The sequence below is a fragment of the Streptomyces sp. NPDC041129 genome, from assembly GCF_055592265.1.
The window spans coordinates 690,606-748,276 of the sequence record NZ_JBVIYV010000002.1; the positions used below are offsets into that span (position 1 = coordinate 690,606).

Below are 57,671 nucleotides of genomic sequence, written 5' to 3' on the forward strand. Positions count from 1 at the left end.
GGCTTCCGCGGTGTCCACGGCGGCCTCGGCGGCGGCAGCGGTCTTGCGGGTGCGGCGCGGCTTGGCCTCGGCCTCGGTCTCCGTCGCTTCCGGGGCGGCGGCGGTCTTCCGGGTGCGGCGCGGCTTGGCCTCCGTCGCTTCCGCGGTGTCGACTACGGCCTCGGCCGCCGGCTCGGCCGTCTTGCGGGTCCGGCGGCGCGGCTTCGGCTCGGCGGCCTCGGCCACGGCCTCGGGCGCCGCCGTCACGGGGGCGGCCTCGACCACGGGTGCCTCGACCACGGGCGTCTCGGTCACCGGCGCCTCGGCCACGGCGGACTCGGCCGGCTCGGCGGCCTTACGCGTGCGGCGACGGCGCGGCTTCTCCGGAGCGTCCGCGGTGGCAGGGCCCTCGGCCGTGTCCACCGCCTCGACGGCGGGCGTCTCGACGGTCGCGGCGGCGGCCGTCACCGGCTCGGCCCCGGTCCCGCCGCGCGTACGGCGACGGCGGCGCGGCGTACGGGTCGCCGTGGGCTCCTCGGCGGTGCCGGACTCGGTGGCCGGCGCCGGGGCGGTGGAGGCGTCCAGCGCGGTCCCGCCGCGGGTGCGGCGGCGACGGCGCGGGGTGCGGGCCGGGCGCTCAGCCTCGGCCGACGGGGCGGCGGACTCGGCGGGGCCGCCACGGCCGCCCCGGCCACGGCCGCGGGCTCCGCGGCCACCGGTCTCGCCCAGGTCCTCGAGCTCCTCCGCGTCGAGCCCGGCGCGGGTCCGCTCCGAGCGCGGCAGTATGCCCTTGGTGCCCGCGGGGATGCCGAGGTCCGAGAACAGGTGCGGAGAGCTGGAGTACGTCTCCGCCGGGTCGTTGAAGTCCAGCTCCAGCGCCTTGTTGATGAGCTGCCAGCGCGGGATGTCGTCCCAGTCGACGAACGTGATCGCCGTACCCTTGGCGCCCGCGCGGCCGGTGCGGCCGATGCGGTGCAGGTACGTCTTCTCGTCCTCGGGGGACTGGTAGTTGATGACGTGGGTCACGCCCTCGACGTCGATGCCGCGCGCGGCGACGTCGGTGCAGACGAGGACGTCGACCTTGCCGTTGCGGAAGGCGCGCAGGGCCTGCTCGCGGGCGCCCTGGCCCAGGTCGCCGTGGACCGCGCCGGAGGCGAAGCCGCGCCGCTCGAGCTGCTCGGCGATGTCGGCGGCGGTGCGCTTGGTGCGGCAGAAGATCATCGCGAGCCCGCGGCCGTCGGCCTGCAGGATGCGGGCGGCCATCTCCGGCTTGTCCATCGAGTGCGCGCGGTAGACGAACTGCTTGATGTTCGCGACCGTCGCGCCCTGGTCGTCCGGCGCGGTGGCGCGGATGTGCGTGGGACGCGACATGTAGCGGCGCGCGAGGCCGATGACCGCACCCGGCATGGTCGCCGAGAACAGCATGGTCTGGCGCCTGACCGGAAGCATGTTGATGATCCTCTCGACGTCGGGCAGGAAGCCCAGGTCGAGCATCTCGTCGGCCTCGTCGAGGACCAGGCACTTGACGTGCTTCAGGTCCAGCTTCTTCTGGCCCGCGAGGTCGAGGAGCCGGCCCGGGGTGCCGACGACCACGTCGACGCCCTTCTTCAGGGCCTCGACCTGGGGCTCGTAGGCCCGGCCGCCGTAGATCGCCATGACGCGCACGTTGCGCACCTTGCCCGCGGTCAGGAGGTCGTTGGTGACCTGCTGGCACAGCTCGCGCGTGGGGACGACGACGAGCGCCTGCGGGGCGTCGGTCAGGGCCTCGGGGGCGGCGCGGCCGGCCTCCACGTCGGCGGGGACCGTCACGCGCTCGAGGAGCGGGAGACCGAAGCCCAGCGTCTTGCCGGTGCCGGTCTTGGCCTGGCCGATGACATCCGTGCCGGAAAGGGCTACGGGGAGGGTCATCTCCTGGATGGGGAAGGGGGTGACGATGCCGACGGCCTCCAGGGCCTCGGCCGTCTCGGGAAGGATTCCGAGGTCTCGAAACGTCGTAGTCAGGGTGCTGCCTCTTCTGTGTGGCGCGGCGCGAGGCGAGCGCGGGGGTCTTTGACGGACCGTGCCGGGGGACGTCGGCTGCCATACGGGCGAACCACTCGGGCCAGCCGTAAAGCACGGGACCTCTGCCGACGCTCTAGCGCTCGTACCGCTGAGGGTGTCCCTCCGGTCGACGTACGTATGTGCCGTACGGCCGGGGAGGGCTGTCGGGTCGGAGCCGATCGGGCCACCGACCGGGCATCCTCATGCGTGCGGCCTGTCGGGACGCGTCGAACATCGTCGACGCACTCAGCCAGGCGCATTACCACCATACCCCGGATTCGCGCACATGCGATGGCCGATTTGCTCACGTAGTCGTGGTCACACTGGTTGGCCAGGGGCTTCCGGGGCAGGGCAAGCGGACTATTGTGCGCCTCATGACTAGCTCTGACAAGCCTGAGAACGCGCCCGCCGCCGCTGCCGGACCCACCGGCGTCGCCGCCCAGGACTGGACCCGGGCCTCCGCCGACCCGCAGTACCGCGCCGCGGTCGTGGACCTGCTCGGAGCGCTCGCGTACGGCGAGCTCGCGGCGTTCGAGCGGCTCGCGGAGGACGCCAAGCTGGCGCCGACGCTCGCGGACAAGGCGGAGCTGGCCAAGATGGCCTCGGCCGAGTTCCACCACTTCGAGCGGCTGCGCGACCGGCTGACCGAGATCGGTGAGGAGCCGACCGCCGCGATGGAGCCGTTCGTCGCGGCCCTGGACGGCTTCCACAAGCAGACGGCGCCCTCCGACTGGCTGGAGGGCTTGGTCAAGGCGTACGTCGGCGACTCGATCGCCAGCGACTTCTACCGGGAGGTCGCGGCCCGCCTGGACTCCGACTCGCGCGAGCTGGTCCTGGCCGTGCTCGACGACACCGGGCACGCCGGATTCGCGGTGGAGAAGGTGCGTGCGGCGATCGACGCGGACCCGCGCGTGGGCGGGCGGCTGGCGCTGTGGGCGCGGCGGCTCATGGGCGAGGCGCTGTCGCAGTCGCAGCGGGTGGTCGCCGACCGGGACGCGCTGTCCACCATGCTCGTGGGCGGTGTGGCCGACGGGTTCGACCTCGCCGAGGTGGGCCGGATGTTCTCCCGCATCACCGAGGCGCACACCAAGCGGATGGCCGCGCTGGGCCTCGCGGCCTGAGGCCGGGGCCCTGGCGTTGGGGGGCGGTACGCGCCCCGTTGACGGCGTCGCTCGCTACGCCGGGATCGATCGTCGGCGCAGCCGGCGGCCGGCCGGGCGGAGCAGCAGGGACAGGGAGGCCGCCGAGACGACCGCGGCACCCAGCAGGCTCAGCAGGGCCGTGCCGGGACCGAGTGCGCTGTGGGTGACGAAGTCACCGAAGAGGGCACCGGCGACGCCCGTCGCGAAGACCAGGGCGGGGGCGGGCAGGCGATGGGCCAGCCGCTGTGTCGCCGCCCAGGCGAGGAGCAGACCGACCAATGCGGATCCGAGTGCTTCCAGGATCATGTCGGGGTCCCTCCCACGGCCGGCCGGTGCTTCACGGTCGTAGCCCGTCCTACCCGTGACCTGCGGAGTGCAACCCTCCTCTGTGGAGGACCTGTGCTCCATCTGTGCGCGGCCACCACGGCCGCCACGGCTGCACGGGCACCGAAAAACGGAAGGGGCCCGGCGGCATCTGCCGCCGGGCCCCTTCCGCCGAACGGGACCTACAGAGTGCCGAAGCCGACCTTGCGGACGGTCGGCTCGCCGATCTCCACGTACGCCAGACGGTCCGCCGGCACCAGGACCTTGCGGCCCTTCTCATCCTCGAGGCTGAGCAGCGGCGTCTTTCCGGCCAGGGCCTCAGCCACCACGCGCTCGACCTCGGCGACGCTCTGACCGCTCTCCAGAACGATCTCGCGGGGCGCGTGCTGCACGCCGATCTTGACCTCCACGGCTATGTCCCTCCGACGGTCAGTGCTGTGCGCGATCTTCCGCGCCGTACCAGCACACATTAGCCCGGTGAGGGGACGTACACGCTGCGGGCCGGAACGCCATCAGCGAACACCGCGGGGGAACAGATGACCGTCAGTGGTGGTCGATGCCGTGCAGCGGGAAGCCGGCGATGCCCCGCCAGGCCAGCGAGGTCAGCAGTTGCACCGCCTGGTCGCGCGGCACGCTGCGGTCGCTGTGCAGCCAGGAGCGCGCCACCACCTGGGCGAGACCGCCGAGGCCGGAGGCGAGCAGCATCGACTCCGCGCGCGAGAGACCGGTGTCCTCGGCGATGACGTCGCAGATGGCCTCGGCGCACTCGTTGGTGACCTTGTCGACGCGCTCGCGCACCGCGGGCTCGTTCGTCAGGTCGGACTCGAAGACCAGGCGGAAGGCGCCGCCGTCGTCCTCCACGTAGGCGAAGTAGGCGTCCATGGTGGCGCGGACGCGCTGCTTGTTGTCGGTCGTCGAGGCGAGCGCGTTGCGCACCGACTGGATCAGCGCCTCGCAGTGCTGGTCCAGCAGCGCGAGGTAGAGGTCCAGCTTGCCGGGGAAGTGCTGGTAGAGCACCGGCTTGCTGACGCCGGCCCGCTCGGCGATGTCGTCCATCGCCGCGGCGTGATAGCCCTGAGCGACGAAGACCTCCTGGGCGGCGCCCAGCAATTGGTTCCGTCGGGCTCGGCGTGGCAGCCGTGTGCCACGTGGGCGTGCCGCCTCAGTCTGCTCGATGGCTGTCACGCCGCCTCCCAAAGTCGTCCACGTGCGGTGTAGGCCGCGCGGCCATCGTACTTTTCGGTAACCGTGCTGTGCGCGGTGCGAGCGCAGAATTTCACGTACCGGACGGCGATGAAAGCGGTTCACGCCCCCCTGACGCGGCCGAACGGGTTCCGCGGGGCGGCGGCGATGTCAGCGGTAGTCGTCCTCGTCGAGGGAGACGACGCGTCGCTGTTCGACGAGATCGGCCTCATTGCCGCGGGCCGGATCCACGTCCGTCAGGGGGTCGTCGCGCTCCGGGGTGACGTCCGTGTGCTGCTCGGCGGAGTCCCCCTCGGGGGCCTCGACGTCGATCTCCGGGGCGCTCTCGTTCTCCCGGTCCTCGATCGCGTCGGGCTCGATGGGGTCCTCGATGGAGTCGTGGGTCATGGTGGGCTCCCTTCCTACGAACGTCCCTGGAACCAGCAGGGGCCACATTCGGGTGCCCTCTGTACGAGCCTAGGAGACACCCGACCCCGGTGCCATGCCATGGACGCCCGTCGGCCTTGTGGTTGCGCGGTTCTCGGGGGGCAGCCGCCCCCTCCGGTCCGCTCCGCGGTCCCGGTCCTGTGTCCGTCACGGACCGACGCAGTCTGTGATGGCGAACACATGAGCCGCTACGTGATCGTCTCGTAACATTGCCGCATGTCTTCGACCGAGTCGCCGTCCGTGCCGGCCGCAAGTGTCCTTCCCAGGGTCGCGCCCGTCCGGGTCGGGGACGGCGAGCGGCTGAGGTCGGTGGGACTGCCGGGAGTCACCCTGTCGCTGCGTTCGCGGCCGCCCGCGCGCGAGGGGCTGCCGCCCGCGTTCTTCGTCCACGGACTCGGCGGTTCCTCGCAGAACTGGTCGTCGCTGATGGCGGAACTGGACGGCGTGGTCGACGGCGAGGCGGTGGACCTGCCCGGTTTCGGCGACTCCCCGCCCCCGGACGACGGCGACTACTCCATCACCGGGCACGCGCGCGCGGTCATCCGCTGTCTGGACGCCGCCGAACGCGGCCCGGTGCACCTTTTCGGCAACTCCCTCGGCGGCGCGGTCGCCACACGCGTGGCTGCCGTACGGCCGGATCTCGTCCGGACGCTCACCCTGGTGTCGCCCGCCCTGCCGGAGCTGCGGATCCAGCGGACCGCGGTGCCGACGGGGCTTCTGGGCGTCCCGGGCATCGCCGCGCTGTTCACCCGGCTCACCCGGGAGTGGACGGCCGAGCAGCGGGTGCGCGGGGTCATGGCGCTCTGCTACGGCGACCCCGGACGCGTGTCGGCCGAGGCGTTCGGCCACGCCGTGGAGGAGCTGGAGCGGCGGCAGCAACTGCCTTACTTCTGGGACGCGATGGCACGCTCCGCGCGCGGTATCGTCAACGCCTACACCCTGGGTGGACAGCACGGGCTGTGGCGCCAGGCCGAGCGCGTGCTCGCTCCGACCCTCCTGATCTACGGCGGTCGCGACCAACTGGTCGGCTTCCGCATGGCCCGCAAGGCCGCCCGCTCCTTCCGCGACTCGCGTCTGCTGTCGCTGCCGGAGGCGGGGCACGTGGCGATGATGGAGTACCCGGAGGTGGTGGCCGGGGCGTTCAGGGAACTGCTCGCGCAGGCCGGTACACCGGGCGGCGATTCGGCCGCGGACACGGACACGGAGAGCTGAGGGCTGGTGGGACGCCACAGTCGCCGCGGAGCGGCCCCCAAGGGCGACTCCGTGGACATAAACGCACAGAGAGAGGCGCGGGGCGCCGCCCCAGGGGCCGCCGGACGCGAGGTCCGGCTGCCCGGTCAGCGGCAGACCCCGGCGGACGGACCGGGTGTCCGGGGGACGGCACCGCGCCCGGCGCCCGGGGCGCCCGGCGTCCCGCCCGGCGCCCCGGCCCGTGGGGTGCCGCGCTTTCCGGACGGCACCCCCGCTCATGGTGTGCCGCGCCTTCCGGAGGGCACTACGGTCCGTGTGGCACCCAGGCTTCCTGACGGCACTCCCGGTCGTGGCGTGCCGCGCTTCCCGGACGGCACCCCGGCCCGTGGTGTTCCGCGACTGCCCGACGGCACGCCCGCACAGGGAGTGCCGCGGGTCGGTGGCGGTGCCTTCGGGGCCCGTGGCGGGCATCCCGAGCAGCGTGAGACCGGAGGCGGCTGGGGCGAGTTCAAGAGGGCGGCCGGCGGCGGCGCCGGTCTGGCTCCCGGTAGTCCCGGGGCGCCCGGGGGTCCGGCGGCTGCCGGTGCCCGGCAGGGCGCGGGCGGCCCCGGCACGGCCCTCCCGCGGCAGCGACGCCGGCAGGGTGGCCCCCGGCAGGACTACCTGGACGCCTTCGACGAGGACATCGACGTCTTCGAGCCCGGCTCCGGGCGCCGCGCCGAACCGGGCGACCGGCGGGAGCAGCACAACCCCGACGCGGACTCGGCGGCCACCCGAGCCGGTTCCGGGCGTGGCGGCGACGGGGCAGAGGCCACCGTGCCCGCGCAGCGCCCCGGCGGCAGGAGCCGGGCCTTCACCGGCATCGCGGCCGCCGCCGTGACCACCGCCCTGGCGATCGTGGTCGCCGGACAGGTCGCCGACGGCCATGACGGCAGCGGCGTCCAGGCCCAGTCCGCCACCGGCCGGACGGACGGCGCCCAGGCCCCCGGCGGCATGGCGCCCTCCACCGCGCCCAGCGTGGCGGCGCTGACGTACGACCAGAAGATGGCCCGGGCGTACCCGCTCAGTGCCGAGCTGCGGGGCTCCGGTAGGTTCGACGCGGTTCCGGGCCTGGACAAGGCGCCCGGCAAGGGGCAGAAGTACACCTACCGGGTGGACGTCGAGCAGGGACTCGGCCTGGACGGCGAGCTGTTCGCCGAGGCCGTGCAGAAGACGCTGAACGACGACCGCAGTTGGGCCCATGACGGCGCCCTTACCTTCGAGCGCGTCTCCTCCGGCAAGCCGGACTTCGTGATCACCCTCGCCAGTCCGGGCACCACCGCCAAGTGGTGTGCCAAGTCCGGGCTGGACACCACCGAGGACAACGTCTCCTGCGACTCGGCGTCCACCGAACGCGTGATGATCAATGCCTACCGCTGGGCGCAGGGCAGTGAGACATACGGGGACAAAATCCACGCGTACCGGCAAATGCTGATCAATCATGAAGTGGGGCACCGGCTCGGCCACGGCCATGTGTCCTGCGACAAGGACGGCGAACTCGCCCCGGTCATGCAGCAGCAGACCAAGTTCCTCGACCACGACGGAATCCACTGCCGCCCCAACCCCTGGCCGTATCCCAGGAGTTGACGGACGGCGCTTGTGTCACATTGACATGAGTCGCATGTTCGTTCATATTTCTCAGCATGTGGTCCCGTCATACCGTCTCGCGTAGCGCCGCCATCGAGCTGGCGCTGTTCGGTGTGACCGCGCTCTGCGTGGCCGACATCCACTGTCGCTGACGCCGCCTCCCTGGCGTTCGCGTCGCGACTTCTCTCCCCTTTCTCGTCCGTGACCGTGTCACGGACGTTCACGACGACCCGACGCCGGGGCCGACGTCTGTCCGCAGTCGTCTCACTCCTCGTCCATCTGTCTCACTTTTCGAGAAAATCTCGATCAGCCCCGAGAGGTCGTCATTCCGATGCGTCAACCGTCCGTCATAGCGCGCCGCGTGGCAGCGGCATCCGTCAGCCTGGTCGTGGCAGCGGGCGCCGCCGCCTGCGGTCCGAAGGACAACGATGCCAAGGGCTCAGCCGGCGACTCCGCGCCGCACAAGGGCGGCACTCTCACGGTGCTGAACTCCAACCCCCAGCAGGACTTCGATCCGGCCCGCCTTTACACGTCCGGCGGCGGCAACGTCCCCTCGCTCGTCTTCCGCACCCTCACCACCCGCAACCGCGAGAACGGCGCGGCCGGCGCCGAGGTCGTCCCCGACCTCGCCACCGACACCGGGCGCCCCAACAAGGACGCGACCGTCTGGACGTACACCCTGCGCAAGGGCCTCAAGTACGAGGACGGCACCGCGATCACGTCCGCCGACGTCAAGTACGGCATCGAGCGCTCCTTCGCGCCCGAACTGTCCGGAGGCGCGCCCTACCTGCGGGACTGGCTTGTCGGCGCCGCCGACTACCAGGGCCCCTACAAGGACAAGAAGGGGCTGTCGGCGATCGAGACGCCGGACGAGCGGACCATCGTCTTCCATCTGAACAAGCCCGAGGGCGAGTTCCCGTACCTGGCCACGCAGACCCAGTTCACGCCCGTGCCCAAGGCCAAGGACACCGGCACGAAGTACGAGGAGCGCCCGGTCTCGTCCGGCCCGTACAAGGTCGTCAGCAATGAGAACGACGGCGAGCACCTCGTCCTGAAGCGCAACACGCACTGGTCCACGGCCGTCGACGCCGAGCGCAAGGCCTACCCGGACACCATCGACGTCCGCTCCGGCCTCGACTCCTCCGTGATCAACCAGCGGCTGTCCGCGTCCCAGGGAGCGGACGCCGCCGCGGTCACCACGGACACCAACCTCGGCCCGGCCGAACTCGCCAAGGTCACCGGTGACAAGGAGCTGGCCGCTCGCGTGGGCACCGGCCACTTCGGCTACACGGACTACATCGCCTTCAACCCGAAGGTGAAGCCTTTCGACGATCCCAAGGTCCGGCAGGCGATCTCCTACGCCATCGACCGGTCCTCGGTGGTCAACGCGGCCGGCGGCAGCGCGCTCGCCGAGCCCGCCACCACCTTCCTGCCCGACCAGAAGTCCTTCGGCTACACGCCCTCCGACCCGTTCCCGGCGGGCAAGTCCGGCAACGCGGCCAAGGCCAGGGAACTGCTGGCTCAGGCCGGCCACAAGAACGGCCTCACCGTCACGCTGACCCACTCCAACAGCAAGGACTTCGAGACCAGCCCCGAGATCGCGACCGCGATCCAGGACGCCCTCAAGAAGGCCGGCATCACGGTCAAGCTCCAGGGCCTGGAGGAGAACGACTACTCGGACAAGATCCACAGCGTGAAGACCGAGCCGGGCTTCTTCCTCGCCCACTGGGGAGCCGACTGGCCCTCCGGCGGCCCCTTCCTCGCCCCGATCTTCGACGGGCGGCAGATCGTCAAGGACGGCGCGAACTTCAACACGGGCCTGCTCGACGACAAGTCGGTCAATGACGAGATCGACGCGATCAACAAGCTGACCGACCTCGACGCCGCCGCCAAGCGGTGGGGCGCGCTGGACAAGAAGATCGGCGAGAAGGCCCTCGTGGTGCCGCTGTTCCACCCGGTCTACAAGCGCCTGTACGGCGAGGACGTCCGGAACATCGTCATCAGCGACTGGACCGGCGTTCTCGACATCTCCCAGGTCGCGGTGAAGTAGGGCCGTGAGCGAGGCACTTGTCGCCACCCAGGCCCCCGGGACGGACACCGTCGTCCCGGGGGCCTCGGGGGCCCGTCAGTTCTGGCGGCGGCTGCGGGCGCAGCGCGCCGCCCTGGTCGCCGCGGCGGTCGTCGCGCTGCTCCTCCTGGTCGCGCTCGCCGCGCCGCTGCTCACCGCCCTGGAAGGCCAGGACCCCACCACCTACCACCCGTCCCTGATCGACTCCGCGCGCGGGGGCGTGCCCATCGGCTCGTTCGGCGGCGCCGGTGGCGGCCACTGGCTGGGCGTCGAGCCGCAGACCGGGCGCGATCTGTTCGCCCGGCTGGTGTACGGGGCGCGGGTGTCGCTGGGGGTCGCGCTGGCCGCGACAGCGATCCAGGTGACCCTCGGCGTGCTGATCGGGATCGCCTCGGCGCTCGGCAGCAGGCTCATTGATCAACTGTTGAGCCGGATCACGGACATCATCATCGCCCTGCCGCTGATGATCATGGCGCTGGCGCTGCTCGCCATCGTTCCCACGAGCTTCCCCCGGCCCGTCCTGGTCACCTTCGTGATCGGCCTGATCGCCTGGGGCAACATCGCCAAGATCACGCGCGCGCAGACACTCACCCTCAAGGGGCTCGACCATGTGGCCGCCGCGCGGCTCAGCGGCTGGGGCACCTGGCGGATCGCCCGCCGCGAGCTGCTGCCCGGGCTCGCCGCACCCGTCATCACCTACGCGGCGCTGCTCGTCCCCATCAACATCTCGGTCGAGGCGGCCCTGTCGTTCCTCGGTGTGGGCGTGAAACCGCCCACGCCCTCCTGGGGACAGATGCTCACCGCCGCCGACGTCTGGTACCAGGCGGCGCCGCAGTACCTGCTGCTGCCCGCCGGCGCCCTCTTCGTCACCGTCGTCGCGCTGACCGTCCTCGGCGACGGGGTGCGCACCGCCCTGGACCCGCGCGCGGCCTCCCGGCTGCGCGTCGGCACCGGCGCCAAGGGCGAGGGCAGGGCGGCCGGGCCGGGCAACGGCGACGGCGGAGCGGCCGGAGCCGGAAAGGAGGACGCCGCATGAGCGGGTTCGGCGGTTTCGTGCTGCGCCGCACCGTCGGCGCCCTGGTCACCCTGCTCGCCATCTCGGTGATCATCTACGTCGTCTTCTACGTCACCCCCGGCAACGTCGCCCAGATCAGCTGCGGGCCGCGCTGCTCGCCTGCCCAGGTCCACCAGGTCGCCCAGCAGCTCCACCTGGACGACCCCCTGTACCTGCGCTACTGGCACTTCCTGGAAGGCCTCCTCGCCGGCCAGGACTACTCGACCGGCACCTCGGTCGCACACTGCCCGGCGCCCTGCCTCGGACTCTCCTACCAGAGCGACCGCCAGGTGACCGACATCATCCTGACCAAGCTCCCGGTCAGCCTGTCGCTGGTGTCCGGCGCGATGGTGATCTGGCTGGTCCTCGGCGTCGGCACCGGAGTGCTCTCCGCCTGGCGGCGCGGCCGGTTCACCGAACGCGCGCTGACCGCGGTCACCCTCGCGGGCACGGCCACGCCCGTCTTCGTCATCGGCCTGGTCCTGATGATCGTGGTCTGCGGGGAGCTGCGGCTGCTGCCGTTCCCGCAGTACGTGAAGTTCACCGACGATCCCGAGCAGTGGGCGTGGAACCTGCTGCTGCCCTGGCTCTCGCTCGCCCTCATCGAGGCGGCGGCGTTCGCCCGCCTGACCCGGGCGGCCATGCTGGAGACCCTCGCCGAGGACCACGTACGGACGTTCCGCGCCTACGGCGTCTCGGAACGCTCGGTCGTCGGACGGCACGCCCTGCGCGGGGCGCTCGCGCCGGTCATCGCGCTGAACGCCAACAACTTCGGCGGAGCCGTCGGCGGGGCCGTCCTCACCGAGACCCTCTTCGGCCTCCCCGGCATCGGGCAGGAACTGGTCCACGCGGTCAAGGTGGTCGACCTGCCGGTGGTCGTCGGCATGGTCCTGGTCATCGGCTTCTTCGTGGTCATCGCCAACGCCGTCGCGGACGTCCTGTACGCGGTGGCCGACCGACGGGTGGTACTCGCATGAGCCTGGTCGAAGTCACGGACCTGACCGTGGAGTTCGGGTCCCTGCGCGCCGTGGACGGCCTCTCCTTCCGGCTGGCGCGGGGCGAGGCCCTCGCGCTGGTCGGCGAGTCCGGTTCCGGCAAGTCCACGGTCGCCGGCGCCCTGCTGGGCCTGCACCGGGGCACCGGGGCACGGGTCGGCGGCTCGGTCCTCGTCGCGGGCACCGACGTGCGGCAGGCCTCGGACGAGGAGCTGCGCCGGCTGCGCGGCGCCAAGGCGGCCATGGTCTTCCAGGACCCGCTGTCCTCGCTCGACCCGTACTACGCGATCGGCGACCAGATCGCCGAGGTGCACCGCGTGCACACGCGTGTGTCGCGCCGCGCCGCACGCGCGCGTGCCGTCGAGGTGCTGGACCGGGTCGGCATCCCGGACGCGGTACGGCGGTCCCGTTCCCGCCCGCACGAGTTCAGCGGCGGCATGCGCCAGCGCGCGCTGATCGCCATGGCGCTCGCCTGCGAGCCGGACCTGCTGATCGCCGACGAGCCCACCACGGCCCTCGACGTCACCGTGCAGGCCCAGATCCTCGACCTGCTGCACACGCTGCGCGAGGAGACCGGAATGGGCCTGCTGCTCGTCACCCACGACGTCGGGGTCGCCGCCGAGAGCGTCGACGAGGTACTGGTCATGCGGCACGGCAGGGCCGTCGAACACGGTCCGGTCGGCACCGTCCTGGCCTCGCCCGGGCAGGCGTACACACGCGAGCTGCTCGACGCCGTCCCGCGCGTGGACGCCCCACGAGCCGCCGCACGGGCGGCCGAGGAGGTCGTGCTGGAGGCCACCGGCCTGCGGCGCGAGTTCGGGCGCGGCAAACGCGCGGTCACGGCCGTGGACGACGTCTCGCTGACCGTCCGCCGGGGCGAGACCCTGGGCGTCGTGGGGGAGAGCGGCAGCGGCAAGACGACGCTGGGCCGCATGCTGGTCGGGCTGCTGGAGCCGACCGCCGGCGGGATCCGCTACGCGGGACGCCCGCACAACGGCGTGGACCCGGCCGTCCAGATGGTCTTCCAGGACCCGGTCTCCTCCCTCAACCCCCGGCGCAGCGTGGGCGAGTCCATCGCGGACCCGCTCCGCGCGCGGGGGGAGCGGGACGAGCGGCGCATCCGGGGGCGGGTGAGCGAACTGCTGGAGCGCGTGGGGCTCGAGGCGGCGCACTACGACCGCTACCCGCACGAGTTCAGCGGTGGCCAGCGCCAGCGCGTGGGCATCGCGCGGGCGCTCGCCGCCGACCCGCGCGTCATCGTCCTGGACGAGCCGGTCTCGGCGCTCGACGTCACCACGCAGGCCCAGGTGGTCGCGCTGCTCGGCGAGCTGCAGCGGGAACTCGGCCTCGCGCTCGTGTTCATCGCGCACGACCTCGCCGTGGTCCGCCAGGTCAGCGACCGGGTCGCGGTGATGCGCCGCGGACGGATCGTGGAGTCCGGTCCCGTGGACGAGGTCTACGACGCCCCGCGCGAGCCGTACACGAAGCAGCTCCTGGCCGCCGTGCCCGCGCTCGATCCGCAGCTCGCGGCCCGACGGCGGGCCGCCCGGCGGGAGTTGGCCGTGGCGTAACGTTTCACGCGTGGACGATCACCTTCCGCAGTCTTAGCGCGACAGAACGCGACCCGCACCCGAAAGTTACGCCCGTTCACCCCTTTTGGTGGCGCGATGGACAACCGTCCATCGCGCCACCGCTCTGTCCGCTTACGTTCGTCCCGCTGCGAGCCGCCGGGACGAAGGCGGCTTCCCACTCACGGAGATCGGGGGTGCACACGTGCGCATCGGACTGCTTACGGAGGGTGGCTACCCGTATGTGGGCGGTGACGCCGGGCTCTGGTGCGACCGGCTCGTGCGCGGGCTCGCCCAGCACGAGTTCGACGTCTACGCGCTCAGCCGCGGCCGGCAGCAGGAGGACGCGGGCCGGGTCCCGCTTCCGCCGCAGGTCGGCCAGGTGCGCACCGCTCCGCTGTGGACGGCAGAGGACGACGGGGTCACCTACGGCCGGCGCGCGCGCCGGCGCTTCACCGAGTGCTACGGCGAACTGGTCGAGGCCCTGAGCGGCGGGCAGCCCGGCGCCGCCTCGGGCTCAGCCGCCGGAACCGAGCCCGCTCAACGGGCGGACCGTTTCGGCAGCGCGCTGTACAGCCTCGCCGAACTCGCCCGTGACGAAGGCGGACTGGTCGGCGCACTCCGCTCCGACACCGCCCTGCGCACCCTGGAGCGCGCCTGCCGCGCCCCCGGCGCGCCGCGCACGGCGCGCGAGGCGCGCGTGGCCGATCTGCTCACGGTCACCGCCCACCTCGAACGCGCCCTGCGCCCCCTCTCCCTGGACTGGTACGGCGACGACGGCCTCGGCGCCGCCGACCTCTGCCACGCCGCCGCCGGCGGCACGGCCGCCCTGCCCGGCCTGCTCGCCCGGCACCTGTGCGAAGTGCCCCTGCTGGTCACCGAGTACGGCGTACAGCTCCGCTCGCACTACCTGGCCCTCGGCCCCGACGCCGCCGCCCCCGCCGTACGCGCGCTGCTCGCCGCCTTCCACGGCCTGCTCGCCACCGAGGTCTACCGGCGGGCCGCCCTTCTCACACCCGGCAACGCGCACGCCCGCCGCTGGCAGGAACGGTGCGGCGCCGACCGCGCCCGCATCCGCACCGTGCACCCCGGCATGGACGCCTCCTGCTTCGCCGAGGTCGGCGAGTCCCCGGACCGCGCCGATCCGTACACGCTCGGCTGGGTGGGGCGCGTCGAACCGACCAAGGACCTCGTGTCGCTGCTGCACGCCTTCGCGGAGGTCCGGAAGGAGGAGCCCAAGGCCCGGCTGCGGATCGTCGGCACGCCCGTGGGCCCCGAGGGCGAGGCCTACCTGGGCCACTGCCGGGTGCTCGCCGCGCAGCTCTTCCCGGACGAGGCGGAGGGCGTGCACGCGGTCGGCGACAACCCGGTCTCCTTCGAGGAGATCGGCGGCCCCGAGGTGCCGGCCCTGCCCGACGCGTACGCGGGCGCCGCGGTCGTCGTCCTCTCCAGCGTCGTGGAGGGCTTCCCGAACACCCTGGTGGAGGCCATGTTCAGCGGCCGCGCCACGGTGTCCACCGATGTCGGCGCCGTGGTGGAGGTGATCGGCGGCACCGGTCTCGTCGTACCGCCGCGCAACCCCCGGGCGCTCGCCGAGGCGTGCGTGGCGCTGCTGCGCGACCCCGAGCGCCGTGAGCGCCTCGGTGCCGCCGCACGCGCCCGCGCACTGGAACTGTTCACCGTCGAGCAGAACATCGCGGCGTTCGACGGCATCTACCTGGAGATCGTCTCGCACTGCCCGGTGCGCCGGGTCGTCCTCGACGAGGCCGGAGACCCGCTGCCGTTCGCAGCCCCGGCAGAGACCCATGTCCCCGTCCACTGGACCGGCCCCACGGCCCCGGAACGCATCCGGGAAGCGTCCGGCCGGGCACCCGGTGACCCGGTCCGCGCGACCTCCGGAGCGGCATCGGAGGGGGCACTGTGAGCGGCACGGAGAACGGCGCCCCGACTGGTCCCGGCCGGACGGAGGGCGTCGACGGTGACAGGGACGTCATGCGCGAGTCGCACGGCACGGACTCGCTGAGCGGTACGGACGAGCCGAACGGAACGGACACCCTGAGCGGAACGGCCGCGCCGAACGTCATGGACCGGCTCAGCGAACCCGACCGCCCCGGAATGCCGGCCGGTGGCACGGCCTGGGACGAGCCGTCGCGGGAATGGCTCACCGCTGCCGTGGCGGGCGCCGGAACGGCCGCCGAGGGCCGCGCGGACGCGGGCGCCGCCGGATCGGCGCCCCCGGCCGGGCCTGGCGCTGACCCCGCGCCCGGCGGGACCCGTACGACCCCGTTCCGGCGCGGAACCGCCGACCCCGTCAAGACCCTGTTGCACCGTCACCGTGAGCTGTGCGAGCGGGCCGTCGACCCGCTGGAGATCGCCGCCGGACTGGAGGCGCACGGCGTCACCGACCGGACCGCCGCCAGGTTCCGCCACCGCGACGTCTTCTCGCTCGCCGAGGAGCTGTACGCGCGCGTGCCCCGCGACGGCGCACCGCACCCCCGCCCCGAGCCCGGGCGGGGACCCCGCGTCCGGGCCGGCTGGGTCCTGCTCACCCTCCTGCCCGGGGCGCTCGCCGCGGCCGCCCTGACCGGACTGCGCCTCACCCACGGCCAGTCCCGCCTGCTGGTGGCCGCCGCCGGCCTGCTCGTCCTGGCCGCCGCGACGCGCGCAGCGCTGCGCCGAGGCCCCCTCGCCGCGGTGCCCGGCCGCGTCCCGTGGCGCACGGCGGCCGGCACCCGCGCGTGGACCCTCTGGCTGCTCGGCTACGCGCTGCTCGGCGACGGACTCCTGGAAGGCGTCGTCGCGGGTGGCCCCGACGCCCCGCCCACCGGCGCTCCCGACGGCCCCTGGCCGATGACCGCCGCACCCGTCCTGGCGCTCACCCTGGCCTGCGCCCCGGCCGCCTGGTGCGCCCACCTCCTCGCCGCCGGGGCCCGCCGCAGGCTCGCCGGCAGCCGGGGACTCGAGGACTTCACCAGTGCCGCCCGGCCACTGCTGGCCGGTGTCCTCGGCCTGTTCCTGGGCGCCCTCACCGGCCTGCTCGCCCTGTGCGGCACGGTCCTGCACGAGAGCGCGGCCTACCCGCAGGGTCTCGCCCTGGGCGCCCTCCTGCTGCTCGCCCGCCTCCTCGTCGCACACCGCCGGCGGCACGCCCCGGCGCTCGCCCTGAGAGCCGCCGCGGTCACCGAGGCCGCTGCGCTCGCCCTGCTGCTGGCCGCCCGGCTGCCCGGCTGCGCCTTCCTCGCCGCGCCCGTCCAGACCCTGGTGGACGCGTGGGGCCCGGCCGCCGTGCCGGCGCTCGCCTGCGGCGCCGCCGCGCTCGCCCTGCTGGTCCACGCGCTGCGCACTCTCACCCGGGCCTCGGCCCACGCCCCGGCGGGAGCACCTGAGTGAACCTTCCGCCACCGGCCCCGGCCGCGTCCGCCGCCACTCATCCCGAGCGCGCGGCGGCACCCGGCCACAGCCCCGGCGTCCGGCCCCCCACCGCAGGCCACCGCATCACCCCTTCGAAGGAGAAGACCAGATGACCACCTCCCGACACGGAGCGCCCGGAGCGTCCGGAGCCTTGGGAGCCGCCGGAGCGCACACTCCGGGAGCCGCCCGATGAGGGTCCTGCTGATCGGAGCCAACGGATACATCGGCCGCTTCGTCGCCGACCGCCTGCTCGCCGACCCGGCCGTCCAGCTCACCGCGCTCGGCCGCGGCGACGACGCCGACGTCCGCTTCGACCTCGCCTCGGGCAGCCCCGGAGCGCTCACCCGCTTCCTGGACGCGGTCCACCCCGGAGTGGTCGTCAACTGCGCCGGTGCCACCCGCGGTGGCGCCCGCGACCTCGTCCGGCACAACACCGTCGCCGTCGCCACCGTCTGCGAGGCCCTGCGCCGCAGCGGCTGCGGGGCCCGGCTGGTGCAGGTCGGCTGCGGCTCCGAGTACGGCCCCAGCCAGCCCGGCTCCTCTACGGCCGAGGACGCCGTGCCCCGCCCCGGCGGCCCCTACGGCGTCAGCAAACTCGCCGCCACCGAACTGGTCCTCGGCTCCGGCCTCGACGCCGTCGTGCTCCGGGTCTTCTCGCCCGCCGGACCCGGTACCCCGGCCGGCTCCCCGCTCGGCCGGCTCGCCGAGGCCATGCGCCGCGCCATGCAGTCCGGCGACGGCGAACTCAAGCTCGGCGGACTCGGCGTCCAGCGCGACTTCATCGACGTCCGCGACGTCGCACGCGCCGTGCACGCCGCCTCGCTCTCCGCCGCGCAGGGCGTCATCAACATCGGTTCCGGCCGCGCCGTCCGCCTCCGCGACGCCGCCGCAGTCCTCGCCCGGGTCGCCGGATACGGCGGCGCCCTGCACGAACTCGACGCTCCCCCCGGGCCGCTGCGCAGCACCATCGCCCACCCCCGGGCCGACTCCGAGCACGCGGCCCCGGTCGCCTACCCGTACCCGGACGGCTGCGGCAGCTGGCAGCAGGCCGATGTGCGCACCGCCCGCGACCGGCTCGGCTGGCGCCCCCGGATCAACCTCGAGGAATCCCTCGCCGACATCTGGATGGAGGCGGCATGCCGCATCTGACCAGCACCACAGCGAGCACCGCCGGCACCGGCGTCCGTACCGGCCTCGGCATCCCCGGCTACGCCCATCCGCTGGTCGCCCCCGCCCAGTGGGCCGAACTCGCCCGCCCCGGCACGCCCCTCGACTGGGTGGTGCTCAACGTCGCGGCCGGGCCCGGCAGCCGTCCCGACCCGCACTGCCTGGAAGCCGCGGGCCGGCTGCGCAACGGAGGCGTGCGGGTCCTCGGTCACCTGGACCTCGCCCATGGCGTCCGCCCCGTCGGCGACCTGCTCTCCGACGTGCACCGCCACCTCGAGTGGTACCGCGTCGACGGCTTCCTGCTCGACCGGTGCCCCACCGGGCGCGGCGCGCTGCCCGAGGTCCGCCGGGCGATCACCACCCTGCGGGCGCTCAGTGACACCGCCCACATCGTCCTGGGCCACGGCAGCCACCCGCACCCGGGATACGCGGAGAACGCCGACCAACTCGTGACGTTCTCGGGCCCCTGGTCCGACTACCGCTTCTCGCAGGCCGCCGAGTGGACCGCCGACTATCCGCCCGACCGTTTCTGCCACTTCGTGCACGGCGTGCCGTACGGCCACCTCGAGGAGGCGCTGCGCATCGCCCGCTGGCAGGGCGCGGGCACGATCTACCTCACCGATCGCACCGACCGCGGCGGCCGGGCCGACCCCTGGGAGACGATGCCCGGCTACTGGGACGAGATCGTCTCGCGGATCGGAACAGGTGTCTCGGAATGAAGAAGCCCGTGGCAGTGTTACAGGGAGAACAACCGTAGTGATCGACCGACCAACGGAGTCCCCGTGTCGCTGCCACCCCTGGTCGAGCCAGCCTCTGAGCTCACCGTAGACGAGGTCCGCCGGTACTCCCGCCACCTGATCATCCCCGACGTGGGGATGGACGGGCAGAAGCGGCTGAAGAACGCCAAGGTGCTCTGTGTGGGCGCCGGCGGCCTGGGCTCGCCGGCGCTGATGTACCTGGCGGCCGCGGGCGTCGGCACGCTCGGCATCGTGGAGTTCGACGAGGTCGACGAGTCGAACCTGCAGCGCCAGATCATCCACAGCCAGTCCGACATCGGCCGCTCCAAGGCCGAGTCCGCGCGTGACAGCGTCAAGGGCATCAACCCGTACGTGAACGTGATCCTTCACGAGGAGCGGCTCGAGGCCGACAACGTGATGGACATCTTCAGCCAGTACGACCTGATCGTCGACGGCACGGACAACTTCGCGACCCGCTACCTCGTCAACGACGCGTGCGTGCTGCTCAACAAGCCGTACGTGTGGGGTTCGATCTACCGCTTCGACGGCCAGGCCTCCGTCTTCTGGTCCGAGCACGGCCCCTGCTACCGCTGCCTCTACCCGGAGCCCCCGCCCCCCGGCATGGTCCCCTCCTGCGCCGAGGGCGGCGTGCTGGGCGTGCTGTGCGCGTCCATCGGCTCCATCCAGGTCAACGAGGCCATCAAGCTCCTCGCCGGCATCGGTGAGCCGCTGGTCGGCCGCCTGATGATCTACGACGCCCTGGAGATGCAGTACCGCCAGGTCAAGGTTCGCAAGGACCCGGACTGCGCGGTCTGCGGCCAGAACCCGACCGTCACCGAGCTCATCGACTACGAGGCCTTCTGCGGCGTCGTCTCCGAGGAGGCCCAGGCGGCGGCCGCCGACTCGACGATCACTCCGAAGCAGCTCAAGGAGTGGATCGACGACGGCGAGAGCATCGAGATCATCGACGTCCGCGAGCCGAACGAGTACGAGATCGTCTCCATCCCCGGCGCCCGTCTGATCCCGAAGAACGAGTTCCTCATGGGCACCGCCCTGGAGAGCCTCCCGCAGGACAGGAAGATCGTCCTGCACTGCAAGACGGGCGTCCGCAGCGCGGAAGTCCTCGCGGTACTGAAGTCCGCGGGCTTCTCCGACGCGGTACACGTCGGCGGCGGCGTGATCGGCTGGGTCAACCAGATCGAACCGGACAAGCCGGTGTACTGAGCAACCCTTTCGCCTGCCGGCGACCACGACCGAAGCCCACGGCTCTGACCAGCTCAGAGCCGTGGGCTTCGGGGGTTTTCGGCCGTGCGCGGTGTGTGTGGCACTGTCCCGGGCGAGTGCCACACCCACCTGTTCAGCGGGAGCGCGTGTCAGCGTTCACCGGCTCGGGGAGATGGTCAGCGACGGTGGTCATGGCCGCCACGGTGGTCACGGTCGCCACGGTGGTCACGGTCGCCGCGGCCCCAGGAGGCGTCGTCGACGAAGCGGCCGTGGTCGTTGCGAAGGGTCGCCGTGTCGGAACGGTCCCAGACGGACCGGTTGCGGTCCTGGAACAGGTCGCTGCGGGTGTCGTGGCCGTAGCCGGTGTGGACGCGAACGGTGGAGCGTGCGGCGAGCCGGTAGTGGTGGAAGGTGTAGGTGTGGCCGTCCCGGTCGGCCAGGGTCCAGCCGTTGAGGTTGACCGGGCGGCGCGAGTTGTTGGTGACGTCGACCCACTCCCGGTTCAGGGCGCGGTTGGAGCGGTCGTCCCGTCCCGGGGCGTCGTACCGCACGCTGCTGATGTAGACGGTGTCGCGGTGGTGGCGGCCGGGGTGGTGGTCGGCGGCCGAAGCCGGCAGGGCCACGGCTCCCACGGCGGCGGCCGCCACGGCGGCGACAGCGGTCATACGGCGAACGGATGCGGAAACGGTCACGAGGATCCCCCTACAGGAGTCCATGGCACCCCCCTTGCAGGCTTGCGGACGCAAGAACCCCGCAGGCCAGTGGTGGTGCGTTGTACGAGTGGCGGCCGGCTGGCCGCGCACTCACACTGTGCAAGCCGTGCGCCCGGTTTGTGGGGGAGATGTGCATGGCATTACGGGTTCAACATATTCCTGTGACTCTCTGCTGCAACGTCCATGTATGACTCCAACGCACCGAATTGAACTTCCGTCAGCGAAAAGTCCGCTTCACTACTGGTCTGTCGGGCTCGCGATACCGGCCCGCCGCCCTGCCGTGCCAGGCCGGTGTCACTCGAAAGTGAGTAACAGGAGCGACGTCGACCGACCGGACTAGTCAGTTCCGGCACGGACGTGTCCCGTGCTGGAACACTCCCTCCGGAACGCCCCACTCCCGGCTCCGCCGGCCGTCGTCAGGCGCAGACCTTGCCGTCCTCAGGAACCCCTCGGTAGAGCAGGTAGGAGTTCACCGTCGAGTCGACGCAGTCGCTGCCGTTGCCGTAAGCCCCGTGTCCCTCGCCCTTCCAGGTGAGCTCGACACCGACGCCCTTGCCCAGTTCTTCGGCCATCCTGCGGGCGCCCTCGTAGGGAGTCGCCGGGTCCCCGGTGTTGCCGACGAGCAGGATCGGCGCCGCACCCGGTGCGCTCACGAGCGGGGTGTCGTACTGCCCGGCCACCGGCCAGTCGTGGCACCAGCCGGCCGTGTCCCAGCCCAGGTAGCCCCCGAAGACCGGCGATATCCGCTCGAAGTCGGGCAGCAGCCGCTTCGTCCCGGCGAGCGTGGGCCGCTGCTTCTCGTCCAGGCACGATATGGCCCGCTGGGCGTGGCTCCTGGTGCCGTAACGTCCCGAGGAGTCACGCTCGTTGTACTGGTCCGCGAGTGCGAGGAGCTTCGAGCCGTCGCCCTGCTCGGCCGACTTCAGCGCACTGGTCAGTCTGGGCCAGCCGGTCTCGCTGTACAGCGGCAGGATGATGCCGGTGAGGGCGAGCGTCTGGGTCAGCTTCCGTCCGGACGCGGTCGGCAGGGGCCTGGCGTCGATGCTCTTCAGCAGTGCCGCGATCTTCCGCGTGCCCTGCTCAGGGTCCTCGCCGGTGGACCTCAGATAGTCCTCCAGCGCCCGCTGGAAGCCCCGCGCCTGGTTCTTCGCGTGGCCCACCGTGTCCGCGGTCGGATCCACCACCGCGTCGAGGACCATCCGGCCGACGCGCCGGGGGAACAGGTGGGCGTAGACGCCGCCGAGTTCGGTGCCGTAGGAGATGCCGAAGTAGTGCATCGTCCGGTCGCCCAGCACCTGCCGCAGCAGATCCATGTCGCGGGCGGTGTCGGTGGTCGAGACGTGCGCCAGCAGCCGGCCCGCGGCCCGTCGGCATCCCTTCCCGAACTCGGCGGCGTCCTGGAAGTACGCCTTCTCCTCGGCCGGCCCGTCCGGCGTGGCGTCCACGGCCTCGGCGGCCTCGATGTCCCGGTCGCCGCGGCAGCGCACGCCCTCGCTGGCGCCGACCCCGCGCGGATCGAAGCTCACCAGGTCGTAGCGCTCGCGCAGGGTGGGGACGGTGGCGCCGTAGTACGGCATCGTCGACACGCCCGAGCCGCCGGGGCCGCCGAAGTTGAACAGCAGAGAACCGATCGGGTCGCGTCCGGTCGCCCGAGCCCGGATGAGCGCGACACCGATCGTCGCACCGCTGGGCTTCGACCAGTCCAGTGGCACCTTGAGCGTGGCGCACCGCCATTCGTCGCCCGGTGCCGCGGAGTCCTCGGTGGCCGCGCACCGGTGCCAGCCGAGCTGTTGTGAGGTGAGCGAGAAGGGCGGATCCGCCGGGGACGGCGCCGCCGGTGCGGAAGCCGTGCCCTTCCGTCCGGCCGGGTCCTTTCCCTTGCCCTCGTCATGGCTCCCGCCCGAGCCGCCGCCACCGCACCCGGCCATCAGCAGCGCCGCGGCCACCCCGGCCGTCCACCGCAGAACCCGAAGCATGCGCACCCCCCTCGCAGGCCCCCCGCGTCGTGCCGCGGCAGGCGTTCACGTCATGGTAGGCGGCGGGGCGCAAGCCCATGACTGGCTGTGGATAACTCCCTGACCTGCATATTTGCCGAAATGTGCGAGGTCTTCAGGAGCAGACCGTGCCGGCTTTCGGCACCTTCCCGTCCAGCAGGTATCCGTTCACCGCGCTCTGCACGCACTTGTTCTTGCTGTCGTACGCCCCGTGCCCCTGGCCCTTGTACGTCAGCTCGACGCCGACGCCCTTGCCGAGCGCGTCCACCATCTTCTTCGCGCCCTCGTACGGCGTGGCCGGGTCGCCGGTGTTGCCGACGACGAGGATCGGCGCCGATCCCGGTGCGCTGACGTCCGGATGGTCGGCGGCGCCCGGTACCGCCCAGTCGGTGCAGCTGAGCATGCCCCAGGCCAGGTAGTCCCCGAACAGCGGGGAGACGGCCCGGAACTGCGGCAGCCGCTGCCGGACCTCGTCCGCGGTGTAGCGCGGCTTCGCGTCGGCGCAGTTGATGGCGATGTTCGCCGCGGTGATGTTGCTGTACTCGCCGTTCTCGCTGCGCCCGTTCATCGAGTCGGACAGCAGCATCAGGATCTTGCCGTCGCCCTCGTACGCCTGCTGCAGTCCCTCGGTGAGGTACTCCCAGAAGTCCTTCGAGTACAGGGCCTGCGCGATGCCGTTGGTCGCCGCGGTCTGGGTGAGCTGCCGCGGGAAGGCACCGGGGATCGGATTCTTCTCCAGGTCCGCGAGCAGTTTGGCGATGCGGTCCTTGACGTCCTGCGCGGTGTCGCCGATCGGGCAGTCCTCGGTCTTCGACGTGCAGTCCTCGGCGAAGTTGTCGAGCGCCAGCTGGAACCCCTGGGCCTGGCCGAGCGCGCTCTGCGCGGGGTCCTCGGTGGGGTCGACGACCGCGTCCAGGACCGCGCGGCCGACGTGCCCGGGGAACAGGTGGGCGTAGACGCCGCCAAGTTCGGTGCCGTAGGAGATGCCGAAGTAGTGCAGCTTGTCGTCACCGAGCACCTGGCGCATCAGTTCCATGTCGCGGGCCGCGTCGGTGGTGCGCACGTGCGGCAGGATCTTCTTGGAGTGCTTCTCGCAGTTCGCGTTGAACTCCTTGGTGCGGTCGACGAGCTGGGTCTGCTCGGCGCTGTCGTCGGGTGTGGCGTCCTGCTGGAAGTACTGGTCGAGTTGGGCGTCGCTCTCGCACTCCACCGGCACGCTCCGGCCGACTCCGCGCGGGTCGAAGCTCACCAGGTCGTACCGCGTGTTCAGGGTGGCGTAGTCCTGGCCGAACGCGGGGAGCGTGGTGACGCCGCTGCCGCCGGGGCCGCCGAAGTTGAAGATCAGCGAGCCGATCCGCTTGCTCGGGTCGCCGCTCGCCCTGGCGCGGATCAGGGCGATGTCGAGGGTGTCGCCCTTGGGCATGCTCCAGTCCACGGGCGCCTTCATGGTGGCGCACTGCCACTGGGTTCCGTCCGGCAGTGGCGACGGGGAGGAGCCACCGCCCTCCGCCGCGGAGGGGGTCGGGCAGTCCTTCCAGTCCAGCTTCTGCGCTGTCAGGTCCCCGTTCCCGGCACCGTCGCCGCACCCGGCCAGCAGGACGGCCATCAGCACGGCGCTGGTGGTCAGGGCAGCGGCACGCAGCCTGGGGGGGTTCGCCATGGTTCCATCGTGCGCGCGTGCGGGCCGGGGCGCGCGGGGCACGGGCCGTACGAGCGACGGCCGGCCCCGGCCCCTGGGGGGTGTGCCTACAGGGCGCCCTTGCGGGTGAGCTGGTTGAAGGCGAGCCAGCCGGGCAGCACCGGCAGCCACAGGGTGAGCAGCCGGTACAGCAGGACGGCCGGTGCGGCGACCTCCTTGGGGAGGCCGACGGCGATCAGGCCGAGCGTGAGGCTCGCCTCGACCGCGCCGACGCCGCCCGGGGTGGGCGCAGCGGAGCCGAGCGCGTTGCCGGCGAGGAAGACCACGGCCACGCTGGCGATGCTCAACGAGGTCGATCCGTCGCCGAAGGCACGGATGGAGGCGTCCAGGCACATCACGAAGCAGGCGGTCAGCAGCAGCATGCCGCCGATGCCGGTGACGAGCTTCTGCGGCCGCTGGAGCACGTCGAGCATGCGCGGCACGACACCGGCGAACAGCGACCTCACGCGCGTGACGACGAACTTCCGCAGGAACGGCACCGACGTCACCACCAGCACCAGCACCGCCACCGTCAGCAGGCCGGCGATGACCGTCCGGGACGGCGACAGCGACGGCGTCTTCTCGGTGCCCGTCAGATAGCCGAAGGACAGCAGCATCAGGATGTGGCAGCCGAGCCCGAACAACTGCGAGGCACCGACGCTGGCGACCGCGAGCCCCGGGCGCACTCCGGCGCGCTGCAGGAAGCGCGTGTTGAGGGCCACGCCGCCGACGGCCGCCGGAGCCACGATCTTGACGAACGATCCCGCGACCTGCGCCCCCACGGTCCTCGGGAACGGCACCCGCTCCGGTACGAATCCCAGCAGCGACATCGCGGCGGCCACATAGCTGAGCGCGGAGAACAGCACCGCCGCCAGCACCCAGCCCCACTGGGCGTTGGCGACCAGCGGGCCGAACTCGATGTGGGTGAGCTGCGTCAGCAGGAAGTACGCGCCGATCGCGCCGGCGATGAAACTGATCAGCGTGCGCGGCCGCACCCGCTCCAGGCGGGCCGGCTCCACGGGGGCCTGGGGCCTGATCCGCAGCACCTCGTGGCGGATCTGGGTGAGCAGGTCCTCCTCGCGGGCCTCCTCCAGGGCCTCGTCGATGGCCCGCTTCTCGGCCCGCTGTTCGGCCCGGACCGTCTTCTTGTCGGGCTTTCCGGGCGCGGGGCCGGCCGTCGCGGAGGCCTCCTCCGCCCGGGCCTGCTTGGCCTGCCGGGAGGCCTCGAGCACCGCCTCGCGCTCGCGCTCCGCCCGCTCCCGGCCGAGGCGGCGCAGCGTCGCACGGGTGGAGCGCGTCAGGGCGATCGGCTGCAGCATCGGCAGGCAGTCGGCGACCGCGTCCGGGCCGAGCACTCCGACGGCCGAGGCCACCGCCCGCTCGGCGCCGGCCCGCAGGCCGAGCGTGGTGATGAGCTGGGCGATGTCCATGCGCAGCAGCAGGTCGCCGGCCGCGATCTCGCCGCCGCGCAGCTCGGTGAGGATCACTTTGCCGGAACGATCCACCAGAATCGCGTCGCCGGCCAGCCTGCGGTGTGCGATCCGCCGGGACTGCAGTGCCTGCGCCTGACGCCAGGTGTTGCGCAGCAGCTCGTCGGTGATCTCCTCGTCCGCCAGGGAGTCGAGCGTGCGCCCGCCGGTGTGCTCGTAGACGAGCATGACCGCGTCCGGACCGAGCTCGGAGGTGGCGATCAGCTTGGGCGCGTTGGCGCCCGCCGCGATCGCCGCGTAGGCCAGCAGCGCCTCCTGTTCCAGGGCCTGCCGCAGTGACTGCAGGCTGGAGCGGGTGGCGAAACCGCGCAGGGTCAGGTTGCGCCAGGCCCGGTAGAAGAAGCCCTGGGCCTGCTGCTCCCGGTCGACGACCGTGACGTCCAGGGGACGGCCGTCCTCGAGGGTGACGAAGTAGCGCCGGCCGCGGTCGCCGTTCTCCGACTCCGCGGTCTCCTCACGGGCCGCCGCCACCGGGTGGAAGCCGACGTGCCGGAGGCCCGCCATCAGTGTCTGCCCGGTGGGGCGGACGTTCGGCGAGCCGACCGCGTACAGCGTGCCGTAGGCGACGGTCCAGCCGATCAGCACGGTCAGGATGATCGAGAAGGGCGTCGTGTAGCCGGTGACGAGCATCGAGAACGCGTCGAGCAGCAGCACGATCCACAGCACCGCGCGCCATCGGGGCCTGCGGGACATCCCGACGGCCGTCATGTAGGCGATGACGGGCGCGAGATAGCCGTGCACCGGGTCGGTCAGGGCGTGGATGTCGCCCGGCGAGGGCTGGGTGAGCGCCTCCTGGATGGAGCCGGGCGCGGCCCGGGCCACCCACAGGTCGGTGGCGAGGGTCACTCCGTGCGCGAGGACGGCCGCGAGCACGCCGTCGGCGATCCGCAGCCCGTCCCGTTTGATCAGCCGCTCGATCGCGAAGGCGACCGGCACCAGCAGGATCGCGATGCTGGAGGCGAGCCCCGCGATCTTGATCAGCAGGTCGGGGGCCTGCCCGGTGCCCTTGTTGATGTCCTGTTCGAGGCCCGAGGTGGTGCCGTGCGCGAACGCGGCGATCGCGAGCAGCACGGCGATGGCGAGTACGCCCACGAGCAGCCGCATGAGGTCGGAGGGACGGTGCACGCGCGCGGGAAGCAGCGGTTCGTCACCTTCCACCTCTTCCGGGTGAGCCCCGTCACCGGGGGCCTCGTCCGGCCGCGGGGTGCCGGGGGACGTCCCCTCGGCGCCGTCCGCGTCGTTCTCACGCGCGCGCGGGGCGTCGGTCACGGCGTCGCCGTCCCGGCCCGCCGCGCCGGTCCCCTCCTGGCCGGAGGCGGCGGCGTCGGGACGCGCGGACGCGTCAGGGGTGCCCGCCGCGCCTTCGGGGTGCACACCCTGCTGCTTCATCGTCTCTTCTTGGTCTCGTATCACCGGTCACCGCCCGCACGATGGTGGCATGCCCCACCGGCACTCGCGGGCATCAGGGTGCAGATGCGGGGTCGGACAGTCTGCCGGAAGCGCCGCCCGAGGGCGAGAGGGCCGCCCCCGGCCTCGGGCGCCCGTTGTCGGTGGGGTGCGGCAGGATGGGGCGAATGAGCGAGCGGAGCCCTGCCGAGGACACCCGTGACGGATGCGGGGACGCGCTGCCGGAGTACGCGGAGCGGGTCATCGAGGTCGCCGAGCTGATCCCGCCCGGGCGCGTCATGACGTACGGCGATGTCGCCGAATGGCTCGAGGAGGGGGGACCGCGCCAGGTCGGCCGGGTGATGTCCCTCTACGGGGGCAGCGTTCCGTGGTGGCGCGTGGTCCGCGCCGACGGCGTGCTGCTGCCCGGCCACGAGCTCGGCGCGCTCGCCCACTACCGGGCGGAGGGCACTCCGCTCAAGGCGGCGGGCAGGAGCGCCGAGGGCCATCTGCCGCGCCTCGACATGAGACGGGCGCGATGGGACGGCGGCACGGGCACGGACGGTCACACCTGACAGCTTCCGCCATCGGATGCCCCCGAGGGGAATCGGTGGCCCGTACGAGGGACACGGGGGACGTCCGTCGCATGACGTACGTTCGATGGTCGAGGGATGCGCGTGACACCGGGGCCACGAGGGGTCCGGGAGCCACGAGGGAAGAAGCGGAAGTCCTGCTTCCGCCCGTTGTGGCGGCGTAGCGTCGGCCGCACGTGTCCCCCTCACCCCGCGGCCACCGCCTCGCACGCGTGACCGCCCGCCCACCAGCACAACCACCAGGACCGGCGAACCACGTGAGCTCCTCCTCCACCACCAGCCGTCTGCCGCACCCTCCGGTGCGGCAGGGGAGCCGTGGCGCCTACCGGCTGGTCCGTACCCCGCCCGCCGAGCCCGATCCCCCTCGACTGGACGCCGCCCAGCGCGCCGTGGTTGACCATGGCACCGGACCGCTGCTCGTCCTCGCCGGTCCCGGCACCGGGAAGACCACCACCCTGGTGGAGTCCGTGGCCGCGCGCATCGCCCGCGGTGCCGACCCCGAACGCATCCTGGTGCTGACGTTCAGCCGCAGGGCCGCCGTCGACCTGCGCGACCGCATGGCCCTGCGCATCGGCGCGGCCCGCGCCCCCCGGGCCACCACCTTCCACTCGTACTGCTACGCCCTGCTCCGCGCCCACCAGGACAGCGGTCTGTTCGCGGAGCCGCTGCGCCTGCTCTCCGGACCCGAGCAGGACGTCACCGTCCGCGGGCTGCTCGCCGGGCAGCCCGACCTGGAGCGGCTCGGCCTGAACCACGTGCGCTGGCCCGACGAACTGCGCGCCTGCCTGACCACCCGGGGCTTCGCCGACGAGGTCCGCGCCGTCCTCGCCCGCAGCCGTGAGCTGGGCCTCGGCCCCGGCGCCCTGGACGCCTTCGCCCGCCGCATCGGCCGCCCCGACTGGCGGGCCGCCGCCGCGTTCCTCGCCGAGTACCTCGACGTCCTCGACCTCCAGGGCGTCATCGACTACGCCGAACTAGTGCACCGCGCGGTGCTGCTCGCCCACCGCCCCGAGGCCGCGGCCCGGCTCGCCGGCCGCTACGACGCCGTGTACGTCGACGAGTACCAGGACACCGACCCGGCCCAGGTCCGGCTCCTGCACGCCCTGGCCGGCGGCGGCCGCACCCTGGTGGCCTTCGGCGACCCCGACCAGTCGATCTACACCTTCCGGGGCGCCGACGTGAACGGCATCCTGGACTTCCCCGCGGCCTTCCCGTGCGCGGACGGCCGGCCCGCACCCGTCGAGGTGCTGCGCACCGCCCGCCGCTCCGGCGCAGCCCTGCTGGCCGCCACCCGCCTGATCACCCGGCGCATGCCGCTGACCCGGCTGCCCGCCGAGAAGGTGCGCGCCCACCGGGAGCCCGAGGCCGTACGCGACGGCGGCCGGGTCGAGGTCCACACCTACCCCACACCCGGCACGGAGACGGAGAACATCGCCGACATCCTGCGCCGGGCGCACCTGGAGGACGGTGTCCCCTGGAGCGACATGGCCGTCCTGGTGCGTGCAGGCTCCCGGAGCATCCCGACGCTCCGCCGGGCCCTCACCGCGGCGGGCGTCCCCCTGGACATCGACGGCGACGACCTGCCGCTGCGCCACGAGCCCGCGGTGGCACCCCTGCTCACCGCCCTCCGGACGGTGGCCACGGCCGAGTCACGGCAGGGGCCCGCGGGGGAGGAGACCGGGTCACGGCCTCCGGGAGAGGAAGCGGCAGCCGAGGAGCGCGACGTCTGCTGGCTGGACGCCGAGACCGCGCTCACCCTGCTCGCCTCCCCGCTCGCCGGCATGGACACCGCCGACCTGCGCCGCCTCGGGCGCGCCCTGCGCGAGGAGGAACGGGCCGCCGGGAACCCGCTGCCGGCCCCCTCCGACGAACTGCTCGCGCGGGCGCTCGCCGAACCCGAGCGTCTCGTCGCCCACGACCCGGCCTACGCGCGCGGGGCGCAGCGTCTGGGCGCGCTGCTCCGCACGGCCCGCGAGCGCCTCGCCGCCGGCGGTACGGCCGAGGAGGCGCTGTGGGACCTGTGGCAGGGCACGCCCTGGCCCGGCCGGCTGGAACGCGCCGCCCGGCGCGGCGGCGCGGCCGGCCGCAACGCCGACCGTGACCTGGACGCGGTGTGCGCGCTGTTCGCCACCGCCGCGCGCGCGGAGGAGCGCACCGGCGGCCGCGGCGCCCTGAACTTCCTGGAGGAGATCGAGGCCCAGGACATCGCCGCCGACACCCTCACCCGCCGGGCCGTACGCCCCGACGCCGTCCGCCTGATGACCGCGCACCGCGCCAAGGGCCTGGAGTGGCGGCTCGTCGTCGTGGCGGGCGTCCAGGAGGGGCTGTGGCCCGACCTGCGCCGCCGCGGCTCCCTGCTGGAGGCCGACCGCATCGGCCGCGACGGACTCGCCGAACCGCTCACCCCGGGCGCGCTCCTCGCCGAGGAACGCCGCCTGTTCTACGTGGCCGCCACACGCGCGCGTGAACGTCTCGTCGTCACCGCCGTGAAGGCACCGGCCGACGACGGCGACCAGCCCTCCCGCTTCCTGACCGAGCTGGGCGTCGAACCACGGGACGTCACCGGCCGGCCCCGCCGGCCGCTGTCCGTGGCCGCGCTCGTCGCCGAGCTGCGCGCCACCACCGTCGACCCGGGCGCCTCTGCCGTGCTGCGGGAGGCGGCCGCACGCCGCCTGGCCAGGCTCGCCGCCCTCGCCGACGAGGAAGGCCGGCCCCTGGTGCCGTCCGCCCACCCCGACCGCTGGTGGGGGATGTTCGAGCCGACCGAGAGCAAGGTGCCGCTGCGCGACCGGGACCAGCCCGTCGTCCTCTCCGGCAGCGCTCTCGACCAGCTCGCCAACACCTGCGCCCTGCAGTGGTTCCTGGGCCGCGAGGTGAAGGCCGACGCACCCGCCACCGCCGCCCAGGGCTTCGGCAACGTCGTCCACGTCCTCGCCGACGAGGTCGCCTCCGGCCGCAGCCCCGCCGACCTCGACGTCCTGATGGAACGCCTGGACTCGGTGTGGAACGCGCTCGCCTTCGACGCGCCCTGGAAGTCGGCCCAGGAGAAGGACAACGCGCGCGCGGCCCTCGAACGCTTCCTGAACTGGCACGTCCTGGACCGCACCGGCCGCACCCCGGTGGCGAGCGAGCAGGACTTCGACGTCACCCTCGCGGCGGGCGACTACCAGGTCCGCATCCGCGGCCAGATGGACCGGGTCGAGACGGACGGCGAGGGCCGCGCCTACGTCGTGGACTTCAAGACCGGCAAGCAGGCACCCAGCGGCGCCGAGGTGGCCCACCATCCGCAGCTCGCCGTCTATCAGCTCGCCGTCCGCGAGGGCGCCGCCGACGACGCCTTCGACGGCGTACGCCCCGGGGCCGGCGGCGCCGAACTGGTGCACCTGCGGCAGGGCGCGGCCAAACGTGACGGCGGGGAGACCCTCCCCAAGGTGCAGACCCAGGAGCCGCTCGCGGGGGAGTGGGTCGGCGAGCTGCTGGCCACCGCCGCCGGAAAGGTCCTCGACGAACGCTTCACGCCCACCACCGGCCAGCACTGCACCCACTGCGCGTTCCGTGCTTCGTGCAGCGCCCGTCCGGAGGGGCGGCACGTGGTCGAATGACCTCCCCCGAGGCACCGTGACGCACGGCACCACACACGCTGACCTGCGGTTCTTCCTGCCTGGGTAGCCGGCGCGTCCCCGGTTGTCAGTGCTCGCCGCTAGCCTCTGACGACATGCCCGCCCGTATCACCGACCCCGAGCAGCTCAAAGAGCTCCTCGGCATCCCGTTCACCCCGGAGCAGACGGCCTGCATCACCGCGCCGCCCGCCCCGCAGGTGATCGTGGCCGGAGCAGGCTCGGGCAAGACCACGGTGATGGCGGCCCGTGTGGTCTGGCTGGTCGGCACCGGCCAGGTCGCCCCCGAACAGGTGCTCGGCCTGACCTTCACGAACAAGGCCGCCGGCGAACTCGCCGAACGTGTCCGCACGGCCCTGATCAAGGCCGGCGTCACCGACCCCGAGGCCCTCCCGTCACCCGGCCGGCACCCCTCGCCGACGGCACCGCCCGCCGATCCCGCGTGGCCGGACCCGGACAACCCGCCGGGCGAGCCGGTCATCTCGACCTACCACGCCTTCGCCGGCCGGCTGCTGACCGACCACGGCCTGCGCATCGGCCTCGAACCCACCTCGCGGCTGCTCGCCGACGCCACCCGCTACCAGCTCGCCGCGCGCGTGCTGCGCGAGGCCCCCGGCCCCTACCCCGCGCTCACCCGCTCCTTCGCCGACCTCGTCAGCGACCTGCTCACCCTCGACTCCGAACTCGCCGAACACCTCGTCGACCCCGAGGAACTGCGCGCCTGGGACACCGGCCTGCTGCACACCCTGGCCGGCGCCAAGCTCACCAACGCCGATCTGCGCAAGGTCCCCGAAACCGCGGCCGCCCGCCGCGAACTGGCCGGCCTCGTCCTGCGCTACCGGGCCGCCAAACGCGAACGCGACCTGCTCGACTTCGGCGACCAGATCGCATTGTCCGCCCGCCTGGCGGGCGTCCCCGAGGTGGGCCGGCTGCTGCGCGAGGAGTTCCGCGTCGTGCTCCTGGACGAGTACCAGGACACCTCCGTCGCCCAGCGCGTCCTGCTGTCGGGCCTGTTCGGCGGCGGCACCGGCCACCCCGTGACCGCCGTCGGCGACCCCTGCCAGGCCATCTACGGCTGGCGCGGCGCCTCCGTCGCCAACCTCGACGACTTCCCCGAGCACTTCGCCCGCCGCGACGGCCACCCCGCCACCCGCCAGGCGCTCAGCGAGAACCGCCGCAGCGGCGGCCGCCTCCTCGACCTCGCCAACGGCCTCGCCGAACCGCTGCGCGCCATGCACGCGGGCGTGGAGGCCCTCCGCCCCGCCCCCGGCGCCGAGCACGACGGCACGGTCCGCTGCGCCCTGCTGCGCACCCACGCCGAGGAGACCGAATGGATCGCCGACTCCATCGCCCACCTCGTCCGCACCGGAAGGGCGCCCGGCGAGATCGCCGTGCTGTGCCGCACGGCGACCGACTTCGCCGAGATCCAGGGCGCCCTCGTCGCCCGTGACATCCCCGTCGAGGTGGTCGGCCTCTCCGGGCTGCTCCACCTGCCCGAGGTCGCCGACCTCGTCGCCGTCTGCGAGGTCCTCCAGGACCCCGGAGCCAACGCCTCCCTCGTCCGCCTGCTCACCGGCCCGCGCTGGCGCATCGGCCCCCGCGACCTCGCCCTCCTCGGCCGCCGCGCCCGCCTGCTCGTCGCCCACGCGCGCGCGAACGGCACCGACGACCCCGACCGCAGGCTCGCCGAGGCCGTCGAGGGAACCGACCCCTCCGAGGTGATATCGCTCGCGGACGCCCTGGACACGTTCCTGGAGTCCCCCCTGCACGAGGACGGGCGGGACGACGACGCACTGCCGTTCTCCCCGGACGCGCGCGTGCGCTTCGCCCGCCTCGCCGCGGAACTGCGTGACCTGCGCCGCTCCCTGTCCGACCCGCTCATGGACGTCCTGCACCGCGTCCTCGCCGTCACCGGCCTCGAGGTGGAGCTGTCCGCCTCCCCGCACGCGCTCGCCGCGCGCCGGCGCGAGACCCTGTCCAACTTCCTCGACATCGCCGCCTCCTTCGCGGCCGGCGACGCCGAGGCCACCCTGCTGGCCTTCCTCGGCTACCTGCGCACCGCCGCCCAGTACGAGAAGGGCCTCGACAACGCCCTGCCCGGCGGCGAGAACACCGTCAAGGTGCTCACCGCGCACAAGTCCAAGGGCCTGGAGTGGGACGTCGTGGTGGTCCCCGGGCTGGTGAACGGCACCTTCCCCAGCGCACAGGGCCGTGAGAAGTGGACCGCGCAGGCCAAGGTGCTTCCGCACGTCCTGCGCGGCGACACCGACACCCTGCCCGACATCGGCTCCTGGGACTCCCGGGGCATGAAGGCCTTCCACGAGGCCATGAAGGAACACCAGCACACCGAGGAACTTCGCCTCGGATACGTCACCTTCACCCGCCCCCGCTCCCTGCTCCTCGGCTCCGGCCACTGGTGGGGGCCCACCCAGAAGAAGCCGCGCGGGCCCTCCGACTTCCTCCAGGCCCTGCACGACCACTGCGCCGCCGGCCACGGCGACATCGAGGCCTGGGCCGACGAGCCCGCCGAGGACGAGGAGAACCCGGCGCTGCAGACGGCCGGCGCCGAACAGGCGTGGCCGCTGCCGCTGGACGACACCGCCCTGGCCCGGCGCCGCGCGGCCGCCGGGACCGTCCGCGCCCACCTGGACGCCCTGGCCGCCCGGCAGCACACCCGGCCGCCCGCCGACCACGACCCCGGCACCCTCGACGACCCGGACTGGCCGACACCGCCGGACGACGAGGACTTCCCGTACGGCGAGAGGATTCCGTACGAGGAGGAGATCCCGTACGACGAGCACCCGTACGACGAGGACATGCCCTACGACGCGGGGTCCTCGTATGAAGACGAAGAGCACGCACCCTCCCCGGACGAGCCCGGCGGCTGGGACTCCTGGTCCGCCGAGCGGCCGGCCGTCCCCCACCAGGCGCCCGCCCCGGACGAGCGGACCCACCTTCGGGAGCGCGCCCGCCCCGCCGAACCGGCGCACCCCGCGCCCCGCGTCCCGGGCGAGACCCGTGTCACACCCGAGGAGGCCCGCGCCATCGCCTCCTGGGACCGCGACCTCGACGCCCTCAGCGGCGAGCTGCTGCGCGCGCGCCGCGGCATCACCGACGTCCCCCTGCCGGCCACCCTCACCGCGTCACAGCTGATGCGCCTGGCCCAGGACCCCGACGGGCTCGCACAGGAACTAGCGCGCCCCATGCCGCACCCCCCGCAACCCGCCGCACGCCGAGGCACCCGCTTCCACGCCTGGGTCGAAGCCCGCTTCGAGGAACTCACCCTGCCCATGCTCGAACCGGACGAGCTGCCCGGCACCGAGGCCGAGATCACCGACGAACGCGACCTCGAAGACCTCAAGGCCGCCTTCGAACGCACCGAGTACGCCCACCGCACCCCCTGCCGGATCGAGGCCCCCTTCCAGCTCACCCTCGCCGGCCGGGTCGTACGCGGCCGCATCGACGCCGTCTACAAGAACGGCGACGGCGACCGGGCCACCTACGAGATCGTCGACTGGAAGACCCACCGCGCCCACACCGCCGACCCCCTCCAGCTCGCCGTGTACCGGCTCGCCTGGGCCGAGCAGCAGGGCGTACCGCCGGAATCGGTCACGGCCGCCTTCGTGTACGTGCGCACCGGCGAGGTGGTACGGCCCGCGGCCCTGCCGGACCGTGCAGCCCTGGAACGGCTGCTCACCGACGATCGACCGGACCACACGCGAGAGGCGGCCGGGGGCACCCGAATGTGACGTACGGCCTGCCCAGGGTGCCCCCGCGGGCCGATAGGCTCGTGAGCATGAGCCAGACCCCGGACAGCGCCGTCCGCACGTACATCGAAGAGCACCGCGCCGCCTTCCTCGACGACCTCACCGCATGGCTGCGCATCCCCTCCGTGTCGGCCCAGCCCGACCACGCGTCCGATGTACGGCGCAGCGCCGACTGGCTCGCCGCCAAGCTCAAGGAGACCGGCTTCCCGACCGCCGAGGTCTGGCCGACCCCGGGCGCCCCGGCCGTCTTCGCCGAATGGCCCTCCGGCGACCCCCAGGCACCCACCGTCCTCGTCTACGGCCACCACGACGTGCAGCCCGCCGCCCTCGAGGACGGTTGGGACAGCGAGCCCTTCGAGCCCGTCGTCCGCGGAAACCGCCTTCACGCGCGCGGGGCCGCCGACGACAAGGGCCAGGTGTTCCTCCACACACTCGGCGTCCGCGCCCACCTCGCCGCCACCGGCCGCACCGCCCCCGCGGTCAACCTCAAGCTTCTGATCGAGGGCGAGGAGGAGTCCGGCTCCCCGCACTTCCGCGACCTCGTGGAGGCGCACGCCGAACGGCTCGCAGCCGACGCCGTCATCGTCTCCGACACCGGCATGTGGTCGGAGGACACCCCGACCGTCTGCACCGGGATGCGGGGCCTCGCCGAATGCGAGATCCGTCTGTACGGCCCCGACCAGGACATCCACTCCGGCTCCTTCGGCGGTGCCGTACCCAACCCCGCCACCGCCGCGGCCCGGCTGGTCGCCGCCCTGCACGACGAGCACGCGCGCGTGGCCGTCCCCGGCTTCTACGACGGCATCGTCGAGCTGACCGACCGCGAACGCGAGCTGTTCGCCCAGCTCCCCTTCGACGAGGCGACATGGCTGCGCACCGCCAAGTCGCGCGCCACCCACGGTGAGGCCGGACACACCACCCTGGAACGCATCTGGGCCCGCCCCACCGCCGAGGTCAACGGCATCGGCGGCGGCTACCAGGGCCCTGGCAGCAAGACGATCATCCCGTCCTCCGCCACGGTGAAGCTCTCCTTCCGCCTGGTCGCGGGCCAGGACCCCGACCACATCGAGAAGGCCGTCCGCGCCTGGGCCGCCGAGCGGTTGCCCGCCGGAATCCGGCACGAGATCGACTTCGGCTCCGCCACCCGCCCGTGCCTGACCCCCCTCGACCACCCCGCACTGCAGTCCGTGGTCCGCGCCATGAGCCGCGCCTTCCAGGGGCCGGTCCGCTACACCCGCGAGGGCGGCTCCGGCCCCGCCGCCGACCTCCAGGAGGTCCTCGGCGCCCCCGTCCTCTTCCTCGGCATCTCCGTCCCCTCCGACGGCTGGCACGCCCCCAACGAGAAGGTCGAGCTCGACCTCCTCCTCAAGGGCGTCGAGACCAGCGCCTACCTGTGGGGCGACCTCGCCGGGAACTGGCGGCACGCCCCCTGACCGGCAAGCGCCGTACGGGACGGCACCGCGCGCGGGGCACACTGGAAGCACCGCCCGCACGCCCCGCCCGCGCCCGGCCCGGTGCCCTCACGCCCCACGTCCGCCGAACCACCCGCCGAAACGAACCGTTGCACCTTGCACTGGGGGAGTTGGAAGCACCCGTGACCACCTGGACCGACCAGACCGCCGACCGCCCCATCTCGCTGACCGCCCCGAGCGGCATTGACCGCGCCGCCCACCACCGGCTCGACGAAGCCTGGCTCGCGGCGGCGTGGAGCCACCCCACGACCCGCTGCTTCGTGGTCTCCGGCGGTCAGGTCCTCATCGACGAGACGCCCGACGGCCGCACCGAACTCGTCATGACCCCCTCCTTCGAGGCGCCGCTCACCGAAGCCCACCGCTACTTCCTCGGCAACGACGAGGAAGGCGTCAGCTACTTCGCGCTCCAGAAGGACGCCCTGCCCGGCCGAATCGACCAGTCCGCCCGTCCGGCGGGCCTGCGCGAGGCCGGACTGCTGCTGTCGCCGCGGGACGCGGGCCTCATGGTGCACGCCGTCGGCCTGGAGAACTGGCAGCGCACCCACCGCTTCTGCTCCCGCTGCGGCGAGCGCACGGTCATCGCCGCGGCCGGCCACATCCGCCGCTGCCAGGCCTGCGGCGCCGAGCACTACCCGCGCACCGACCCGGCGGTGATCATGGCCGTCACCGACGAGGACGACCGGATCCTGCTCGGCCGGCAGGTCCACTGGCCCGAGGGCCGCTTCTCCACGCTCGCCGGCTTCGTCGAGCCCGGCGAGTCCATCGAGGAGTCCGTGCGCCGCGAGGTCTTCGAGGAGGCCGGCGTCCACGTCGGCCCGGTCGAGTACGTGGCCAGCCAGCCCTGGCCCTTCCCGTCCAGCCTCATGCTCGGATTCATGGCCCGGGCCACCTCCACCGACATCACCGTCGACGGCGACGAGATCCACGAGGCCCGCTGGTTCTCCCGCGAGGACCTGCGCACGGCCTTCGAGACCGGCGAGGTGCTGCCGCCCTACGGCATCTCCATCGCCGCCCGCCTGATCGAGATGTGGTACGGCAAGCCGCTGCCGACGCGGAGCGTCATCTGAGACATGCGACAGGGCGGCCCCCGAGTGATGGGGGGCCGCCCTGTCGCATGTCTCACCGCGGGAACCCGCGGAGCGTCACGCCGCCAGCTTCTGCTTCACCTGGGCCAGCGACGGGTTCGTCAGCGTGGAGCCGTCGGCGAAGAGCACGGTCGGGACCGTCTGGTTTCCGCCGTTCGCCTTCTCCACGAAGGCGGCGGACTCCGGGTCCTGCTCGATGTTGATCTCGGTGTACGCGATGCCCTCGCGCTCCATCTGGCTCTTCAGCCGACGGCAGTAGCCACACCAAGTCGTGCTGTACATCGTCACAGTGCCCTGCATGTCTCGCGCTCCTCAGGCAGCTCGGGAAGGTCGTCCAGGGGAAGAACGTAAGGGATGGGGCGGGCATTCCCCGCCCCGGGTACGGGTCGCGCCGGCCCGGGCCCGCTGCTCCCCGCCCCCGTCTGTGACGCCTGCCGCATCAGTACGACCGCGAGCCCCCGCCTGTGGACAACCGGCACAGCGCTCCCGGGCGACCTGGCAGCATGGCCATGTGACACCAGCAACGCACTCCACCCTCTTCCCGCAGGCACCGGGCACGGCCGACGCGGTGCTCGAAGGGCTCGACCCCGAGCAGCGCGAGGTGGCCACCGCCCTGCACGGCCCGGTGTGCGTCCTGGCCGGAGCGGGCACCGGCAAGACCCGGGCGATCACCCACCGGATCGCCTACGGGGTCCGGGCAGGCATCCTCCAGCCTTCCAGCGTGCTCGCCGTCACCTTCACCAACCGCGCCGCCGGAGAGATGCGCGGGCGCCTGCGCCAGCTCGGCGCCCAGGGTGTCCAGGCCCGCACCTTCCACTCCGCGGCGCTGCGGCAGCTCCAGTACTTCTGGCCGAAAGCCGTCGGTGGCTCCATGCCCCGGCTCGTCGACCGCAAGATCCAGCTCGTCGCCGAGGCGGCCGCCGCCTGCAACCTCCGCCTCGACCGGGGCGAGCTGCGGGACGTCACCGCCGAGATCGAATGGTCCAAGGTCACCCAGACCGTCCCCGCCGACTACGCGTACGCGGCTGCGAAGGCCGGCCGGGAGGCCCCGCGCGACCAGGCGGAGATCGCCCATGTCTACGCGGCCTACGAGGACCTCAAGCGGAACCGCGCGGTCATCGACTTCGAGGACGTCCTGCTGCTGACCGTCGCCGTCCTCCAGGACCGGCACGACATCGCCGAGCAGGTGCGTACCCAGTACCAGCACTTCGTCGTCGACGAGTACCAGGACGTCAGCCCCCTCCAGCAGCGGCTCCTGGAACTCTGGCTCGGTGACCGCGACAGCCTCTGCGTCGTCGGGGACGCCAGCCAGACGATCTACTCGTTCACCGGAGCAACGCCCGACCACCTCCTCGACTTCCGTGCCCGTCATCCACGCGCCACCGTCGTCAAGCTGATCCGCGACTACCGCTCCACCCCGCAGGTGGTCCACCTCGCCAACGGCCTGCTCACCCAGGCCCGCGGCCGCGCCGCCGACCACCGGCTGGAACTGGTCTCCCAGCGCGCGCCAGGACCCGAGCCCGTCTACAGCGAGTACACCGACGAGCCCGCCGAGGCCGAAGGCGCCGCCCGGCGTATCCGGGAGCTCATCGACGCCGGCGTCCCGGCCTCCGAGATCGCCGTCCTGTTCCGTACGAACTCCCAGTCCGAGACCTATGAGCAGGCCCTCGCCGACGCCGGAGTCCCCTACCAGCTACGCGGCGCCGAACGCTTCTTCGACCGGCCCGAGGTCCGCAAGGCGGGCGTGGCCCTGCGTGGCGCGGCCCGCTTCGGCGGCAACGACGCCCTGCTGGACGACGTCGTCGACCTGCCCTCGCAGGTACGCGCCGTGCTGTCCGGGGAGGGGTGGACCAGCACACCCCCGGCCGGCTCCGGCGCCGTCCGGGAGCGCTGGGAGTCCCTGGCCGCCCTGGTCAACCTCGCCCACGACTTCTCCGCCGCCCGCCCCGGTGCCACCCTCGGCGACTTCGTCGCCGAACTCGACGAGCGGGCGGGCGCCCAGCACGCCCCGACCGTCCAGGGTGTCACCCTGGCCTCCCTGCACGCGGCCAAAGGCCTGGAATGGGACGTGGTCTTCCTCGTCGGCATCGCCGAGGGCATGGTGCCGATCACCTACGCCAAGACCGACGAGCAGATCGAGGAGGAGCGCCGCCTCCTCTACGTGGGCGTGACCCGCGCGAGAGAGCGGCTCCACCTCTCCTGGGCCCTGTCCCGCGCGCCGGGCGGACGGGCCAATCGCAGGCCCAGCCGATTCCTCGACGGCCTGCGCCCGGGAACCGCCGCCACCGCCGGCCGCACCGGCACCGGCGCCGGCGGAGGCATCGAGCGCGGCGCGGCGGTCCGCACCCCGGCCGTCCCCCGGCGCACCCAGCGCACCGTGGCCCGCTGCCGGGTCTGCGGCCGCACGCTCACCGACGCCGGTGAGATGAAGCTGATGCGGTGCGAGGACTGCCCCTCCGACATGGACGAGGGTCTCTACGAGCGGCTGCGCGAATGGCGTGCGGTCCAGGCGGAGCGCAGCGGGCAGCCGGACTTCTGCGTCTTCACCGACCGCACCCTGATGGCCATCGCCGAGGCACGGCCCGACGACCCCGCCGGGCTCTCCCGCATCCCCGGTGTCCGCGCCCGCAAGCTGCAGCGCTACGGAGCCGATGTTCTGGCCATCTGCGCAGGCCAGGAGATCGGGTCGGACGGCGGGCGCGACTGATGCGAACTCGTCGAAAAAATAGTTTGCGCATGCCCCGGCAATCCCCATAGGTTCTAGGCACGGAAGCGGCGGCCTTCTCCAAGGCCCTGACTCCGTGTTGTACTTGCATATCCGAATGGATCGGCTCACCCCGATCCACGAGACGCCGAGAGGAGGCGAGTCCAGTGATCAGCATCGAAACCAACATCAGCACGGCCAAAATGACCGATCGCTCGGCCGTCTCCACGTGCATGCTCGGCGCCTCGAACCAGGGCACCGGTGTGTCCGGCATTCGTGCCGTCCGTCCGGCGTCCTCCCCTGCTCTCGCGGTCCTTCCCGTCCGTGAGCGCAATGAGCGACCGACGAAGGCACTGGAAGCGGTAGTGGCACAGGCACATGCCTATGTCTTTGCGGCGGCCGGTGCCGGATTCCGGAAGCAGACGACGCAGCACCACCTGATGTGGGCCTTCCGTGGGCCAGAACCCTGGAGTGATCCAGCCTGATCGCCGATCAGGCCGGCGCCTTCAGGGCCGCGGAACCCCACCCGGGATCCGCGGCCCTTCTGTTTGCCCCGAACGGGGACGACGGAGCGAAGGGGCCTCGGGACAGGAAAAGAACCCGGTACCAAGCCGACGCCCGGTCAACAGGCCGGAACGACCAGACGAGGAAGACCGAACCGTGCAACTCGAAGCGCACGCCCCGTCCGTACCGCCTTCACGAACCATCCCCCCGCCCGGCCTCACGGAGGACTCCACCTTGATCCCGCTCACCGCGCTCACCGCGCTCGACGACGCCATCGAGAACCTCGGCGTACCCGTCCCCTGCCGTTCCTACGACCCCGAGGTCTTCTTCGCCGAGTCGCCGGCCGACGTCGAGTACGCCAAGTCCCTCTGCCGCACCTGCCCGCTGATGGAGGCATGCCTCGCCGGGGCGAAGGAGCGGCGTGAGCCCTGGGGCGTCTGGGGTGGCGAGCTGTTCGTCCAGGGCGTCGTCGTCGCCCGGAAGCGGCCGCGTGGCCGCCCGCGCAAGAACCCGGTCACAGCATGAACACCGCAGGAACCATCGACCGTCCCCTCACGCACGACCCCAAGAAGCAGGCCCCGATGAAGCCGTCCGCCAGCGAGCCCGCAGGCTCCGCGACCTCAGACTTCACCACCACCGGCGCGAACGACTCGCGTCAGAACAGGACCCGAGAGATGCAACTCATCCCAGAAGCCCTGGCTCGTGCGCATATGCACGACATGCTGCAAGGCGCCGAGCAGGAGCGCCGGGCCGCGCGCCTGGCGACCGCCCGGCGCATGCAGCGCCGGGCGGAGCGCGCCTCCATGCGCGCCCGCCGTGCGCTGGCCATGGCCGTCATGCAGTGATCCAGCACACCTGAATCGGTGGCCTCCCGGCACAGGGAGGCGAAGCCTTCACCGCGGGGGCCGGTCCGTCCGAACGGACCGGCCCCCGCCGTGCGTTGCGGCCATCACGCCTCCGCCGGCTCCTCCTCGTCCAGTTCGTCCGTGGGGACGAAGCCGGGAAGCCACTCCTCCAGCTCCTCACGCAGCCGCACCGTGGCTCCGAGCTGGCAGAGCACACCGATGGTGCTCAGCGTCACCCGGTGGATCAGCAGGTAGGCCGGCGGCAGGTTGAGCTGCTTGCCGAGCTGGTAGGCGGGGGAGCGGACGTCGGCGATGCGGGCCGCCTGGCTGCGCATCCACGAGCGGGTGAAGGTGAACTCCTCGACCCGGGCCGGTTCGATGATCGGCAGCAGGTAGTCGAGGACCGCGTCGGGGTCCAGCTCTATGGACTCCTTGACGAACCCCTCCGTGCACAGCAGCTCGTAGACCGGATCCGCCTCGCCGTCCAGGGTCATCCGCAGGGAGACGCCTATCGGCTCCGGCAGGCCGCCCGGGAGCCGGTCGACGGTGCCGAAGTCCAGCACACCCAGGCGCCACTCGCCGTCATCGTCCGGGTCGCCGGGCAGCAGACGGAAGTTGCCCGGATGCGGATCGGCGTGCAGCAGCCCGGTGCGGGCCGGGCCGGAGAAGAGGAAGCGGGCCAGGAGCTGGCCGGCCCGGTCGCGCTGCTCCTCGGTGCCGTGGTTGATGATCTCCGACAGCGGGATCCCGTCGATCCACTCCGTGACCAGGATCTGATCGCACTGGTGCACCACCGCCGGGACCACCACGTCCGGGTCGTCCGCGAACTCCTCCGCGTGCGCCTGCTGGGCCTGTGCCTCCAGCGCGTAGTCCAGCTCCTCGGAGACCCGGTCCCGCATCTCCGCGATGAGCGGCTTGATGTCCATTCCGGGGATCAGCGGTCCCAGCAGCCGAGAGAAGCGGCTGAGTTGGTTCAGATCGGACAGCAGGGCCTCGCCCGCGCCCGGGTACTGCACCTTGACCGCCACCTCACGGCCGTCGTGCCACACCGCCCGGTGGACCTGCCCGATGGAGGCCGCGGCCGCCGGTTTGTCCTCGAACTCCAGGAAAAGCTCGCGCCACTCCGCGCCCAGCCGCTCCGCGAGCACCGCGTGGACCGTGCGGGTCGGCATCGGCGGCGCCGCGTCCTGCAGCTTGGTGAGCGCCGCGCGGTAGGGGCCGGCGATCTCCTCGGGCAGGGCGGACTCGAAGACGGACATCGCCTGCCCGAACTTCATCGCCCCGCCCTTGAGCTCGCCGAGGACCTTGAACAACTGCTCCGCCGTGCGCTGTTGCAGTTCCCGGCCGACGATCTCCGCGGACTCGCCCACGATCCGCTTGCCCAGCCCCCAGGTCGCCCGGCCGGCGAAGCCGAGCGGGAGTGCGGCGAGCTTGGCGGTACGGGTGACCGCCTTCCGGGGAAGATCAGACATGCGCCCTCCAAGTCCCAGTCGGCCGCAACGCGCCTGCCTCGCGTCGTTGCTCCGGCGACGGCCGTCGCACCGCCATTGTCTCGCGCGGCTCCCCGTCCGTGGAGGAGTGCTCCCCCTTACCTCTCTCCGCCGTTCCGCATCCGCATGCCGGGTGCGGCCAGATCGGCCGGGAATGCCAGGTCAGGCCGGGTAGGGACGTCTCCCAGCGGGTCCCCGCCACGGCCGGCGACCCCCCGTCGAGGAAGGCGAGGGCGTGGGCCGCGGCCAGTCCGGCGACGGCCGTGGCGAGAGCCAGATCACAGGCCCCCACCCGCCGGGCGTTGCCGGAGCGCCACTGGGCGACCAGCCGGGGCCAGGCCGGATCGCGGTCCGTGCGGTCCTGGTACAGGCAGCCCGCGCAGCTCGTCTCGCCCGGCAGGACGAGGGGCCCGACGACGCCCGTCCCCTCCACGACCCCCGCGTACAGATGGGGCGTGCCGGAGGCCATGAGCGGTTCGGCGGCGAACGGGTCCGGCGCGTGCACGGCGACATCGTCCCGTGGGGTGAGGATCACGAGGGAGAGACCGGGATCGTCGATTCCGGCGCCCGCGGGGGCCACGGCACGGGCGGAGCGGGCGCGGCGCGCCGGCCGGCCCGGGGCCGCGCGGCGGACCGCGGCCCGTGCGGCGTCCTGCCGGCGTTCGCGCAGCGAGTCGGCGGGGAGCCCGCCGGGGGCCACGTCCCACGGCTCGACACGTCCCACATCGCGCACGTCGACCTCTCCGACCCCGGTCCCCGACAGCACCGACGCCAGCACGGCCCCGACCCGCCCCGCCCCCCGCACCTGCACGCGCAGCGAGCCGCGGGCGGCGAGCCGGCCGAGCGCGCCGCCCGGTTCCGGAGTGGTCAGGGACAGCGACGCGAGGTCGGGGCGCAGCCGCTCCAGGACGTCCGTCCGCTCCCGCAGAGCGTCGGCGGCCGGCCCGCCGCCGCGTGTGTCGTCGAGCAGACCCGCGCGGGCCAGCCGTTCGAGCAGCGCGTCGACCTGGCCGTCCGGCAGGTCCATGCGCCGGCCCTCGTCGCGCAGCAGAGGCAGGCCGCGGGTGCCGTTGAGCAGGTCCAGGAAGCTGCCGGTCGCCGTGTCCATCGGTCCCAGTGTCATCGCGTGCGCCGGGGTCATCCCGAACTGCACGGTGTTGAGGTCGCGCCAGCCGCGCCGCAGCGCGGGTTTCACCGTCGGATGCATGCCAGCCCCCGTGTCCGTCGCATTCTCCTGAATTGTTCTCCGGGTGGGCAAACGTCCCGTGGCCGGGTCGCCCCATGTCCCGTGGGCCGGTGGAGCCGGTCACGCTCTGCCGACCTCCGCCAGCATGCCGGGCCGGCCCGGAGTGGTGCCCGAAGTTGTCCACAGGCTGGGGGTGCTCGTCGTACTAATCCGCGGTGCCACTCGGGCATATCGGTCGTACAAATCAAACACATGGTGGAGCACCGGCATCCGAGCGCCCCGGAGCCGGGACTTCGGCCCGTCCCAGCGGGTAACGTCGGGGCGTGCCCGCCGACCCCCTGCACCGCGCCGGAAAACCACAGCGCAGCACGACGAGCCAGCCGCCGAGCGGCTCGGGGGCGAGCGCGATCGAGGTCCGCAGGAGTACCCGGCGCCGCCGGACCGTCTCCGCGTACCGCGAGGGCGATCGCACCGTCGTGCTCATCCCCGCCCGGATGTCCGAGGCGGAGGAGCAGCGCTGGGTGACGCTCATGCTCGACAAGCTCGCCGCCCAGGAGAGCAAACGGGTGCTGGGCGACGCCGAGCTGACCGAGCGTGCCGAGCGGCTGTCGGCCCAGTACTTCGAGGGCCGGGCGCGTCCCGCGTCCGTGCGCTGGGTCACCAACCAGAACACGCGCTGGGGCTCGTGCACTCCGGCCGAGGGCAGTATCCGCCTCTCGCACCGGCTGCAGGGGATGCCGGAGTACGTCATCGACTACGTCCTCTGCCATGAGCTGGCGCATCTGCTGGTGCCCGGTCACGGGGCCGGCTTCTGGCGGCTGCTGGAGTCCTACCCGCGCACCGAGCGGGCCCGCGGCTATCTCGAAGGGGTGGTGGCGGCCGAGCGGCTGCCGCACGTGCCGGGCGCGCGTGGCACGTGACCGGACCGCGCGCGGGGCGCGCGACCGGTTGTGTACCGGGTCTGTACCGACTCGCACCGGCCGCGTCCTTTGCCGAAATTTGCGGTTAGCCTGGCGCGACGCACTCGCATTCGGGATGGGGGACGGTCGTAACGCATGGCCAGGGAATTCCAACGCGGCCACAAGGCCAGGATCAGTGACCTGACGACGGGCACCGATCTGTACGTAGGCGTGCAGATCTCCGCCCCCGGACTGACCTTCGACATCAGCTGCTTCGGTCTGGACGCCGACGAGCGCCTCTCGGACGACCGGTACTTCATCTTCTTCAACCAGCCGAAGTCCCCGGAGGAGTCCGTCCAGCTGCTGGGCGCCCAGGCCGGCGACACGGAGTCGTTCCGCGTCACGCTGGACCGCGTCCCGTCGGGCATCCGCAAGCTGTCCTTCACGGCGACCGTCGACGGCGCCGGACAGATGTCGCAGATCGGCCCCGGATACCTGCGCATCGTTGCCGGTGGTGAAGAGGTCGCGCGGTACTCCTTCGACGGCTCGGAGTTCTCCACCGAGCGGGCCGTCATGCTCGGTGACTTCTACTTCAAGGACGTCTGGCGGTTCGCCGCGGTCGGACAGGGCTTCGACGGCGGCCTCGACGCGCTGCTGAAGAACTTCGGCGGCGAGGTACTGGAGGAGGCGCCGGCCGCCCCGCAGCAGCCCCAGTCCACGGACGCCCCCGGCTTCGCCCCGCCCGCCCAGGCCGCCGCCCCGCCCGCGTTCGGCGCCCCGTCCGCCCCGGCACCCGCCCCCGCTCCGGCCCCGCAGGGCTTCACCCCGCCCCCGGCGCCCGCCCCGAACGTGCACGGCGCGCCGACGGTCATCGCGCCCCTGACCCCGCCCGCCGGCGGCACCGTCCCGCCCCCGGCCCCGGCTCCCGCGCCCTACGGCCAGCCGCCGCAACCGCCTTATGGTGGCCAGCCCAGCGCCCCGATGCCCCCGGGCTACGGCCAGCAGCCCTCCCAGGGCGGGCAGCCCGGCGCGCCCATGCCTCCGGGTTACGGCCAGCAGCCGCCGTACGGCCAGGTCCCCGGTCAGCAGGCCGCCGGTTACGGCGTCCCGCAGGGCGCCCCCCAGGCCGGTGCCGGAGTGACGGCCGCCCTGCAGAAGTTCAGGGAGACGCCCACCGGGCAGCGCTGGACACCGCAGAACTCCAAGCTCATCCGCGTCGACCTCGGCGTCGGCGGCCAGCCGGTACTGGCCCGGCAGGGCAGCATGGTGCTCTACCAGGGCAAGGTCGACTTCAGCTACAAGGGCGCCGGGTTCGCCGGGCGGATCGTGGGCAACGCGACCGGCCAGGAGATGCAGCTGATGCGCTGCACCGGCCAGGGCCAGGTGTTCTTCGCCGAGGAGTCCACCCACGTGCACCCCGTCGAGCTCCAGGGCGACGCGATCTGCGTCTCGGCGGAGAACGTCCTCGCCTTCGACGAGAGCCTCCAGTACGAGGTCCGGCGCATCGAAGGGCACGGCATCCCCGGCGGCGCGCTGTTCACGATGCAGTTCCAGGGCACCGGCACGATCGTCGTCAAGACGCACGGCACCCCCGTGGTGCTGCCGGTGACGCCTACGACGTTCGCCGACTGCCACGCGGTGGTCGCCTGGTCGGCCGCCTCCCAGGTGATCGTCTCCAGCCAGGTCCGGATGCGCCGCAACGCCTACCCGGGCGACACCGGCGAGAGCGTCAACCTGCAGTTCCGGGGTGCTCCCGGCAACTTCATCGTCGTCCAGCCGTACGAGGTCTGAGGGAGCCCGTCATGAACCAGCCGCTCGCGGGCTACGCCCCCGCACCCGTCACCGCCCGCATGGAGAACCACGGCAGCCACATGCTGAAGGTCGCCATGCAGACCGGCAGCGACCTCTTCGCGCGCGTGGGCTCGATGGTCGCCTACGAAGGCTTCGTCCAGTACGAGCCCAACCCGCCGGCCGTCCGCCAGATCGCCCGCGACTGGATGACCGGTGAGGGCGCCCCCCTGATGAAGTGCTCCGGCGACGGACTGCTCTACCTCGCCGACTACGGCGCCGACGTCGTCGTGATCAACCTCAACGGTGACGGCATCTCGGTCAACGCCACCAACCTGCTCGCCTTCGACGCCCACCTCAGCTGGGGCGTGGAGCGGGTGAAGGGGCTCGCCAAGTTCGCCGGGCAGGGCCTGTGGAACACCAAGATCTCTGGGCAGGGCTGGGTCGCGCTGACCTCCCGGGGCAAGCCGATCGTCGTCGACTGCGGCGGAGGCGAGGACGAGACGTACGTCGACCCGGACGCGCTCGTGGCCTGGTCCCCGAACCTGAAGGTGAAGGGCAAGCGCAGCTTCAAGGCGCAGTCGCTCATCGGCCGGGGCAGCGGTGAGGCCTACCAGATGGCCTTCTCGGGCCAGGGCATCGTCGTGGTCCAGCCCAGCGAGGACAGCACCGACCGCCTTCGGTTCCGGGGCTGAGGGGGAGTCAGAACACCATGCAGAGCCCGCTTTTCGCCCACAACGACCAGCAGACCCAGGAGCGCTGGAGCCTGCAGAACAAGCAGATGCTCCGCGTCACTCTGGAGGGCCACGACGACCTCCTCGCCCGCAAGGGGGCCATGGTCGCCTACCAGGGCCTGGTCGAGTTCGACGCCGAGTACCGCAGCAACGGCCAGGCACGCGCGCGCAGGCACACCGGTGAGGGTCTGGATCTGATGCGCTGTCACGGACAGGGCACCGTCTACCTCGCCAACCTCGCCCAGTACGTGCACGTCATGGACGTCGAGCAGGACGGGCTGACCGTGGACAGCTCCTACGTCCTCGCCATGGACTCCTCGTTGCACCACGAGGTCATCGCCGTGGACAGCCTGTACGGCATCTCCGGCTCCGGGAAGTACCAGCTCAACATCACCGGCCGCGGCAAGGTCGCCCTGATGACCTCGGGCGCGCCGCTGCTGATGCAGGTCACGCCCGACAAGTACGTCAACTGCGACGCCGACGCGATCGTCGCCTGGTCCACCGGGCTGCGGGTGCAGATGCAGGCCCAGACGCACTCCTCCGGTGTCTGGCGGCGGCGCGGCAGCACCGGTGAGGGCTGGGAGCTGAGCTTCATGGGCTCCGGCTTCGCCCTGGTGCAGCCCAGCGAGCTGCTGCCGCCGCAGAACGCGCAGATCGGGCAGGGGCTCGCCGCGCAGTTCGGCATGGGGCAGCAAGGGGCGCACGGACAGAACCAGGGCAACGTCTGGAGCTGAGCGCGGACGAACCGGCAAGGGGTGACCGCCCGGGCGGTCACCCCTTATGCGTTCACAGCCGGGCGCGCGCCGCCTCCAGCAGGCGTACGACCGACTCGTCGGCCACGCCGGCCACCTCGTCGTAGGCGAACCAGCGCAGGTCCAGGGACTCGTCGCTGATCTCCTGGACGGCCCCGGGCGGGGCCAGCACCGCGTACTGCACGTCGAAGTGACAGTGGCAGGGCGGCGGGATCGCATGGCGGTCGAGGCGGACCGGGCCGCCGGGCACCAGGGACAGCCCCGTGATCCCCGACTCCTCGGTGGCCTCCCGCAGGGCGGCGTCCCGCAGGGTGGCGTCGCCGGGCTCACAGTGGCCGCCCATCTGCAGCCACATCCGCAGCTTTCTGTGCAGGGTGAGCAGGACCCGGCCGCGCTCGGGGTCGATCACCAGCGCGCTCGCCGTGACATGCCCCGCCTCGCACGCCTTCCACATGCCGTCCGGGTGGGCCGCCAGATGGTCCAGGTAGGCCTGGCGCAGCTCCGCCTGGCCCTCGTACCCCTTCAGGACGAGGACCGCGTCGTCGTACAGGCTCACTCGGTGTCGTCGCCCTCGGCCTCGTCGTCCTTCTTCAGGTTCGGCTTCTCGCCGGCGCCGCCCGCCGCCTCACCGAGCATCTTGTCCAGCTCGGAGAAGTCGAGCTGCTCGCGGTGCACGAAGCCGTCGGGGTCGTCCAGGTCGGTGGCCGTCGGCAGCATGTCCGGGTGGGCCCACAGGGCGTCCCGGCCGTCCACTCCGCGCGCGTCCGTGAGCGAGGCCCACAGCCGGGAGGCGTCACGCAGCCGGCGCGGGCGCAGCTCCAGGCCGATCAGCGTCGCGAACGTCTGCTCCGCCGGGCCGCCGGTGGCGCGGCGGCGGCGCAGGGTCTCGCGCAGGGCGTCGGCGGACGTCAGGCGCGGTTTCGCGGCCGCGTGCACCACCGCGTCCACCCAGCCCTCGACGAGCGCCAGAGCGGTCTCCAGACGGGCCAGCGCCGCCTTCTGCTCGGGCGTGTCCTCCGGCTGGAACATGCCCTGCTGAAGGGCGTCCTGAAGCTGCTCGGGGTTCTGCGGGTCGAACTGCCCGACCACGTCCTCCAGCTTGGCCGTGTCGACCTTGATGCCGCGCGCGTAGCCGTCGACCGCGCCGAACAGGTGCGAGCGCAGCCACGGCACGTGCGCGAACAGTCGCTGGTGCGCCGCCTCGCGCAGAGCCAGGTAGAGCCGGACCTCCTCCTGCGCCACGCCGAGGTCCTTGCCGAAGGCCTCCACGTTGGCCGGGAGCAGCGCGGCCTTGCCGGCCGGGCCCAGCGGCAGGCCGATGTCGGTGGAACCGACGACCTCGCCCGCGAGCACGCCCACGGCCTGCCCGATCTGCGTGCCGAACATGGCGCCGCCCATCGAGCGCATCATGCCGATCAGCGGGCCCGCCATGGCCTGCATCTCCTCCGGCAGGACATCGCCCATGGCCGCGCCGACCCGCTCGGCGACCGGGTCGACGAGCTCCTGCCACGCGGGCAGGGTCGCCTCGACCCACTCGGCGCGGGACCAGGCCACCGCCGAGGCCGCGCCCGACGGCAGGGACGTCGCGTCGTCCAGCCACAGATCGGCCAGACGGACGGCCTCCTGGACCGCGGAACGCTCGGCGCCGCCGACGCTCGCGTCCTTGACGCCGTCCGGAGTGCCCTGGGAGACCGTCTGGCGGGCGATCTGCTTGGCCATGTCCCAGTTCACGGGGCCGCCCTCGTAGGAGAGCATCTGGCCGAGCTGCTGGAACGCGGCGCCCAGGTCGGTGGGGTTCAGGGACCCGAACATCGCTGCGAGCGGGTTGTCTGCGCCGGGGCCGCCAAAGCCTCCGGCTCCGGGCAGCCCGTAACCGAACGGGTTGGCCGGTCCCTGCTCACCACCGCTCTGCTGGTCCTTCTTCTTGCCCTCGTCGCCGTCTTCCGGCTCCTCCGGCGGAAGGCCGAATCCGAATGGGGTGTCACTCACGGGATTCCTCGGCTGGTAAGGCCACCGGTTCTCTCCGGCGGCGCGGCTGCCCGACATCACCACCCAGCGTAGACACCCGGACCCGATCGGGCCTCGGTGCTTCGCCCGCGGAAAGCCTGCGGCAGGATGGATGCACCTGGTACGTGCGCCTCACTCGCGCCCGCACCGAAGACAACCGCTGGAGACGCCCGGTGAGTTCCCCAGATCCGCAGGTTCGCGCAGCGCGAAACCATACAGACCGCCCGTCGCCCGACCATCGCCCCTCGACCACGGCGCTGCGCGCCGACGGGACGACCGCCGTGCGCGGGCCCGTCGTCGCGGTCACCGGCGCGGCCGCCGGGGTCGGCGCGATGCTCACCGAGCGGCTCGCGGCCGCCGAGGAGATCAAGCAGGTCATCGCCATCGACGAGCGGCGCGGGGAGTGCGCCGCCGCACAGTGGCACATCCTGGACGTGCGCGACCCGGCGATCGCGGACAAGCTGCGGGGCGCGGACGTGGTGGTGCACCTCGCGCTCGACCTCGACCTGGAGACCGATCCGGCGGCCCGCACCGCCTACAACGTCCGGGGTACGCAGACCGTGCTGACCGCAGCCGCGGCGGCCGGGGTGCACCGGGTGGTGCTGTGCACCTCCGCGATGGTCTACGGGGCGCTGCCGGACAACGAGCTTCCCCTTTCGGAGGACGCCGAGCTGCGGGCGACGGCCGAGGCCACCGGCGTCGGGGACCTGCTGGAGATCGAGCGGCTGGCCCGGCGCGCCCCGCGCGCGCACCCGGGGCTGAACGTGACCGTGGTGCGGCCGGCGGTGCTGGTGGGAGGCACTGACACCGCGCTGACCCGGTACTTCGAGTCACCACGGCTGCTCGTGGTCGCCGGGTCGCGGCCCGCCTGGCAGTTCTGCCACGTCGAGGACCTGTGCGCCGCTCTGGAGTACGCCGTCCTGGAGAAGGTCGACGGGGAACTGGCCGTCGGCTGCGACGGGTGGCTGGAGCAGGAGGAGGTCGAGGAGCTGACCGGGATCCGGCGGATGGAGCTGCCGTCGGCGGTCGCCCTGGGCGCCGCCGCCCGGCTGCACCGGATCGGCCTCACCCCGTCCCCGGCGGGGGACCTGGCGTACACGATGTACCCGTGGGTGGTCAGCGGGAGCCGGCTGCACGACGCCGGATGGCGGCCCCGCTGGACCAACGAGGAGGTGCTGGCGGAACTGCTGGAGGAGGTCTCCGGGCGGCACACGGTCGCCGGACGCCGACTGGGACGCAAGGACGCCACGGCCGCGGGCGCGGCGGGGGCGACGGTGGCGCTGCTGGGCGCCGCCGCGGTGGTGCGGCGGGCCCGCAAGGCCCGCCGGCGTTGAGGGCGGGGGCTCGGCGAGGACCCCTGCGAAGGGCCGCACCCGCACCCCCGCACCCGCACCCCCGCACCCCGCACCCTGTAGGAGGCTCCAAGGCACCCCGCGCGCGTGCCTGGTGAAAGTCGTATTCCGGGATGACCGGGGTGTGCGGCACGATGGGGGCATGGCATCCACGAACGATCACCCCGGTGAGCAGGCGGCGCAGGACCCCATCAAGCTGATCGGCGTCCGGGAGACCCCGCTCTCCGTGGACGAGGTGTTCGCCGCGGTCGGGGACGACGCCGCCGGCGGCGTCGCGCTGTTCGTGGGGACGGTGCGCAACCACGACGGGGGCGCCGACGTCGACGCGCTCGGATACTCCTGCCACCCCGGCGCCGAGGCGGAGATGCGGCGGATCGCCGAGAAGGTCGCCGCCGAGTTCCCGGTGCGGGCGCTGGCCGCCGTCCACCGGGTGGGGGACCTCCGGGTCGGGGATCTCGCGGTCGTCGTCGGCGTGTCGTGCCCCCATCGGGGTGAGGCGTTCGAGGCCTGCCGCAGGCTCATCGACGACCTGAAGCACGAGGTGCCCATCTGGAAGCACCAGCGGTTCTCCGACGGGACCGAGGAATGGGTCGGCGCCTGCTGACAGACGTCACCGCCGGCGCACCGGCCGGTCCGGTTGCGTAACCACCCCCCTCGCGTGAGCGTTGTCAGAGCGGATGGTTAATCTGCTGATCAGTCAGTCGCGGACGCTCATGGGGTTGGGAGGTCGGCATGGCGGCGCTCGCCTGGTTGCTGATTCCGCTGGTTTCCGCGGTCGCGGCCGCAGTGTGGGGCAGTTGGGCCAATCGGACCCGGAGAATCCGCAGCGACGGCCCCGAGCTGGACGGATACGCCCGGTTCCGCGAGGCCATGGAGAAGAAGACCCACTCGGGCGCCCCCGGCGCCTGAGGAGAGGTGCCCTGACGGCGCGCTGACGGAGGCGTCCCGTACTGTCGTGCCATGCCACGCCGCACCGCGACGATGCTCGCCTCCACCCTGATGCTGATCGCGCTCCTGTGCGCGGGAGTGCTCATCCCCGTGCCGTACGCGGAGATGTCCCCCGGGCCGACCGTGAACACGCTCGGGGAGCACGACGGCGAGCCGGTGCTGCAGATCTCCGGCCGCAAGACGTACGCGACGGACGGTCACCTGAACATGACCACCGTCCGGGTCACCAGCGCCGACTTCCGGATGAACCTCGTGGAGGCCGTCTACGGCTGGCTGGCGCACGACAGCAAGATCGTGCCCCACGACACCCTCTACCCGGACGGCAAGACCGAGGAGCAGTCCACCCAGGAGAACGCCGAGGAGTTCAGCCAGTCCCAGGAGAGCGCCAAGGTCGCCGCCCTGAAGGAGCTGGGCGTCCCGGTGAAGTCCTGGGTGATCGTCTCCACCGTCGTCAAGGGCTCCCCGGCCGAGGGCAGGCTGCACGCCGGGGACGTGATCAAGGCCGTGGACGGGACGGCCGTCAAGCAGCCGTCCGACGTCGCCGAGTTCGTCACCCGGCACAAGCCCGGCCAGAAAGTCGTCTTCACCGTCGTACCGGCCAAGGAGCAGGCCGCCGCCGAGAAGCAGCACCGGACGGCGACGAAGACCCGGGACGTCGGCATCACGACGGCGACCTCCCACGACAGCGGTGCCCGGCGCGCCATCGTCGGGATCTCCGCCGGGACCGACCACACCTTCCCGTTCAGCATCGACATCAAGCTCGCCGACGTCGGCGGCCCCAGCGCCGGACTGATGTTCGCGCTCGGCATCTACGACAAGCTCACCCCGGGCAGCCTCACCGGCGGCAACTTCGTGGCCGGCACCGGCACCATCGACGACAAGGGGACGGTCGGGCCGATCGGCGGCATCGAGATGAAGACAGTCGGCGCGCGCAGCAAGGGCGCCCGTTACTTCCTCACCCCCGCCGACAACTGCGCGGCAGCCGCCAAGGACACCCCGAGCGGGCTCACGCTCGTCAAGGTGAAGACCATCGGTGACGCGCTCGGCGCCCTGAAGGACATCCGCGGCGGGGACACCGCCGCCCTGCCGAAGTGCACCACCAAGAGCTGACCGGCGGCCCGAAGACGCGGCTGGGGGCGCTCCCGATCAACGGGAGCGCCCCCACGCCGTACCTGAGGTGGTCAGTCCGCGAAGGTCGCCGCCAGCGCCTCGGCCAGGCCCGGCACCAGCTCCGGCCCCGTCAGGACCTCCGTCGCGGAGTCCTTCTCGCGCAGGCGCAGCGCCGACTCGCGGCCGCCGTCACGCAGCACCGCCACCGTCATGCGGACCTCCTGGCGCTCGGGGTGCTCCGCCACCCACTTCGCCAGCTTGGCGTCGCTCAGCCCCTGCGGCACCTGCGCCTCGGCGGACGGCGGCAGCATCATGCGCTCCACGGTGAGCGCGCAGCCCACCACCGCGTCCGGCCAGGCGATGGTGCCGAGGAACTCGTCGAGCGGCTTGTCCGTCGGGACCTCGTCCTGCTCGATCGGGGTGAGGCCGGCCGTCTCGGACTCCTCGTCGAGGCCGAGCTGGGTGGCGAGCGAGGGTTCCTGGGCCCGCAGTCGTGCGGTGTCTACGAGGGCGAAGAGGCGGGCGGGCTGGTCCCAGCCGAGGCCGGAGGCGTACTCGTCGATCTCGAGTACGGCCCGGGTGAGCGGGTTCGCTGCCATGGGAGTGTTGGACATGGTCACAATCCTGCCTCGTTCCCGGGCGGAATCGGGAACCGAGTGAACCGTGAGTAAGTTGCATAGGTGTGGCCCGCGCTCACGGGGGGCCTCGGCCGGCCCGTGAAGACGGGGGCCTGACGTTTCGACAGCGACTTCGAGGTGCGCACCTTGGCTTTCCAGATGCCGGACCGCGGCGGAGGCCCGACGGGGCCACGGATCAGAGCGGGACGCCCGTCCCGGCGGGCCCGGGCCCTGCTCATGACACTGGGCGTCCTCGCCGTCCTCGGCATGGTGTTCACCATGTTCGCGGGCTTCTGGACGGACTGGCTGTGGTACCGGTCGGTGCACTACTCGTCCGTGTTCACCACCACGCTGTGGACCAAGATCGGGCTGTTCTTCGTCTTCGGACTGCTGATGGCCGTATCCGTCGGCCTCAACATCTGGCTGGCGCACCGGCTGCGGCCTCCCTTGAGCGCCATGTCCATGGAGCAGCAGAGCCTCGACCGCTACCGGATGGGCATCGCGCCGTACAAGAGCTGGCTGCTGCTCGCCGTCGCCTGCCTCGTCGGGCTGATCGCCGGTGCCTCCGCCGCCGGCCAGTGGCGCACCTGGCTGATGTGGGTCAACGGCGTGCCCTTCCATCAGAAGGACCCGCAGTTCCACCTCGACGTCTCCTTCTACGCCTTCGACCTGCCCTGGTACCGGTTCCTGCTGGGCTTCGGCTTCGCCACCGCGATCCTGTGCCTGATCGCCGCCGCGCTCACCCACTACCTGTACGGCGGGCTGCGCGTCACCAGCCCGGGCGCGCGCGCCACCGCCGCCGCCACCGGGCATCTGTCGGTGCTCCTCGGCATCTTCGTGGCGCTGAAGGCGGTCGCCTACTGGCTCGACCGGTACGGGCTCGCCGTCAAGTCCAGCGACTTCAAGGCGACCGGCAACTGGACCGGCCTGCGCTACGTCGACGCCAACGCCTACCTGCCGGCCAAGACGATCCTGTTCTGCATCGCCGTCATCTGCGCGCTGCTGTTCTTCGCCACCCTGTGGCGGCGCACCTGGCAGCTTCCCGTCATCGGCTTCGGCCTGATGGTCCTCTCCGCGATCCTGATCGGCGGCCTGTACCCGGCCATCGTGCAGAAGTTCCAGGTGCAGCCCAACGAACAGGCCAAGGAGGCCCCGTACGTCCAGAAGAACCTCAAGGCGACCCGTGAGGCGTACGGCATCGACGACACCAAGGTCACCGAGTACGCGGGCAAGTCCACCACCGAGGACAAGACCAAGCTGCGTGACAAGGTCGGGGACACGGCGAGCATCCGCATCATGGACCCGAACGTCGTCTCGCCGACGTTCCAGCAACTGCAGCAGATCAAGGCCTACTACGGGTTCCCCACCAATCTCGACGTCGACCGGTACGCCAAGGACGGCAAGGAGCAGGACACCGTCATCGGCCTGCGCGAGCTGAACCTCGGCGGCATCCCGAAGAACAACTGGATCAACGACCACTTCCGCTACACGCACGGCTACGGCGCCGTCGCCGCCAAGGGCACCGAGGCCGACGCCGAGGGCCGCCCGGTCTTCACCGAGAAGAACCTGCCGTCCGAGGGCTCCCTCGGCAGCTACAAGCAGCAGATCTACTACGGCGAGAAGACCACCACGTACTCGATCGTCGGCGGCCCCCAGAAGGAGGTCGACTACTCCGACAACGAACGCGAGAAGACCACCAGCTACCAGGGCAAGAGCGGGGTCAACCTCGACAACCCGGTCAACCGGGCCGCGTACGCGGTGGCGTTCAACGAGCCGCAGATCCTCTACTCCGGTGCGATCGGCAAGGGTTCGCGGATCCTGTACAACCGCACCCCCAAGGAGCGCGTCGAGGCGGTCGCCCCTTGGCTGACCATCGACGGCGACGCCTATCCGGCCGTGGTGAACCACCGCATCCAGTGGATCGTCGACGCGTACACGACCACCAACGGCTATCCGTACGCCTCCCGTACGACGCTCGGTGACACGACGGCCGACTCGCTGACCGCGACGAACAACTCCCGTGCGGTGGTGGCCCAGCAGAACCAGGTCAACTACATCCGCAACTCGGTGAAGGCGACCGTCGACGCGTACACCGGCGAGGTCAAGCTCTACCAGTGGGACACCGCGGACCCCGTGCTGAAGACCTGGATGAAGGCCTTCCCCGGTACGGTCCAGCCGCGCGCGGACATCTCCGCGGGCCTGATGGAGCATCTGCGTTATCCGCAGGACCTGTTCAAGGTCCAGCGCGAGCTGCTCACCCGCTACCACGTGACCGACGCGCAGACCTTCCTCAGCGGCAGCGAGGTGTGGGAGGTGCCCGACGACCCGTCCAACGACTCGGGCAACGCCGTGCCGCCCTACTACCTGAGCATGAAGATGCCGGACCAGAGCGCCCAGGCGTTCTCGCTGACGACGACGTTCACGCCGAACGGGCGGGACAACCTCAGCGCCTTCATGGCCGTGGACTCCGACCCGCGGGCCGCCGACTACGGCAAGATCAGGGTCCTGAAGCTGCCGGCGAGCACCACCGTCTACGGCCCCAAGCAGGTCCAGAGCCAGTTCAACTCCGAGTCGGACATCGCGGAGACCATCAGCCTGCTGAGCAGAGGCCACTCCAAGGTCGAGTACGGCAACCTGCTGACGGTGCCCCTGGACGGAGGACTGCTCTACGCGGAGCCCGTCTACGTCCGTGGTGGTTCGCTGAAGTACCCCTTGCTGCGCAAGGTGCTGGTCACCTACGAGGGCAGGACCGCCTTCGAGAACACCCTGGACGAGGCGCTCAACA

The 57,671-nt window shown here is 72.3% G+C and carries 46 protein-coding genes (1 of these 46 only partly in view); 31 read left to right on the forward strand and 15 right to left on the reverse strand.

Annotated elements, in window-relative coordinates; translation table 11 throughout:
- On the reverse strand, positions 1-1,887 hold a 1,887-nt coding region (locus ACZ6B1_RS11355; RefSeq protein WP_468777024.1), incomplete at its 3' end, for a DEAD/DEAH box helicase.
- A 506-nt stretch (positions 1,888-2,393) separates the two neighbouring features.
- Here ACZ6B1_RS11355 and ACZ6B1_RS11360 point away from each other — a divergent pair.
- Positions 2,394-3,140 (forward strand): ferritin-like fold-containing protein, encoded by a 747-nt coding sequence (locus ACZ6B1_RS11360; protein ID WP_468777026.1) that lies wholly within the window; start codon positions 2,394-2,396, stop codon positions 3,138-3,140.
- Positions 3,141-3,194: 54 nt separating this feature from the next.
- Here ACZ6B1_RS11360 and ACZ6B1_RS11365 read toward each other — a convergent pair whose 3' ends face one another.
- The 4 genes from ACZ6B1_RS11365 to ACZ6B1_RS11380 all read right to left on the reverse strand — a co-directional run bounded on the left by ACZ6B1_RS11365 (position 3,195) and on the right by ACZ6B1_RS11380 (position 5,075).
- On the reverse strand, positions 3,195-3,467 hold the full coding sequence (locus ACZ6B1_RS11365; protein WP_351662479.1) for a hypothetical protein: 273 nt from the start codon (positions 3,465-3,467) through the stop codon (positions 3,195-3,197).
- A 200-nt stretch (positions 3,468-3,667) separates the two neighbouring features.
- Complete coding sequence (locus tag ACZ6B1_RS11370) at positions 3,668-3,895, reverse strand: DUF3107 domain-containing protein (protein WP_351662481.1); 228 nt, start codon at positions 3,893-3,895, stop codon at positions 3,668-3,670.
- 133 nt (positions 3,896-4,028) lie between these two features.
- Positions 4,029-4,670: a TetR/AcrR family transcriptional regulator gene (locus tag ACZ6B1_RS11375; RefSeq protein WP_468777027.1), complete on the reverse strand. Its 642-nt coding sequence runs from the start codon at positions 4,668-4,670 to the stop codon at positions 4,029-4,031.
- 168 nt (positions 4,671-4,838) lie between these two features.
- Positions 4,839-5,075: a hypothetical protein gene (locus ACZ6B1_RS11380; RefSeq protein ID WP_468777029.1), complete on the reverse strand. Its 237-nt coding sequence runs from the start codon at positions 5,073-5,075 to the stop codon at positions 4,839-4,841.
- A gap of 255 nt (positions 5,076-5,330) precedes the next feature.
- Between ACZ6B1_RS11380 and ACZ6B1_RS11385 the strand changes: the two genes are divergently transcribed.
- The 12 genes from ACZ6B1_RS11385 (at position 5,331) to moeZ (ending at position 20,155) form a co-directional block, all read left to right on the forward strand.
- Complete coding sequence (locus ACZ6B1_RS11385) at positions 5,331-6,326, forward strand: alpha/beta fold hydrolase (RefSeq protein WP_468777031.1); 996 nt, start codon at positions 5,331-5,333, stop codon at positions 6,324-6,326.
- 6 nt (positions 6,327-6,332) lie between these two features.
- Positions 6,333-7,931, forward strand: coding sequence for a DUF3152 domain-containing protein (locus ACZ6B1_RS11390; RefSeq protein ID WP_468777033.1), 1,599 nt, complete (start codon positions 6,333-6,335; stop codon positions 7,929-7,931).
- A gap of 56 nt (positions 7,932-7,987) precedes the next feature.
- Positions 7,988-8,083, forward strand: a complete 96-nt coding sequence (locus tag ACZ6B1_RS11395; protein ID WP_351662488.1) for an Ms4533A family Cys-rich leader peptide — start codon at positions 7,988-7,990, stop codon at positions 8,081-8,083.
- A 179-nt stretch (positions 8,084-8,262) separates the two neighbouring features.
- Entirely contained in the window at positions 8,263-9,981 is a 1,719-nt protein-coding gene (locus ACZ6B1_RS11400; RefSeq protein ID WP_468777035.1) for an ABC transporter substrate-binding protein, read from the forward strand.
- A gap of 4 nt (positions 9,982-9,985) precedes the next feature.
- Positions 9,986-11,035, forward strand: coding sequence for an ABC transporter permease (locus ACZ6B1_RS11405; RefSeq protein ID WP_468777036.1), 1,050 nt, complete (start codon positions 9,986-9,988; stop codon positions 11,033-11,035).
- A complete protein-coding gene (locus tag ACZ6B1_RS11410; RefSeq protein WP_468777038.1) occupies positions 11,032-12,030 on the forward strand; it encodes an ABC transporter permease in 999 nt (332 codons plus the stop codon). Before ACZ6B1_RS11405 ends, ACZ6B1_RS11410 begins: the two co-directional genes overlap by 4 nt.
- On the forward strand, positions 12,027-13,619 hold the full coding sequence (locus ACZ6B1_RS11415; RefSeq protein WP_468777040.1) for a dipeptide ABC transporter ATP-binding protein: 1,593 nt from the start codon (positions 12,027-12,029) through the stop codon (positions 13,617-13,619). Before ACZ6B1_RS11410 ends, ACZ6B1_RS11415 begins: the two co-directional genes overlap by 4 nt.
- A gap of 202 nt (positions 13,620-13,821) precedes the next feature.
- Complete coding sequence (locus ACZ6B1_RS11420) at positions 13,822-15,540, forward strand: DUF3492 domain-containing protein (RefSeq protein WP_468777042.1); 1,719 nt, start codon at positions 13,822-13,824, stop codon at positions 15,538-15,540.
- Positions 15,541-15,698: 158 nt separating this feature from the next.
- Positions 15,699-17,006: a hypothetical protein gene (locus ACZ6B1_RS11425; protein WP_468777493.1), complete on the forward strand. Its 1,308-nt coding sequence runs from the start codon at positions 15,699-15,701 to the stop codon at positions 17,004-17,006.
- 210 nt (positions 17,007-17,216) lie between these two features.
- A complete protein-coding gene (locus ACZ6B1_RS11430; RefSeq protein ID WP_468777044.1) occupies positions 17,217-18,176 on the forward strand; it encodes an NAD-dependent epimerase/dehydratase family protein in 960 nt (319 codons plus the stop codon).
- Positions 18,164-18,913, forward strand: coding sequence for a spherulation-specific family 4 protein (locus ACZ6B1_RS11435; RefSeq protein WP_468777046.1), 750 nt, complete (start codon positions 18,164-18,166; stop codon positions 18,911-18,913). Before ACZ6B1_RS11430 ends, ACZ6B1_RS11435 begins: the two co-directional genes overlap by 13 nt.
- A gap of 63 nt (positions 18,914-18,976) precedes the next feature.
- Positions 18,977-20,155: an adenylyltransferase/sulfurtransferase MoeZ gene (gene moeZ, locus ACZ6B1_RS11440; protein WP_468777048.1), complete on the forward strand. Its 1,179-nt coding sequence runs from the start codon at positions 18,977-18,979 to the stop codon at positions 20,153-20,155.
- Between the two features lie 176 nt (positions 20,156-20,331).
- On the opposite strand, the gene ACZ6B1_RS11445 is transcribed toward moeZ, so the two are convergent.
- The 4 genes from ACZ6B1_RS11445 to ACZ6B1_RS11460 form a co-directional block, all read right to left on the reverse strand.
- Positions 20,332-20,820 (reverse strand): lamin tail domain-containing protein, encoded by a 489-nt coding sequence (locus tag ACZ6B1_RS11445; protein WP_468777050.1) that lies wholly within the window; start codon positions 20,818-20,820, stop codon positions 20,332-20,334.
- 464 nt (positions 20,821-21,284) lie between these two features.
- A complete protein-coding gene (locus tag ACZ6B1_RS11450) occupies positions 21,285-22,844 on the reverse strand; it encodes an alpha/beta hydrolase (RefSeq protein ID WP_468777052.1) in 1,560 nt (519 codons plus the stop codon).
- Between the two features lie 133 nt (positions 22,845-22,977).
- Positions 22,978-24,522, reverse strand: a complete 1,545-nt coding sequence (locus tag ACZ6B1_RS11455) for an alpha/beta hydrolase (protein ID WP_468777054.1) — start codon at positions 24,520-24,522, stop codon at positions 22,978-22,980.
- Between the two features lie 86 nt (positions 24,523-24,608).
- Positions 24,609-27,419 carry a lysylphosphatidylglycerol synthase transmembrane domain-containing protein gene (locus ACZ6B1_RS11460; RefSeq protein WP_468777056.1) on the reverse strand — a complete coding sequence of 937 codons (2,811 nt, stop codon included), beginning with the start codon at positions 27,417-27,419 and terminating at the stop codon, positions 24,609-24,611.
- A 185-nt stretch (positions 27,420-27,604) separates the two neighbouring features.
- On the opposite strand from ACZ6B1_RS11460, the gene ACZ6B1_RS11465 reads away from it, so the two are divergent.
- The 5 genes from ACZ6B1_RS11465 (at position 27,605) to nudC (ending at position 37,932) form a co-directional block, all read left to right on the forward strand.
- A complete protein-coding gene (locus tag ACZ6B1_RS11465) occupies positions 27,605-27,991 on the forward strand; it encodes an MGMT family protein (protein WP_468777058.1) in 387 nt (128 codons plus the stop codon).
- Positions 27,992-28,266: 275 nt separating this feature from the next.
- The gene (locus ACZ6B1_RS11470) at positions 28,267-31,611 is read left to right on the forward strand and encodes an ATP-dependent helicase (RefSeq protein WP_468777060.1); all 3,345 of its coding nucleotides are present in this window, start codon (positions 28,267-28,269) and stop codon (positions 31,609-31,611) included.
- Between the two features lie 113 nt (positions 31,612-31,724).
- A complete protein-coding gene (locus tag ACZ6B1_RS11475; protein ID WP_468777062.1) occupies positions 31,725-35,375 on the forward strand; it encodes a UvrD-helicase domain-containing protein in 3,651 nt (1,216 codons plus the stop codon).
- A 47-nt stretch (positions 35,376-35,422) separates the two neighbouring features.
- Positions 35,423-36,826 carry a dipeptidase gene (locus ACZ6B1_RS11480; RefSeq protein ID WP_468777064.1) on the forward strand — a complete coding sequence of 468 codons (1,404 nt, stop codon included), beginning with the start codon at positions 35,423-35,425 and terminating at the stop codon, positions 36,824-36,826.
- A gap of 161 nt (positions 36,827-36,987) precedes the next feature.
- Positions 36,988-37,932, forward strand: coding sequence for an NAD(+) diphosphatase (gene nudC, locus ACZ6B1_RS11485; RefSeq protein ID WP_468777066.1), 945 nt, complete (start codon positions 36,988-36,990; stop codon positions 37,930-37,932).
- A gap of 75 nt (positions 37,933-38,007) precedes the next feature.
- On the opposite strand, the gene ACZ6B1_RS11490 is transcribed toward nudC, so the two are convergent.
- Entirely contained in the window at positions 38,008-38,250 is a 243-nt protein-coding gene (locus ACZ6B1_RS11490; protein ID WP_046421411.1) for a mycoredoxin, read from the reverse strand.
- 211 nt (positions 38,251-38,461) lie between these two features.
- Between ACZ6B1_RS11490 and ACZ6B1_RS11495 the strand changes: the two genes are divergently transcribed.
- From ACZ6B1_RS11495 to ACZ6B1_RS11510, 4 genes are all read left to right on the forward strand, one after another.
- A complete protein-coding gene (locus ACZ6B1_RS11495) occupies positions 38,462-40,657 on the forward strand; it encodes an ATP-dependent DNA helicase UvrD2 (RefSeq protein ID WP_468777069.1) in 2,196 nt (731 codons plus the stop codon).
- A 200-nt stretch (positions 40,658-40,857) separates the two neighbouring features.
- A complete protein-coding gene (locus tag ACZ6B1_RS11500) occupies positions 40,858-41,139 on the forward strand; it encodes a hypothetical protein (RefSeq protein WP_468777495.1) in 282 nt (93 codons plus the stop codon).
- A gap of 175 nt (positions 41,140-41,314) precedes the next feature.
- Positions 41,315-41,683 carry a WhiB family transcriptional regulator gene (locus ACZ6B1_RS11505; RefSeq protein ID WP_250403421.1) on the forward strand — a complete coding sequence of 123 codons (369 nt, stop codon included), beginning with the start codon at positions 41,315-41,317 and terminating at the stop codon, positions 41,681-41,683.
- The gene (locus tag ACZ6B1_RS11510) at positions 41,680-42,003 is read left to right on the forward strand and encodes a hypothetical protein (protein ID WP_468777071.1); all 324 of its coding nucleotides are present in this window, start codon (positions 41,680-41,682) and stop codon (positions 42,001-42,003) included. The genes ACZ6B1_RS11505 and ACZ6B1_RS11510 overlap by 4 nt, the downstream gene beginning before the upstream one ends.
- Before the next feature lie 104 nt (positions 42,004-42,107).
- Here the strand turns inward: ACZ6B1_RS11510 and ACZ6B1_RS11515 are convergent, their stop codons facing one another.
- The gene (locus ACZ6B1_RS11515) at positions 42,108-43,475 is read right to left on the reverse strand and encodes an ABC1 kinase family protein (protein WP_468777073.1); all 1,368 of its coding nucleotides are present in this window, start codon (positions 43,473-43,475) and stop codon (positions 42,108-42,110) included.
- Positions 43,468-44,700, reverse strand: coding sequence for a TOMM precursor leader peptide-binding protein (locus tag ACZ6B1_RS11520; protein ID WP_468777075.1), 1,233 nt, complete (start codon positions 44,698-44,700; stop codon positions 43,468-43,470). The genes ACZ6B1_RS11515 and ACZ6B1_RS11520 overlap by 8 nt, the downstream gene beginning before the upstream one ends.
- A gap of 302 nt (positions 44,701-45,002) precedes the next feature.
- Here ACZ6B1_RS11520 and ACZ6B1_RS11525 point away from each other — a divergent pair, with 302 nt between their 5' ends.
- The 4 genes from ACZ6B1_RS11525 to ACZ6B1_RS11540 all read left to right on the forward strand — a co-directional run bounded on the left by ACZ6B1_RS11525 (position 45,003) and on the right by ACZ6B1_RS11540 (position 48,834).
- Positions 45,003-45,599 (forward strand): M48 metallopeptidase family protein, encoded by a 597-nt coding sequence (locus ACZ6B1_RS11525; protein ID WP_468777077.1) that lies wholly within the window; start codon positions 45,003-45,005, stop codon positions 45,597-45,599.
- 135 nt (positions 45,600-45,734) lie between these two features.
- Entirely contained in the window at positions 45,735-47,369 is a 1,635-nt protein-coding gene (locus tag ACZ6B1_RS11530; protein WP_468777079.1) for a TerD family protein, read from the forward strand.
- A gap of 11 nt (positions 47,370-47,380) precedes the next feature.
- Positions 47,381-48,061, forward strand: a complete 681-nt coding sequence (locus ACZ6B1_RS11535; protein WP_468777081.1) for an AIM24 family protein — start codon at positions 47,381-47,383, stop codon at positions 48,059-48,061.
- A 17-nt stretch (positions 48,062-48,078) separates the two neighbouring features.
- Positions 48,079-48,834, forward strand: a complete 756-nt coding sequence (locus ACZ6B1_RS11540) for an AIM24 family protein (RefSeq protein WP_468777083.1) — start codon at positions 48,079-48,081, stop codon at positions 48,832-48,834.
- 52 nt (positions 48,835-48,886) lie between these two features.
- Here the strand turns inward: ACZ6B1_RS11540 and ACZ6B1_RS11545 are convergent, their stop codons facing one another.
- Positions 48,887-49,408, reverse strand: a complete 522-nt coding sequence (locus ACZ6B1_RS11545; protein ID WP_468777085.1) for an NUDIX hydrolase — start codon at positions 49,406-49,408, stop codon at positions 48,887-48,889.
- Positions 49,405-50,841, reverse strand: a complete 1,437-nt coding sequence (locus ACZ6B1_RS11550) for a zinc-dependent metalloprotease (RefSeq protein ID WP_468777087.1) — start codon at positions 50,839-50,841, stop codon at positions 49,405-49,407. Before ACZ6B1_RS11550 ends, ACZ6B1_RS11545 begins: the two co-directional genes overlap by 4 nt.
- A 191-nt stretch (positions 50,842-51,032) precedes the next feature.
- Between ACZ6B1_RS11550 and ACZ6B1_RS11555 the strand changes: the two genes are divergently transcribed.
- The 4 genes from ACZ6B1_RS11555 (at position 51,033) to ACZ6B1_RS11570 (ending at position 54,269) form a co-directional block, all read left to right on the forward strand.
- On the forward strand, positions 51,033-52,193 hold the full coding sequence (locus tag ACZ6B1_RS11555; RefSeq protein ID WP_468777089.1) for an SDR family oxidoreductase: 1,161 nt from the start codon (positions 51,033-51,035) through the stop codon (positions 52,191-52,193).
- A 160-nt stretch (positions 52,194-52,353) separates the two neighbouring features.
- Entirely contained in the window at positions 52,354-52,815 is a 462-nt protein-coding gene (locus tag ACZ6B1_RS11560) for a molybdenum cofactor biosynthesis protein MoaE (protein WP_468777091.1), read from the forward strand.
- A 128-nt stretch (positions 52,816-52,943) separates the two neighbouring features.
- Positions 52,944-53,120, forward strand: coding sequence for a hypothetical protein (locus ACZ6B1_RS11565; protein WP_468777093.1), 177 nt, complete (start codon positions 52,944-52,946; stop codon positions 53,118-53,120).
- 51 nt (positions 53,121-53,171) lie between these two features.
- Positions 53,172-54,269, forward strand: a complete 1,098-nt coding sequence (locus ACZ6B1_RS11570) for a YlbL family protein (RefSeq protein ID WP_468777094.1) — start codon at positions 53,172-53,174, stop codon at positions 54,267-54,269.
- A gap of 71 nt (positions 54,270-54,340) precedes the next feature.
- On the opposite strand, the gene ACZ6B1_RS11575 is transcribed toward ACZ6B1_RS11570, so the two are convergent.
- The gene (locus tag ACZ6B1_RS11575) at positions 54,341-54,883 is read right to left on the reverse strand and encodes a PPA1309 family protein (RefSeq protein WP_468777096.1); all 543 of its coding nucleotides are present in this window, start codon (positions 54,881-54,883) and stop codon (positions 54,341-54,343) included.
- Between the two features lie 162 nt (positions 54,884-55,045).
- Between ACZ6B1_RS11575 and ACZ6B1_RS11580 the strand changes: the two genes are divergently transcribed.
- A protein-coding gene (locus ACZ6B1_RS11580) for a UPF0182 family membrane protein (RefSeq protein ID WP_468777497.1) crosses the window boundary here: on the forward strand, positions 55,046-57,671 show its 5' portion. It continues 272 nt past the right edge of the window; only the first 2,626 of its 2,898 coding nucleotides appear in the window; it begins with the start codon at positions 55,046-55,048; the stop codon falls past the right edge of the window.

Excerpts from the sequence above, each read along its gene's own strand:
- ACZ6B1_RS11360 (WP_468777026.1), top strand. The coding sequence starts at position 2,394 with ATGACTAGCTCTGACAAGCCTGAGAACGCGCCCGCCGCCGCTGCCGGA.
- ACZ6B1_RS11365 (WP_351662479.1), bottom strand. The coding sequence starts at position 3,467 with ATGATCCTGGAAGCACTCGGATCCGCATTGGTCGGTCTGCTCCTCGCC.
- ACZ6B1_RS11380 (WP_468777029.1), bottom strand. The coding sequence starts at position 5,075 with ATGACCCACGACTCCATCGAGGACCCCATCGAGCCCGACGCGATCGAG.
- ACZ6B1_RS11385 (WP_468777031.1), top strand. The coding sequence starts at position 5,331 with ATGTCTTCGACCGAGTCGCCGTCCGTGCCGGCCGCAAGTGTCCTTCCC.
- ACZ6B1_RS11395 (WP_351662488.1), top strand. The coding sequence starts at position 7,988 with ATGTGGTCCCGTCATACCGTCTCGCGTAGCGCCGCCATCGAGCTGGCG.
- ACZ6B1_RS11400 (WP_468777035.1), top strand. The coding sequence starts at position 8,263 with ATGCGTCAACCGTCCGTCATAGCGCGCCGCGTGGCAGCGGCATCCGTC.
- ACZ6B1_RS11410 (WP_468777038.1), top strand. The coding sequence starts at position 11,032 with ATGAGCGGGTTCGGCGGTTTCGTGCTGCGCCGCACCGTCGGCGCCCTG.
- ACZ6B1_RS11415 (WP_468777040.1), top strand. The coding sequence starts at position 12,027 with ATGAGCCTGGTCGAAGTCACGGACCTGACCGTGGAGTTCGGGTCCCTG.
- ACZ6B1_RS11425 (WP_468777493.1), top strand. The coding sequence starts at position 15,699 with ATGGACCGGCTCAGCGAACCCGACCGCCCCGGAATGCCGGCCGGTGGC.
- ACZ6B1_RS11430 (WP_468777044.1), top strand. The coding sequence starts at position 17,217 with ATGAGGGTCCTGCTGATCGGAGCCAACGGATACATCGGCCGCTTCGTC.
- ACZ6B1_RS11435 (WP_468777046.1), top strand. The coding sequence starts at position 18,164 with ATGCCGCATCTGACCAGCACCACAGCGAGCACCGCCGGCACCGGCGTC.
- ACZ6B1_RS11445 (WP_468777050.1), bottom strand. The coding sequence starts at position 20,820 with ATGACCGCTGTCGCCGCCGTGGCGGCCGCCGCCGTGGGAGCCGTGGCC.
- ACZ6B1_RS11450 (WP_468777052.1), bottom strand. The coding sequence starts at position 22,844 with ATGCTTCGGGTTCTGCGGTGGACGGCCGGGGTGGCCGCGGCGCTGCTG.
- ACZ6B1_RS11455 (WP_468777054.1), bottom strand. The coding sequence starts at position 24,522 with ATGGCGAACCCCCCCAGGCTGCGTGCCGCTGCCCTGACCACCAGCGCC.
- ACZ6B1_RS11460 (WP_468777056.1), bottom strand. The coding sequence starts at position 27,419 with ATGAAGCAGCAGGGTGTGCACCCCGAAGGCGCGGCGGGCACCCCTGAC.
- ACZ6B1_RS11465 (WP_468777058.1), top strand. The coding sequence starts at position 27,605 with ATGAGCGAGCGGAGCCCTGCCGAGGACACCCGTGACGGATGCGGGGAC.
- ACZ6B1_RS11475 (WP_468777062.1), top strand. The coding sequence starts at position 31,725 with ATGCCCGCCCGTATCACCGACCCCGAGCAGCTCAAAGAGCTCCTCGGC.
- ACZ6B1_RS11480 (WP_468777064.1), top strand. The coding sequence starts at position 35,423 with ATGAGCCAGACCCCGGACAGCGCCGTCCGCACGTACATCGAAGAGCAC.
- ACZ6B1_RS11490 (WP_046421411.1), bottom strand. The coding sequence starts at position 38,250 with ATGCAGGGCACTGTGACGATGTACAGCACGACTTGGTGTGGCTACTGC.
- ACZ6B1_RS11500 (WP_468777495.1), top strand. The coding sequence starts at position 40,858 with ATGACCGATCGCTCGGCCGTCTCCACGTGCATGCTCGGCGCCTCGAAC.
- ACZ6B1_RS11510 (WP_468777071.1), top strand. The coding sequence starts at position 41,680 with ATGAACACCGCAGGAACCATCGACCGTCCCCTCACGCACGACCCCAAG.
- ACZ6B1_RS11515 (WP_468777073.1), bottom strand. The coding sequence starts at position 43,475 with ATGTCTGATCTTCCCCGGAAGGCGGTCACCCGTACCGCCAAGCTCGCC.
- ACZ6B1_RS11520 (WP_468777075.1), bottom strand. The coding sequence starts at position 44,700 with ATGCATCCGACGGTGAAACCCGCGCTGCGGCGCGGCTGGCGCGACCTC.
- ACZ6B1_RS11530 (WP_468777079.1), top strand. The coding sequence starts at position 45,735 with ATGGCCAGGGAATTCCAACGCGGCCACAAGGCCAGGATCAGTGACCTG.
- ACZ6B1_RS11535 (WP_468777081.1), top strand. The coding sequence starts at position 47,381 with ATGAACCAGCCGCTCGCGGGCTACGCCCCCGCACCCGTCACCGCCCGC.
- ACZ6B1_RS11540 (WP_468777083.1), top strand. The coding sequence starts at position 48,079 with ATGCAGAGCCCGCTTTTCGCCCACAACGACCAGCAGACCCAGGAGCGC.
- ACZ6B1_RS11560 (WP_468777091.1), top strand. The coding sequence starts at position 52,354 with ATGGCATCCACGAACGATCACCCCGGTGAGCAGGCGGCGCAGGACCCC.
- ACZ6B1_RS11565 (WP_468777093.1), top strand. The coding sequence starts at position 52,944 with ATGGCGGCGCTCGCCTGGTTGCTGATTCCGCTGGTTTCCGCGGTCGCG.
- ACZ6B1_RS11570 (WP_468777094.1), top strand. The coding sequence starts at position 53,172 with ATGCCACGCCGCACCGCGACGATGCTCGCCTCCACCCTGATGCTGATC.
- ACZ6B1_RS11575 (WP_468777096.1), bottom strand. The coding sequence starts at position 54,883 with ATGTCCAACACTCCCATGGCAGCGAACCCGCTCACCCGGGCCGTACTC.